General features: G+C 72.1%; 56 protein-coding genes (2 of these 56 running past the window's edge). 35 read left to right on the forward strand and 21 right to left on the reverse strand.

Translation table 11 applies throughout. The annotated features are described in order from the left end of the window. The 3 genes from IW248_RS08020 to IW248_RS08030 form a co-directional block, all read right to left on the reverse strand. A protein-coding gene (locus IW248_RS08020) for a methyltransferase (protein ID WP_196926384.1) crosses the window boundary here: on the reverse strand, positions 1-850 show its 5' portion. It extends 167 nt beyond the left edge of the window; only the first 850 of its 1,017 coding nucleotides appear in the window; the start codon lies at positions 848-850; its stop codon lies beyond the left edge, outside the window. Positions 851-945: 95 nt separating this feature from the next. Then, on the reverse strand, positions 946-1,491 hold the full coding sequence (locus tag IW248_RS08025) for a GNAT family N-acetyltransferase (RefSeq protein WP_196926385.1): 546 nt from the start codon (positions 1,489-1,491) through the stop codon (positions 946-948). Positions 1,492-1,536: 45 nt separating this feature from the next. Continuing rightward, positions 1,537-1,941 carry a hypothetical protein gene (locus tag IW248_RS08030; RefSeq protein ID WP_196926386.1) on the reverse strand — a complete coding sequence of 135 codons (405 nt, stop codon included), beginning with the start codon at positions 1,939-1,941 and terminating at the stop codon, positions 1,537-1,539. Between the two features lie 310 nt (positions 1,942-2,251). Here IW248_RS08030 and IW248_RS08035 point away from each other — a divergent pair, with 310 nt between their 5' ends. Genes IW248_RS08035 through IW248_RS08060 form a run of 6 tightly spaced genes read left to right on the forward strand, consistent with a single transcriptional unit; the run spans position 2,252 to position 6,865 of the window. Then, positions 2,252-2,554 (forward strand): urease subunit gamma, encoded by a 303-nt coding sequence (locus tag IW248_RS08035; RefSeq protein WP_091398934.1) that lies wholly within the window; start codon positions 2,252-2,254, stop codon positions 2,552-2,554. Beyond that, positions 2,551-2,898 carry an urease subunit beta gene (locus tag IW248_RS08040; RefSeq protein WP_196926387.1) on the forward strand — a complete coding sequence of 116 codons (348 nt, stop codon included), beginning with the start codon at positions 2,551-2,553 and terminating at the stop codon, positions 2,896-2,898. Before IW248_RS08035 ends, IW248_RS08040 begins: the two co-directional genes overlap by 4 nt. Next, the gene (locus IW248_RS08045; protein WP_124822189.1) at positions 2,895-4,598 is read left to right on the forward strand and encodes an urease subunit alpha; all 1,704 of its coding nucleotides are present in this window, start codon (positions 2,895-2,897) and stop codon (positions 4,596-4,598) included. Before IW248_RS08040 ends, IW248_RS08045 begins: the two co-directional genes overlap by 4 nt. Then, the gene (locus IW248_RS08050) at positions 4,598-5,374 is read left to right on the forward strand and encodes an urease accessory protein UreF (protein ID WP_196926388.1); all 777 of its coding nucleotides are present in this window, start codon (positions 4,598-4,600) and stop codon (positions 5,372-5,374) included. The genes IW248_RS08045 and IW248_RS08050 overlap by 1 nt, the downstream gene beginning before the upstream one ends. Next, positions 5,364-6,149: an urease accessory protein UreG gene (ureG, locus tag IW248_RS08055; protein WP_231396227.1), complete on the forward strand. Its 786-nt coding sequence runs from the start codon at positions 5,364-5,366 to the stop codon at positions 6,147-6,149. The genes IW248_RS08050 and ureG overlap by 11 nt, the downstream gene beginning before the upstream one ends. After that, positions 6,149-6,865: an urease accessory protein UreD gene (locus IW248_RS08060; RefSeq protein WP_196926389.1), complete on the forward strand. Its 717-nt coding sequence runs from the start codon at positions 6,149-6,151 to the stop codon at positions 6,863-6,865. Before ureG ends, IW248_RS08060 begins: the two co-directional genes overlap by 1 nt. A gap of 186 nt (positions 6,866-7,051) precedes the next feature. Here the strand turns inward: IW248_RS08060 and IW248_RS08065 are convergent, their stop codons facing one another. Then, the gene (locus tag IW248_RS08065; protein ID WP_196926390.1) at positions 7,052-7,570 is read right to left on the reverse strand and encodes a MarR family winged helix-turn-helix transcriptional regulator; all 519 of its coding nucleotides are present in this window, start codon (positions 7,568-7,570) and stop codon (positions 7,052-7,054) included. A 96-nt stretch (positions 7,571-7,666) separates the two neighbouring features. On the opposite strand from IW248_RS08065, the gene IW248_RS08070 reads away from it, so the two are divergent. The 6 genes from IW248_RS08070 to urtE all read left to right on the forward strand — a co-directional run bounded on the left by IW248_RS08070 (position 7,667) and on the right by urtE (position 14,085). After that, positions 7,667-8,749 carry a substrate-binding domain-containing protein gene (locus tag IW248_RS08070; protein ID WP_196926391.1) on the forward strand — a complete coding sequence of 361 codons (1,083 nt, stop codon included), beginning with the start codon at positions 7,667-7,669 and terminating at the stop codon, positions 8,747-8,749. A 419-nt stretch (positions 8,750-9,168) separates the two neighbouring features. Further along, positions 9,169-10,413, forward strand: coding sequence for an urea ABC transporter substrate-binding protein (urtA, locus tag IW248_RS08075; protein WP_196926392.1), 1,245 nt, complete (start codon positions 9,169-9,171; stop codon positions 10,411-10,413). A 75-nt stretch (positions 10,414-10,488) separates the two neighbouring features. Beyond that, positions 10,489-11,376, forward strand: a complete 888-nt coding sequence (urtB, locus tag IW248_RS08080; protein ID WP_124815607.1) for an urea ABC transporter permease subunit UrtB — start codon at positions 10,489-10,491, stop codon at positions 11,374-11,376. Then, the gene (urtC, locus tag IW248_RS08085) at positions 11,373-12,563 is read left to right on the forward strand and encodes an urea ABC transporter permease subunit UrtC (RefSeq protein WP_196926393.1); all 1,191 of its coding nucleotides are present in this window, start codon (positions 11,373-11,375) and stop codon (positions 12,561-12,563) included. The genes urtB and urtC overlap by 4 nt, the downstream gene beginning before the upstream one ends. Next, positions 12,560-13,393, forward strand: coding sequence for an urea ABC transporter ATP-binding protein UrtD (gene urtD / locus IW248_RS08090; protein WP_231396229.1), 834 nt, complete (start codon positions 12,560-12,562; stop codon positions 13,391-13,393). The genes urtC and urtD overlap by 4 nt, the downstream gene beginning before the upstream one ends. Then, positions 13,393-14,085: an urea ABC transporter ATP-binding subunit UrtE gene (urtE, locus tag IW248_RS08095; protein ID WP_196926394.1), complete on the forward strand. Its 693-nt coding sequence runs from the start codon at positions 13,393-13,395 to the stop codon at positions 14,083-14,085. Before urtD ends, urtE begins: the two co-directional genes overlap by 1 nt. Before the next feature lie 12 nt (positions 14,086-14,097). On the opposite strand, the gene IW248_RS08100 is transcribed toward urtE, so the two are convergent. Beyond that, positions 14,098-15,132, reverse strand: coding sequence for a LacI family DNA-binding transcriptional regulator (locus IW248_RS08100; protein ID WP_196926395.1), 1,035 nt, complete (start codon positions 15,130-15,132; stop codon positions 14,098-14,100). 133 nt (positions 15,133-15,265) lie between these two features. Between IW248_RS08100 and IW248_RS08105 the strand changes: the two genes are divergently transcribed. Together IW248_RS08105 and IW248_RS08110 are read left to right on the forward strand one after the other, a co-directional pair. Beyond that, on the forward strand, positions 15,266-16,213 hold the full coding sequence (locus IW248_RS08105) for a LamG-like jellyroll fold domain-containing protein (protein WP_196926396.1): 948 nt from the start codon (positions 15,266-15,268) through the stop codon (positions 16,211-16,213). 37 nt (positions 16,214-16,250) lie between these two features. Beyond that, positions 16,251-18,362, forward strand: coding sequence for a PQQ-dependent sugar dehydrogenase (locus IW248_RS08110; RefSeq protein WP_196926397.1), 2,112 nt, complete (start codon positions 16,251-16,253; stop codon positions 18,360-18,362). On the opposite strand, the gene IW248_RS08115 is transcribed toward IW248_RS08110, so the two are convergent. From IW248_RS08115 to trpB, 3 genes are all read right to left on the reverse strand, one after another. Next, positions 18,359-19,090: a GntR family transcriptional regulator gene (locus tag IW248_RS08115; RefSeq protein WP_196926398.1), complete on the reverse strand. Its 732-nt coding sequence runs from the start codon at positions 19,088-19,090 to the stop codon at positions 18,359-18,361. The two genes, IW248_RS08110 and IW248_RS08115, sit on opposite strands and share 4 nt — an antisense overlap. Before the next feature lie 62 nt (positions 19,091-19,152). Beyond that, complete coding sequence (gene trpA / locus IW248_RS08120) at positions 19,153-19,875, reverse strand: tryptophan synthase subunit alpha (protein WP_196926399.1); 723 nt, start codon at positions 19,873-19,875, stop codon at positions 19,153-19,155. After that, positions 19,872-21,053 (reverse strand): tryptophan synthase subunit beta, encoded by a 1,182-nt coding sequence (gene trpB / locus IW248_RS08125; RefSeq protein WP_196926400.1) that lies wholly within the window; start codon positions 21,051-21,053, stop codon positions 19,872-19,874. The genes trpA and trpB overlap by 4 nt, the downstream gene beginning before the upstream one ends. A gap of 104 nt (positions 21,054-21,157) precedes the next feature. Here trpB and IW248_RS08130 point away from each other — a divergent pair, with 104 nt between their 5' ends. Both IW248_RS08130 and IW248_RS08135 read left to right on the forward strand, forming a co-directional pair. Further along, a complete protein-coding gene (locus IW248_RS08130; RefSeq protein WP_196926401.1) occupies positions 21,158-21,628 on the forward strand; it encodes a molybdenum cofactor biosysynthesis protein in 471 nt (156 codons plus the stop codon). Positions 21,629-21,791: 163 nt separating this feature from the next. Then, a complete protein-coding gene (locus IW248_RS08135) occupies positions 21,792-22,319 on the forward strand; it encodes an SUKH-4 family immunity protein (protein WP_196926402.1) in 528 nt (175 codons plus the stop codon). Between the two features lies 1 nt (position 22,320). Here IW248_RS08135 and IW248_RS08140 read toward each other — a convergent pair whose 3' ends face one another. The 4 genes from IW248_RS08140 to IW248_RS08155 form a co-directional block, all read right to left on the reverse strand. Further along, complete coding sequence (locus tag IW248_RS08140) at positions 22,321-22,698, reverse strand: nuclear transport factor 2 family protein (protein WP_196926403.1); 378 nt, start codon at positions 22,696-22,698, stop codon at positions 22,321-22,323. A 105-nt stretch (positions 22,699-22,803) separates the two neighbouring features. Beyond that, positions 22,804-23,223, reverse strand: coding sequence for an ATP-binding protein (locus tag IW248_RS08145; RefSeq protein ID WP_196926404.1), 420 nt, complete (start codon positions 23,221-23,223; stop codon positions 22,804-22,806). A 257-nt stretch (positions 23,224-23,480) separates the two neighbouring features. Continuing rightward, positions 23,481-24,317, reverse strand: coding sequence for an oxidoreductase (locus IW248_RS08150; RefSeq protein WP_196926405.1), 837 nt, complete (start codon positions 24,315-24,317; stop codon positions 23,481-23,483). Between the two features lie 34 nt (positions 24,318-24,351). After that, complete coding sequence (locus tag IW248_RS08155; protein WP_124815630.1) at positions 24,352-24,684, reverse strand: nuclear transport factor 2 family protein; 333 nt, start codon at positions 24,682-24,684, stop codon at positions 24,352-24,354. A gap of 180 nt (positions 24,685-24,864) precedes the next feature. Between IW248_RS08155 and IW248_RS08160 the strand changes: the two genes are divergently transcribed. Both IW248_RS08160 and IW248_RS08165 read left to right on the forward strand, forming a co-directional pair. Then, positions 24,865-25,251 (forward strand): DUF2267 domain-containing protein, encoded by a 387-nt coding sequence (locus tag IW248_RS08160; protein WP_124815632.1) that lies wholly within the window; start codon positions 24,865-24,867, stop codon positions 25,249-25,251. 168 nt (positions 25,252-25,419) lie between these two features. Next, on the forward strand, positions 25,420-26,379 hold the full coding sequence (locus IW248_RS08165; RefSeq protein WP_231396888.1) for a hypothetical protein: 960 nt from the start codon (positions 25,420-25,422) through the stop codon (positions 26,377-26,379). A gap of 75 nt (positions 26,380-26,454) precedes the next feature. On the opposite strand, the gene IW248_RS08170 is transcribed toward IW248_RS08165, so the two are convergent. Both IW248_RS08170 and IW248_RS08175 read right to left on the reverse strand, forming a co-directional pair. Further along, complete coding sequence (locus IW248_RS08170) at positions 26,455-28,860, reverse strand: ricin-type beta-trefoil lectin domain protein (protein ID WP_124815636.1); 2,406 nt, start codon at positions 28,858-28,860, stop codon at positions 26,455-26,457. Between the two features lie 248 nt (positions 28,861-29,108). Further along, positions 29,109-29,975, reverse strand: coding sequence for a copper resistance CopC family protein (locus IW248_RS08175; RefSeq protein ID WP_196926407.1), 867 nt, complete (start codon positions 29,973-29,975; stop codon positions 29,109-29,111). 103 nt (positions 29,976-30,078) lie between these two features. Between IW248_RS08175 and IW248_RS08180 the strand changes: the two genes are divergently transcribed. From IW248_RS08180 to IW248_RS08190, 3 genes are read left to right on the forward strand one after another with little or no spacing between them, the layout of a single operon-like run. After that, complete coding sequence (locus IW248_RS08180; protein WP_196926408.1) at positions 30,079-30,555, forward strand: cupredoxin domain-containing protein; 477 nt, start codon at positions 30,079-30,081, stop codon at positions 30,553-30,555. Between the two features lie 5 nt (positions 30,556-30,560). Next, positions 30,561-31,901: a hypothetical protein gene (locus tag IW248_RS08185; RefSeq protein ID WP_196926409.1), complete on the forward strand. Its 1,341-nt coding sequence runs from the start codon at positions 30,561-30,563 to the stop codon at positions 31,899-31,901. A gap of 36 nt (positions 31,902-31,937) precedes the next feature. Next, the gene (locus IW248_RS08190) at positions 31,938-32,705 is read left to right on the forward strand and encodes a nucleotidyltransferase domain-containing protein (RefSeq protein WP_196926410.1); all 768 of its coding nucleotides are present in this window, start codon (positions 31,938-31,940) and stop codon (positions 32,703-32,705) included. A 76-nt stretch (positions 32,706-32,781) separates the two neighbouring features. Here IW248_RS08190 and IW248_RS08195 read toward each other — a convergent pair whose 3' ends face one another. From IW248_RS08195 to IW248_RS33665, 5 genes are all read right to left on the reverse strand, one after another. After that, positions 32,782-33,990, reverse strand: a complete 1,209-nt coding sequence (locus tag IW248_RS08195) for a CU044_5270 family protein (RefSeq protein ID WP_196926411.1) — start codon at positions 33,988-33,990, stop codon at positions 32,782-32,784. Next, on the reverse strand, positions 33,990-34,727 hold the full coding sequence (locus tag IW248_RS08200) for an RNA polymerase sigma factor (RefSeq protein ID WP_307787839.1): 738 nt from the start codon (positions 34,725-34,727) through the stop codon (positions 33,990-33,992). Before IW248_RS08200 ends, IW248_RS08195 begins: the two co-directional genes overlap by 1 nt. Before the next feature lie 153 nt (positions 34,728-34,880). Continuing rightward, positions 34,881-36,275, reverse strand: a complete 1,395-nt coding sequence (locus tag IW248_RS08205; RefSeq protein ID WP_196926412.1) for a dihydrolipoyl dehydrogenase family protein — start codon at positions 36,273-36,275, stop codon at positions 34,881-34,883. Positions 36,276-36,502: 227 nt separating this feature from the next. After that, positions 36,503-38,260, reverse strand: coding sequence for a coiled-coil domain-containing protein (locus tag IW248_RS08210; protein ID WP_196926413.1), 1,758 nt, complete (start codon positions 38,258-38,260; stop codon positions 36,503-36,505). A 264-nt stretch (positions 38,261-38,524) separates the two neighbouring features. After that, positions 38,525-40,099, reverse strand: coding sequence for a bifunctional NAD(P)/FAD-dependent oxidoreductase/class I SAM-dependent methyltransferase (locus IW248_RS33665; protein ID WP_196926414.1), 1,575 nt, complete (start codon positions 40,097-40,099; stop codon positions 38,525-38,527). 75 nt (positions 40,100-40,174) lie between these two features. On the opposite strand from IW248_RS33665, the gene IW248_RS08220 reads away from it, so the two are divergent. The 14 genes from IW248_RS08220 to IW248_RS08285 all read left to right on the forward strand — a co-directional run bounded on the left by IW248_RS08220 (position 40,175) and on the right by IW248_RS08285 (position 53,809). Then, positions 40,175-40,771 carry a helix-turn-helix domain-containing protein gene (locus tag IW248_RS08220; protein WP_124822917.1) on the forward strand — a complete coding sequence of 199 codons (597 nt, stop codon included), beginning with the start codon at positions 40,175-40,177 and terminating at the stop codon, positions 40,769-40,771. Positions 40,772-40,825: 54 nt separating this feature from the next. Beyond that, a complete protein-coding gene (locus IW248_RS08225; RefSeq protein ID WP_196926415.1) occupies positions 40,826-41,689 on the forward strand; it encodes an alpha/beta hydrolase in 864 nt (287 codons plus the stop codon). 9 nt (positions 41,690-41,698) lie between these two features. Further along, complete coding sequence (locus IW248_RS33670; protein ID WP_307787841.1) at positions 41,699-43,252, forward strand: hypothetical protein; 1,554 nt, start codon at positions 41,699-41,701, stop codon at positions 43,250-43,252. 179 nt (positions 43,253-43,431) lie between these two features. After that, entirely contained in the window at positions 43,432-44,415 is a 984-nt protein-coding gene (locus tag IW248_RS08235) for a zinc-dependent alcohol dehydrogenase (RefSeq protein WP_196926416.1), read from the forward strand. Positions 44,416-44,417: 2 nt separating this feature from the next. Then, on the forward strand, positions 44,418-44,816 hold the full coding sequence (locus IW248_RS08240; protein ID WP_196926417.1) for a 6-pyruvoyl trahydropterin synthase family protein: 399 nt from the start codon (positions 44,418-44,420) through the stop codon (positions 44,814-44,816). After that, the gene (locus tag IW248_RS08245; RefSeq protein WP_307787843.1) at positions 44,813-45,859 is read left to right on the forward strand and encodes a glycosyltransferase family 4 protein; all 1,047 of its coding nucleotides are present in this window, start codon (positions 44,813-44,815) and stop codon (positions 45,857-45,859) included. Before IW248_RS08240 ends, IW248_RS08245 begins: the two co-directional genes overlap by 4 nt. Next, on the forward strand, positions 45,856-46,674 hold the full coding sequence (locus IW248_RS08250; RefSeq protein WP_196926418.1) for a class I SAM-dependent methyltransferase: 819 nt from the start codon (positions 45,856-45,858) through the stop codon (positions 46,672-46,674). Before IW248_RS08245 ends, IW248_RS08250 begins: the two co-directional genes overlap by 4 nt. 66 nt (positions 46,675-46,740) lie before the next feature. Beyond that, the gene (locus IW248_RS08255) at positions 46,741-47,679 is read left to right on the forward strand and encodes a lysylphosphatidylglycerol synthase transmembrane domain-containing protein (protein WP_196926419.1); all 939 of its coding nucleotides are present in this window, start codon (positions 46,741-46,743) and stop codon (positions 47,677-47,679) included. A 59-nt stretch (positions 47,680-47,738) separates the two neighbouring features. Beyond that, positions 47,739-48,422 (forward strand): GTP cyclohydrolase II, encoded by a 684-nt coding sequence (locus tag IW248_RS08260; protein ID WP_196926420.1) that lies wholly within the window; start codon positions 47,739-47,741, stop codon positions 48,420-48,422. Beyond that, entirely contained in the window at positions 48,419-49,159 is a 741-nt protein-coding gene (locus IW248_RS08265) for a RibD family protein (protein ID WP_196926421.1), read from the forward strand. Before IW248_RS08260 ends, IW248_RS08265 begins: the two co-directional genes overlap by 4 nt. 145 nt (positions 49,160-49,304) lie before the next feature. Further along, the gene (locus IW248_RS08270) at positions 49,305-49,856 is read left to right on the forward strand and encodes a DinB family protein (protein WP_196926422.1); all 552 of its coding nucleotides are present in this window, start codon (positions 49,305-49,307) and stop codon (positions 49,854-49,856) included. A gap of 91 nt (positions 49,857-49,947) precedes the next feature. Next, on the forward strand, positions 49,948-50,406 hold the full coding sequence (locus IW248_RS08275) for a GNAT family N-acetyltransferase (protein ID WP_196926423.1): 459 nt from the start codon (positions 49,948-49,950) through the stop codon (positions 50,404-50,406). A gap of 102 nt (positions 50,407-50,508) precedes the next feature. Next, complete coding sequence (locus tag IW248_RS33465) at positions 50,509-53,199, forward strand: Hsp70 family protein (protein WP_196926424.1); 2,691 nt, start codon at positions 50,509-50,511, stop codon at positions 53,197-53,199. A gap of 37 nt (positions 53,200-53,236) precedes the next feature. After that, the gene (locus IW248_RS08285; protein WP_124818559.1) at positions 53,237-53,809 is read left to right on the forward strand and encodes a nucleosidase; all 573 of its coding nucleotides are present in this window, start codon (positions 53,237-53,239) and stop codon (positions 53,807-53,809) included. Between the two features lie 10 nt (positions 53,810-53,819). Here IW248_RS08285 and IW248_RS08290 read toward each other — a convergent pair whose 3' ends face one another. Both IW248_RS08290 and IW248_RS08295 read right to left on the reverse strand, forming a co-directional pair. Then, complete coding sequence (locus tag IW248_RS08290; protein WP_196926425.1) at positions 53,820-55,004, reverse strand: low temperature requirement protein A; 1,185 nt, start codon at positions 55,002-55,004, stop codon at positions 53,820-53,822. Positions 55,005-55,099: 95 nt separating this feature from the next. Continuing rightward, positions 55,100-55,730, reverse strand: the 3' portion of a protein-coding gene (locus IW248_RS08295; protein WP_196926426.1) for a low temperature requirement protein A. Its footprint extends 551 nt past the window's final position; 631 of the gene's 1,182 nt are visible here — the last part of the coding sequence; its start codon lies beyond the right edge, outside the window; it ends in the stop codon at positions 55,100-55,102.

Genomic DNA, 55,730 nt, shown 5'->3' on the forward strand with positions numbered 1-55,730 from the left:
CCGGCGGTCCGGTGCGCTCGTCGTTGAGCAGCAGTTCACAGACGACGATCGCCCCTCCGGGCGGCAACGCCGCGTGGCACCGGGCCAGCAACTCCCGGTTCGTCGGCTCGTCCCAGTCGTGCAGGATCATGCTGAGCAGGATGACGTCGTGCCCGTCCGGCAGCGCCGGATCGGCAAGGAAGTCGCCGCTCACCGCCTCGATCCGCCCGGTCAGGCGGGCCTCGGCGATCCGCTCCCGGGCCCGGACGCAGACGTGCGGCAGATCCAGGACTGTCGCCCGCAACTCGGGCAGGCGGCGGCAGAACTCGATCGGGAACGCGCCCGCCCCGCCGCCCACGTCGAGCAACCGGCGATGCGCCGAGAAGTCGTACGCGTCGGCCAACGCGCTGGCGGTGAAGCTGGACGTGGAGAACATCGCGTCCCAGAACTGCGCCAGCATGGCCGGGTCGGCGGTGTCGAACATCGACTGTTGGGACTCCGGGTCCCAGGTCAACGGCCGATCCGTGCGCAGGGCCTCGCCGATGCGGTGCCAGGGCAGGTAGGTGCGCAGGTCCGAGTAGCGGACCTGCGCCCCGAAGTAGTACGGGCGGCCCTCGACCAGGAACTGCTCGGCCAACTCCGTGTTGCGGTAACCGTCGCCGGACTTCTCCAGCAGGCCGAGCGACGCACTGGCGGCCAGCAGCAGGTCCGCGGGCCGGTCGGGCAGCCCGAACTCGGCGGAGGCTTGCTCGACGGTCATCGTCCGCCCGCCGGCCAACCGGGTGAAGAGGCCCAGCTCGACGCCGACCGCGAGGGTCTTGAACCCCCACACACCGGCCACCAGACGCATGAGGGGAGTCGGAGTGATCACCACCACATGAGATCACACATCACACGTTTCCACGATGGATGGTCACGCCCGGATCAGCGTCACCAACCTCGCGCGGCAACCGACGCCACGGCCGCCTACAGGTCCATCGCGTAGACCCGGACCTGGCGGCCGGTGTCCGGCTGCACGGTCTCGCGCTCCAGCGACATGCCGAGCTTGACCATCACCCGCGCGGACGCCTCGTTGCCGACGACGTGGATGCTGACCAGCCGCCGCAGGTCGAGCTCGGCACGGGTGTGGGCGACAACGGCCTGGGCCGCCTCGGTGGCCAGGCCCCGACCCCAGTACGCGCGGCCGAGCCGCCAGCCGATCTCCACAGCCGGCATGATCTCGGGCAGGAAGGTCGGCACCGCCAGTCCGGTGAAACCGGCCAGCTCGCCGGTCTCTCTGATCTCCACCGCGTACAGGCCGAAGCCGTGCTCGTCCCACTGCCGCTGATAGATGGCCAGACGCTCCGCGGTCGCGGCCCGGTCCAGGGTACGGCCGTCATGGATGTAGCGCATCACCTCGGGCTGCGCGTTGACCGCGGCGAACCCGTCCAGGTCATCGCTTCGCAAGCCGCGCAACAGCAGCCGCGGGGTCGTGAGGGACGTGGCATCACGGGAGCTGGTCAGGTCAGGCATCTTTCCTTCGTAGCATTTCGGCACCCACGTGGCGATGGGTCGTCCCTAGGCGGATCGGCCGGCGAACCGCTGGCCGACCCGCCGCCCGGCGAGGCTCACCACAGTGCTGCCGGCCGCCATCCCGACCAGCACCAGAATCCCCCCGACCACCCACAACCCGCTGTCGTCGGTCCCCGCGGCCCGCCACGACCAGACCGCCGTGAACGCCACAGTCATCACCGGCGCCACCAGCCACGGGCTGAGCCGCGTCCCGGCGAGCGCGGCCAGCAGCACGAGCGTCAGCACACAACCGATCACCTGCCACGGCTCGTACGGGCCGCTGCTCGCGCCGGTCTGCGCGTCGACCGTGTACCGGGTGTCCCAGCCCAGCCAGAGGATCCACGCCCCGACCGTGGCCGCCGCCAGGAACAGAACACCGAGCAGTGCGCGCGTACCCCTCGTCGCCGTCATCCGGTGATCATCCCCTGCCCGCCGCCGTACCGGTAGCCGGCGGGGGACCGGCGCGATCCCCAGTGGACTGTTGCCTCGGTCGGTGGCGATCCTCTACGGTCTGCTCAGCGGTGGGCGGTGCGGTCCGCATCCGACCCGACACCGCCGGTTGCCCGTCGCGCGGGCCGGGATGGTGGAATCCCGGAGCGCCCCGTCGGCGGTGACCCGGCGGTCGTGTGACTCCCAGCTCGTGCCCGGGTCTTGCTGCCCCGGGCGGCTCCGCGTGGAGCCGACGGCGAGCCGGGGCACGCCGACCCACCGGGAGAGCCCCGTGTTCCTCAGCCCGCACGAGCAGGACCGCCTGCTCGTCCACGTCGCGGCCGATGTCGCCCGCGCCCGCCGCGAACGCGGCCTGCGCCTCAACTACCCCGAAGCCGTCGCGGTGATCACCGCGTTCCTCCTCGAAGGGGCCCGCGACGGGCGGTCGGTGGTCGACCTGATGTCGGCCGGCCGGACGGTGCTCGGCCGCGACGACGTCCAGGACGGCATCCCCGAGCTGCTGAGGGAGGTGCAGGTGGAGGCGACGTTCCCGGATGGCACCAAGCTGGTGACGGTGCACCACCCGATCCCGTGATCCCCGGGGAGATCCTGCCGGCGGCCGACCCGGTCGAGATCAACGTGGGGCGTCCGTTGACCACGCTGCTCGTGGTCAACACCGCCGACCGCCCGGTGCAGGTCGGCTCGCACTACCACTTCGCCGAAGCCAACCCGGCGCTGTCGTTCGACCGGGGCGCGGCGTGGGGGCAGCGGCTCGCCGTTCCGGCGGGCACCTCGGTCCGGTTCGAGCCGGGCATCAGCCGCACCGTCGACCTCGTTCCGCTCGGCGGCGCGCGGATCGTGCCGGGCCTGCGCGCAGAGTGCGCGGGAGCGTTGGACCCGCCGCCGCACGCGGTCGCGGCCGACGGGTCGTCGCGGTGAGCGCCGTGCGGAGGGACCGCTACATCGACCTGTACGGGCCGACGACCGGTGACCGGATCCGACTGGCCGACACCAACCTGCTCATCGAGGTGGAGACCGACCACTGCGTGGGCGGCGACGAGGCGGTCTTCGGCGGCGGCAAGGTGATCCGTGAGTCGATGGGCCAGTCCCGGGCCACCCGCGCCGAGGGGGCACTGGACACCGTCATCACCGGCGCGGTGGTGCTCGACCACTGGGGCGTGGTCAAGGCCGACGTGGGGCTGCGCGACGGGCGCATCGTGGCGCTCGGCCGGGCCGGCAACCCGGACACCATGCCCGGTGTCCACCCCGACCTGGTCATCGGCCCGTCGACCGAGGTGATCGCGGGCAACGGGCGGATCCTCACCGCCGGCGCGGTCGACACCCACGTGCACTTCATCTGCCCGCAGATCGTCACCGAGGCACTGGCCAGCGGCATCACCACGATGGTCGGCGGCGGCACCGGGCCAGCCGAGGGAACCCGCGCGACAACCGTCACCCCGAACGCCTGGCACCTGGCCCGGATGCACGAGGCGCTGGACACGATGCCTGTCAACGTGCTGCTGCTCGGCAAGGGCAACACCGTCTCCACCGAGGCGCTGTGGGAACAGTTGCGGGCCGGTGCGGGCGGATTCAAGCTGCACGAGGACTGGGGCACCACCCCGGCCGCGATCGACGCCTGCCTGCGGGTGGCGGACGCGTCAGGGGTCCAGGTGTCGATCCACACCGACACACTCAACGAGGCAGGCTTCGTCGCCGACACCCTGCGGGCGATCGGTGGGCGGGCGATCCACTCGTACCACACCGAGGGAGCAGGGGGCGGGCACGCGCCGGACATCATCACGGTGGCCAGCGAACCGAACGTGTTGCCGTCATCGACCAACCCGACCCGGCCGTACACCGCCAACACCCTGGCCGAGCACCTGGACATGTTGATGGTCTGCCACCACCTCAACCCCTCTGTTCCGGAGGACCTGGCGTTCGCCGAGAGCCGGATCCGACCATCCACGATGGCCGCCGAGGACCTGCTGCACGACCTCGGCGCGATCTCCATCATCGGTTCCGACGCGCAGGCGATGGGCCGGGTCGGCGAGGTGATCATGCGAACCTGGCAGAGCGCCCACGTCATGAAGGACCGGGTCGGCGCGCTGCCGGGTGACGGGGCCGCCGACAATCACCGGGCCCGGCGGTACGTGGCGAAATACACCATCTGCGCGGCGATGGCCAACGGGCTGGAACAGGAGATCGGCTCGGTCGAGCCGGGCAAGCTCGCCGACCTGGTGCTCTGGGACCCGGCGTTCTTCGGCGTCCGGCCGCTACTGGTGATCAAGGGCGGCATGATCGCGTACGCCCAGATGGGTGACGCCAACGCCTCGATCCCGACACCACAGCCGATGCTGCCCCGGCCGATGTTCGGGGCGTACGGCGCGGCGGCGGCGGCCACGAGCCTGGCCTTCGTGGCCCCGGCGGCCCTGGACGCCGGGCTCCGCCTGGACGTGCGACGCCGGGTGGTGCCGGTGAACGACGTGCGGTCGCGGGGCAAGGCCGACCTGCCGGAGAACAACGCGATGCCGCGCATCGAGGTGGACCCGGACACCTTCACCGTGCGGATCGACGGGCAGGTGGTGGAGCCGGACCCGGTGACCCGGCTGCCGATGGCCCAGCGGTACTTCCTGTTCTGATGGCGACGCCGAGCCTGTTGTTGCTGTTGGCCGACGGGCGCTTCCCGGCCGGGGCGCACGCGCACTCCGGTGGTCTGGAGGCGGCCGTCGCCGCCGGTCGGGTCACCGACCTGCTCTCGTTGGAGTCGTTCCTGGCCGGACGGTTGGCCACCGCCGGTCTGGTCGGCGCGGCATTCGCGGCGGCCGCACACCGGGTGGCAATGCCCGAGACGGTCGGCTCGGCGCACCCGGCCCGGTCCGCCCGACCGTCGGAGGCGTCGGCCGGGTCTGCCGTCCGGTCGGGGGCGTCGGCCGGGTCTGCCGCTCGGTCGGGGGCGCTGGCCCGGCTCGACGCGGAGCTGGACGCACGTACCGCCGCCCCGGCGTTGCGGGCGGTCTCGCGCCGACAGGGCCGAGCGCTGCTGCGAGCCGGGCGGACCATCTGGCCGGACGCCCCGTTCGCCGACCTGCCCGCGACGCCCGGTGGCGCACACCAGCCGCTGGTGCTCGGGCTGCTCTGTGCCGCGGCCGGGCTGTCCCGCAGCGAGACCGCCACGATCGCCGCGTACGGGACGCTGACCGGGGCGGCCAGCGCCGGCGTACGTCTGCTCGGCCTCGACCCGTACCGGGTCCAGGCCCTGCTGGTCGGCTTGGCCGACGCCTGCGACGGCACGGCCGCCGACGCGGCGCGGGCCGCCGACGACCCACCGGAGCGGCTGCCGGCCGCCGCCGCTCCACTCGCCGACATCCATGCCGAAATCCATGCCACCTGGGAGGTGCGTCTCTTTGCGTCCTGACGCCGTTGTGCCGAGCGCTGTACCCGCCGTCGAACCGACCACGCCGCCGCCGGCCACCCCACCCCACGACGAGACCGTTCCGCACACCCACCCGGAGCCGGGGGTGGACCCGCATCCGCCGTTGGCGCGCGCCGGCCGTGCCCTGCGGGTCGGCATCGGCGGCCCGGTCGGGTCCGGCAAGACGGCCCTGGTGGCCGCGCTCTGCCGTGCCTTCGCCGACGAGCTGCGGCTCGGCGTGGTGACGAACGACATCTACACGACCGAGGACGCCGACTTTCTCCGCCGGGCCGGAGTGCTGGACCCGACCCGGATTCGCGCGGTCGAGACCGGTTGCTGCCCGCACACAGCGATCCGCGACGACATCGGCGCCAATCTGGACGCCATCGACGAACTGGCCGATGCGGTCGGGCCGCTGGACCTGGTCCTCGTGGAGAGCGGTGGGGACAACCTGACCGCGACCTTCAGTCGAGGGCTGGTCGACCGGCAGATCTTCGTGGTCGACGTGGCGGGTGGGGACAAGGTGCCCCGCAAGGGCGGGCCAGGGGTCACCGCCGCCGACCTTCTCGTGATCAACAAGACCGACCTGGCGCCGATGGTGGGTGCCGACCTCGCCGTCATGGATCGTGACGCGCGGGCCCGGCGCGGCGACCTTCCGACCCTCTTCCTGTCCATCGTGGGAGACCCCACGGCGACGTCGGTCGCGGAGTGGATCCGGCACGAGTTGGCCCACCACGCCGCACTGCACCCGCTCGCCGTGCCGGCCGGCACGGCCTGATGCGAGCGCGCGCCCGGCTGGTCGCTCGGGTCGACGATCGGGGCGGCACGGCCCTGGTCGAGTTGCACGGCGAAACGCCGTTGCTGCTGCGCCAGACCCCGACCGACGGTGGTGTCGCCACGGTGCACCTCGTCGGCGGGGCGGCCGGACCGCTCGCCGGGGACGATCTCCGCCTGGAGATCGAGGTGGGTCCGGGCGCGGCGGTTCGGGTGCACAGCGTCGCCGCGTCGATCGCCCTGCCGGGTCGCGCGGGTGCCGTGTCCCGGATGGCGGTGCGGGCGGTGGTACACGCCGGTGCCACGCTGCACTGGCTTCCGGAACAGTTGGTCGCCGCGGCCGGCTGCGCGCACCTCGCCGAATCCCGGATCGACCTGGCCGCCGGTGCGAGCCTGCGGTGGCGCGACGAGCTGATCTGCGGCAGGTACGGCGAGGCCCCCGGCGGCGCCGTGGTGCACACCCAGGTCGACTACGCCTGTCGACCACTGCTGCGCCAGTCCCTCGCGGTGGGGCCGCAGGCGCCGGGCTGGGCCGGCCCGGCTGTGCTCGGCGGCGCCCCGGCCACCGGGTCGCTGCTGGTGGTCGACCCGTCGCGGCCCGCCGAACCTCCGACGGTCGAGGGCAGTGTCGCCCGGCTGCCGTTGGCCGGCGGCCCGGCGACACTGTGGACCGCCACCGCCCCCGATGCGCACACCCTGCGCGCCCACCTAACGGTCTGAGGAGCCGCTACCGGGCCGCGTTCCCGAGGCCAGGTTGGTGCAGCGCACGACGGTGCCGGCCGGAGGACACTCCAGAGAGCGTGATGTCTCTGAGTCATCACGATGACTCACAGACATCACGCTCTCTGCCATGTGGGGGTGGGAGGTCGGGCCGCGCTCAAGGCCGTACCGAACGCGGGGAAGGGGTCAGCGGTGTGGGCCGGCCGCGTCGGCGTGCACTCGTTGCCGGGCCGGGTCGAGGCGGCCGATCAGGTCGTCGAGCTGGCGTACGAGGTTGGCGGCCGGGGGCGTGCCCGGCTCGCTGGTCTCCGCGACGCCCATCTCCGTGATGCCCATATCCGTGATGCCCAGCTCGGCGATGCTGGCCCGGACCCGTTCGTCCAGGCGGGCGTGCTCGCGGCGGCCCCGCACGGTCAGGTACGCCCGAATTCGTCGGCGGTCGATCGGATCGATCCGGCGGAAGACGAGGTTGCGGTCGACGAGTTGGTCGACCAGCTTGGTGAGGGTGCCCGGTGGCAGCGACGCCTCAACGGACACCTCGCTCATCGGGTGACCCTGGCCGTCGGCGAGCAGGCAGAGCACCCGCCACGCCTCGATGCTCAACGCGTCGTCGGCCAGAACGGCGCCCAGCCGGCGGGAGAGCAGCCGTTCGGCGCGGGTGAGCGAGCGCAGCAGGTCGGCTGGCGCCCCGGGCACGTCTGACATGAAACTCCCTGGTCCGGTGGCCCTGTCATGGTAGCGAGTCGTCCCGGTCAGTGGTGAGCGCTGGTCTTCCGTCGTGGGCCGGGCAATCATGTGCTCATGTCCGCGCCGGCACCGCCGTGGCTGACCGTCGACCGTGCCGTGGTCAGCATCGCGCTGGTCTACCCGATGCGCGGGCCGGCCGGCATGTTCGGCCCCACGTGCGAGCTCTGCGCGCAACTCGCGGTGGAGGAGATCAATCGGTGCGGTGGTGTGCTGGGCCGGGAGGTGCGGCTGGTGCCGGTCGACGGTGGCGCACCGCCGGCCGAGGTGGCCGCCGAGGTCGAGGCGTTGGTGTCGGTGGGGGCCGTGCAGGGGGTGACGGGGTGGCACATCTCCTCGGTGCGCCAGGCGTTGGCGCCCCGCGTGGCGCACCGGGTGCCGTACGTCTACACCGCACTCTACGAGGGCGGCGAACGCACCGAAGGGGTCTTCCTGACCAGCGAGACGCCGGATGCCCAGCTGTGGCCCGCGATGCGGCTGCTCGCCGGGGAGCAGGGGGTGCGTCGCTGGTTCGTGGTGGGCAACGACTACGTGTGGCCGCGCCGTACCTCGCGGGCGGCTCAGCGGTACGCGTTGCGCGGCGGTGGGCAGGTGGTGGGCCGGCACTTCCTGCCGTTGGACGCGCACGACTTCACCGAGGTGTTGCGCCGCATCGAGCACAGTGACGCCGACGCGGTGTTGATGCTGCTGGTCGGTGCCGACGCGGTGCGGTTCAACCGCGCGTTCGCCCGGTCCGGCCTGGATCAGCGCTGCCTGCGGCTGAGCACCCTGATGGACGAGAACATGCTGCTGGCCAGCGGTGCCGGCGCGACCCGGAGGCTGTACAGCACTGCGGGTTTCTTCGCCGGGCTGGTGACCCAGGAGAATCTCGACTTCCACGGCGAGTTCGCCAGGCGTTTCGGGGTCGAGGCGCCGCCGTTGGGCAGCCTGGGGGAGTCCTGCTACGAGGGCGTCATGCTGCTCGCCGCTCTGATCGGCCAGGCCCGCACCCTCGACGTACGGGCCATCGAGACGGCCGCTGACACGGTCGCCTACCACGGGCCGCGTGGGCGGTTGCGGCTGCGTCAGAGGCACGTGCGTCAGCGCATCTACCTGGCCGAGGCGGACGGCTTGGACTTCACAGTGCTCGCCCAACTCTGAAGCAGCGCCGACAGCCGGCCCGTCGGGCCCTTGACAGCGCCACCCGATCCCGTCCTAAGATGCTTCCTGCGTGAAGTATCTGGCCACGGCGTCAGATGTCACGATTGTGTGCCCACCGTCGGCGGATTCTTTCGTCGACCATTGTGGCGGCCCTTGTCTCGCATCTTTCCGAACGGCCGGCACCGTTTCCTCCCAACGGTGCCGGCCGTTTTTCGTGCCCGCCCGACGGCACCCTCGGAAACAGTCAATTAAGGACCGGGAAACACACACGCAATCATGCCGGTCGACGCTTTCGGTGCCCATATCCGATCCGGTGCCCTGCGCGGCGTCCACCCGTCGACCTCGGCATCGCCCACGCCAGCTCCATCGGACCGCACCGACCGTCCTTATGCCACTTGAGTGCACCGCAGGGAGAGTAGATGTCATTATTCCGGGGCCGCCGCATCCTGGCGGGTGCCATGACCCTGGTCGCCGCGGCCGCGATGACCGCGTGCGGCAGCAAGACCACCGACGCGGGCGCCGCGACCGGCGTCACCGCCGACGTCTCCGGCGACACCGTCAAGGTGGGCCTGCTCAACTCGCTCTCCGGCACCATGGCGATCAGCGAGGTCACGGTCCGCGACTCCATCATGCTCGCCATCGAGGAGATCAACGCGGCCGGCGGTGTCCTCGGCAAGAAAATCCAGCCGGTCGGTGAGGACGGCGGCTCGGACTGGCCGACCTTCGCGGAGAAGGCTGAGAAGCTCATCTCCGAGGACCGGGTGGCGGCCGTCTTCGGCTGTTGGACGTCGGCCAGCCGCAAGGCGGTCAAGCCGGTGTTCGAGAAGAACAAGGCGTTGCTGTTCTACCCGGTGCAGTACGAGGGTCTGGAGCAGTCGCCCTACATCTTCTACACCGGGGCCACGACCAACCAGCAGATCGTTCCCGGGCTCGACTACCTCAAGTCGCAGGGCGCGAAGTCGGTCTATCTGGTCGGCAGCGACTACGTTTTTCCGCGGACCGCCAACAAAATCATCAAGGCGTACGCGACCGCGAACGGGATGACCGTGCTGGGCGAGGATTACGCGCCGCTCGGGTCCACCGAGTTCGGCACCATCGTCAACAAGGTCAAATCGTCCGGCGCGGACGCGGTGTTCAACACGCTCAACGGTGACAGCAACGTGGCCTTCTTCAAGGAATACAAGTCGGCGGGTCTGACCGCCGCCGCGATGCCTGTGGTGTCGGTGTCGATCGCCGAGGAAGAGGTCAAGGGCATCGGCACCCAGTACCTGGAGGGCCAACTGACGGCCTGGAACTACTACCAGACCACCCCGGGCGCGGCGAACGCGAAGTTCGTGGCCGCGTACAAGGCGAAGTACGGCGCGGACAAGCCGACAAGCGATCCGATGGAGGCCGCGTACGTCGGCGTCCACCTGTGGAAGGCGATGGTCGAGAAGGCCGGCGCCTTCGACGTGGAGAAGGTCCGTGCCGCCTCGGACGGGATCACCTTCGACGCGCCGGAGGGTCTGGTCACTGTCGACGGCAAGACCCAGCACATCTCCAAGACCGCCCGGATCGGCAAGGTCGGCGCGGACGGTCTGATCACCGAGGTGTGGAACTCCGGCAAGCCGGTCGCGCCCGACCCGTACCTCAAGACCTACCCGTGGGCGAGCGGCCTGAGCTGACGACGCCGGCCCGGGCGGAGCGCGTTGCCGCGCGCTCCGCCCGGGCCACCCGACCAGCAGTTCGGAGTACCCACCGTGACAGTCCTCTTCGGTCAACTCTTCACCGGCATCAGCATCGGCGCGGTGCTGCTGCTCATCGCGCTCGGCCTCGCGCTGACCTTCGGCCAGATGAACGTGATCAACATGGCGCACGGTGAGTTCATCATGGCCGGCGCGTACACCACCTACGTTCTGCAGCAGAGCATCACCGGCGCCGGCCTGTCGCTGGCGGTCGCGCTGCCGGTGGCGTTCGTGGTCGCCGGCACGATGGGCGTCCTGCTGGAGGTGCTGCTCATCCGCCGGCTCTACGCCCGGCCGCTGGACACCCTGCTGGTCACCTGGGGTGTGTCACTGATGCTGCAGCAACTGGCGCGGGACATCTTCGGCAGCCCGAACGTGCAGACCCGCGCGCCCGAGCTGCTGACCGGCAACGTGGCGCTGCCCGGCGGGCTGACCATCGCCAACAACCGGCTGTTCATCCTGGCACTGGCGCTGGCCGCCGTGGCGGCGCTCACCCTGGCGCTGCGACTCACCCCGCTCGGACGTCGGATCCGCGCGGTGGTGCAGAACCGCGACCTCGCCGCCGTGTCCGGCATCGCCACCTCCCGGGTCGACCGGACGACCTTCTTCCTCGGCTCCGGCCTGGCCGGGCTCGCCGGGGTGGCACTCACCCTGCTCGGTCCGATCGGCCCGACCATGGGCACCAACCTGATCATCGACGCCTTCCTGGTCGTCGTGGTCGGTGGGATCGGCCAGCTCAAGGGCAGCGTGATCGTCGCCTTCGCCCTCGGCGTGCTCCAGGCCACCGGGGAGTACCTGACCACCCTTAGCGTCGCCAAGGTGATCGTGTTCGTGGCGATCGTCGCGTTCCTTCAGTGGCGGCCACAGGGCCTGTTCACCCTGCGGACCAGGAGCCTCGCATGACCGCCGTGACCCCCGCGCCGCCGGACACCGCCGTGCGCCCGGCACCCGTTGACCCCGTACCACCGGGCCGGCCCGCCGGCCGCTCGCGGCTGCGGACGGCGGCCGGCTTCGCCTTCGGCGCGGCGCTGCTGTTCGCCGTCGCGCCGCTGGTGCTGTCGGACTTCCGGCTGGCCCTGCTCGCCAAGTACCTCTGCGTCGCCATGGTCGCGGTCGGCATCGGGATCGCCTGGGGCCGGGGCGGCATGCTCACCCTGGGCCAGGGCGTCTTCTTCGGCCTCGGCGGCTACGCGATGGCAATGCACCTCAAGCTCGCCGACGCGGGCCCGGGTGGAATGCCCGACTTCATGCAGCTGTACGGGCAACTCGACGAGTTGCCCCTGTGGTGGCGGCCGTTCGCCAGCCCGTGGTTCGCGCTGCCCGCCACGGTGCTGCTGCCGATGGTGGTCGCCTTCGGGCTCGGCTCACTGGTCTTCCGTCGGCGGGTCCGCGGCGCGTACTTCGCCATCCTCAGTCAGGCGCTCGCCGCCGCGATGGTGATCCTGCTGATCGGCCAGCAGGGCACCACGGGCGGCACCAACGGCCTCACCGACATCAAGGGCTTCTTCGGCTACAACCTGGACGACCCGGTCAACCAGCGGATGGTGTACTTCATCATCGCCGGGGCGCTGCTGGCGTTGCTCGCGCTGGCCCGTCAGCTCATCCACAGCCGCTACGGCGAGCTGTTGGTGGCGGTCCGCGACGGTGAGGAGCGGGTCCGTTTCCTGGGCTACGACCCGGCGTCGGTCAAGCTGGTGGCGTACGTGGTCGCCGCCGGCATGGCCGGGCTGGCCGGCGCGCTGTTCGTGCCGGCGGTGGGCATCATCTCGCCCGCGCTGATCGGCATCGTCCCGTCGATCGAGTTCGTCATCGGCGTCGCGGTGGGCGGTCGGGCGACCCTGCTCGGGCCGGTGCTCGGCGCGGTGGCGGTGGTCTGGGCGCGTAGCGCCCTCTCCGAGCGTTTCCCGGGCACCTGGACGTACCTGCAGGGGTTGCTCTTCGTGGTCGTGGTGGCGTTCCTTCCCGGCGGCCTGGCGTCGCTGTGGGCGTTGGCCCGCCGCCGTGACGTCGGCGCGCGACCGGAGCGGCGCGGCGGGTGGTTGTCACTGGGCCGGCGACGCGCCGACCGAACGGAGGTGCCGGCGGCATGAGCGAACGCACCGAGCGCAGCGAGGGCCGTGAGCGCATGCCCAGCCAGCACAGCATGAGCGGCGAACGGTTGGACGGGTTGTCCGTCCGCGACGTGCGGGTCAGCTTCGACGGTTTCACAGCCGTCGACGGCGTCTCCCTGGAGGTGCCCGCCGGCGACATCCGGTTCCTGATCGGGCCCAACGGCGCCGGCAAGACCACGCTTGTCGACGCGATCACCGGCCTGGTCCGGGCCACCGGCTCGGTCCGCTTCGGTGACGAGGAACTGCTCGGCCGGCCGGTGCACCGGATCAGCCGGCTGGGCATCGGGCGGACGTTCCAGACGTCCTCGGTCTTCGAGGAGCTGTCGGTGTTGCAGAACCTCGACATCGCGGCGGGCGCCCGACGCAGCTGGGCGACCCTGGCCCGCCGCCGTCGGGGTGTCCCCGACGAGGTCGCCGCCGCACTGGAGACCATCGGTCTGGCCGAGCGGGCCGCGCACCTCGCCGGGACGCTCGCGCACGGCCAGAAGCAGTGGCTGGAGATCGGCATGCTGCTGGTGCAGGACGCCCGGCTGCTGCTGCTGGACGAGCCGGTTGCCGGCATGAGCCACGAGGAACGCGACGCCACCGGCGCCCTGTTGGAGACGGTGAGCAGGGATCGCACTGTCGTCGTGATCGAGCACGACATGGACTTCCTACGTCGGTTCGCGCGCAGCGTCACAGTGCTGCACGCCGGCCGGGTGCTCAGCGAGGGCACTGTGGCGCAGGTCCAGGCGGACCCGCGCGTGCAGGAGGTCTACCTTGGCCACCCGGTCGACGCCGGGTCGGCCCGCACCGGCCTGGAGGCATGATGCTGACGTTGCGCGGGGTGCACGCCGGGTACGGGCGTTCTCGGGTGCTGCACGGGATCGATCTGGCGGTCCCGCCCGACGGGGTGGCCGCCGTGCTCGGGCACAACGGTGCCGGCAAGAGCACCCTGTTGCGGGTCGCGGCCGGGCTGCTGCGCCCGAGCGCCGGCACCGTCGAGCTGGACGGCGAGGATGTCACCCGCGCCGGGCCGCACGAGCGGGTGGCGCGGGGGATGGCGTACGTGCCGCAGGGTCAGCAGTGTTTCCCGCACCTGACCGCCGCGGAGAACCTGCGGCTGGTCGCCGACGGCCGGCGCGACGGTGCGGTGGCCACGGCCGAGGTGCTGGATCTGTTTCCGGCGCTGCGCGCGCTGCTGCGGCGTCGGGCCGGGCTGCTCTCCGGCGGTCAGCGCCAGCAGTTGGCCATTGCCCGCGCCCTGATCACCCGGCCCAGGCTGCTGATGCTCGACGAGCCGACCGAGGGCATCCAGCCGTCGGTGGTCGCGGAGATTCAGGAGCGGATCGTCGAGCTGACCCGGCAGTCCGGGTTCAGTGTGCTGCTCGTCGAGCAGCACCTGGGCTTCGCGCTGCGGGTGGCGGACCGCTACCACGTGCTGGAGTCCGGGCGGGTCACCTCGCACGGCGACGGGGGTGTCACTGCGGAACGGGACGTCCGGGCGGCCCTGGCGGTCTGATCGGCGCGTCGGTCAGGTCCTCGGCGCGGGCCCGGTCGAGTCGCGCACGACCAGCACCTGCCCGGTGGGCCGGCGGCGGGGGCGTGTCGTGCGCGGCTTGAGCGCGAGGGTGAGTGCCGTGCGGCCCATCTCGGTCATCGGCAGGCGGATGGTGGTGAGGCTGGGTGCGAGGTCGGCCGCCACCGAGACGTCGTCGAAGCCGACGACTGACATCCGCGCGGGCACCGGCACGCGGCGCGACCGCAGCGTCGACAGCACGCCCATGGCCATCGCGTCGTTGAGCGCGATGATCGCCGTGGTCTCGGGGTGCTCGTTGAGGATCTGCTCGGCGGCGGCGCGGCCACCGCCGCGCGTGAAGTCGCTGTGCACCACTGCGAGGTCGGCGGGGGACCGCCCGCGCTGCCGCAGGGCCGACGACACTCCGGCCAGCCGGTCGGCGACAGTGGTGAGGCCGGCGCTGCCGGCGGCTACCGCGATCCGCCGGTGGCCGAGGTCCATCAGGTGCTGGGCGAGCGCGTGGCCGCCGGCCTCGTTGTCCGGCAGGACGGCGTCGACGCCGAGCGCGTGCCGTCCGATGGCCGCGGCCCGTCCGCCGTGGTCCTGGAACGCGGCCAGCTCGGCGCGGGCCGCGCTCTCCATCCGTGGGTCGTCGTAGCCGGAGCCGCTGATCAGCACGATGCCGACCCGCTGGGCGATCAGGTGGCGCAGTTGTTGCAGCTCGTAGCCGGGGTCGCGGCCGGACTGGCAGATCTGCACGAGCAGCCCCTGCTCGGCGGCGAGCTGGATGACCCCGGCGGCGATCTCGGAGAAGTACGGGTCGTCGACCTGATGGACGATCAACCCCACAGTGGAGGTCGCCCCGCTGGCCAGGGTGCGGGCGTACGGGTTGGCCACGTAGCCCAGCTCACTGGCGATCTGCCGGATCCGATCGGCCACCTCGGCGCTGACCCCCTCGCGGCCGGCGAGGGCGCGGGAGGCGGTCGCCAGCGAGACGGCGGCGTGTTCGGCGACGTCCACGAGGCGCGGCCGTTGGCTGGCCCTGGGCATCCGCAACCCTCCGGAAACATTCATGTCACCCGATCTATTGCGAGTGGCATTCATCGAAGCCTAGGGTACGTAAGCGCTTTCGTAAGCGCTTACGTGACCGGCATCCGGCATGCCGCGAAACGAGGTGACAGCCATGTCCAGGGCCCGACGAGCGGCCGTCTCACTCCTGGCGATCGGCGCACTGACCGGCGCCGGCACGCCACCGGCGCAGGCGGATCGCGGCATCTCGCCCGACGTCCACCCGGCGCTGCGCGCGCACCTGGTCGCCGCGTACGACTTCGACCATCCGGTGCCCGGCGACCCCGCCCTGGAACGTGACCAGGGGCGCTCCGGCACCGAGATCGAGCTGATCAACGGTGGTGCCGCCATGCGGGTGCCGGACCACGCCTACCGGGGCAGCCGCAACGCCGTGCAGACCCGGCAGGTCGCTCCCGCCGTCGCCGGCAACGACGACTGGAAGGCCGGCACCTGGTCGGCCAGCGGGGTGCGGACGCTGCGCGCGTTCAGCGCCACCGCGGGCACCACGGTCATGGGCTGGTTCAAGCTGAACATGGACAGCCCGTTGCCCAACTCCACCACCGCCGACCCGGACGACAGGTACAACGCGATCGGGCTGGCCGGGGTGCTGACCGGCGACTCCGACGGCCACGGCGTCCGCGCCCTGCTGGAGCTGATCGACGTCGACGGGGAGTTGCGCCTCGTCGCGCTCGGCCGACGGCTCGACGGTGGCAACTCACAGACCTTCGCCGCCACCCGGGACTGGCGTGAGCTGCTGCCGGTGGGGGAGTGGGTGCACCTGGCCGCCACCTTCGACTTCGACACCGGCGCGCTGGCCCTCTACCGCAACGGCGAACCGGTGGACGGCTTCTACACCCGCACCGACGACCCGTGGCTGGTGTCCGGGCCCGGCCCGCACGTGACCACCGCGTCCGACCCCCGGGGCATCAAGATCGGCGGCAGCTTTCCCCAGGACAGCCTCGAACGCAACCCGTGCGACTGCCGCATGGACGGCCTGATGTTCCTCGACAGTGTGGTCTCCGCGAACGACGTGCGGAGGCAGTACCGCCACCTTGCCCGCTGACCACCCTCGGCACCGTCCCACCGAGAAGGAGACACGCGTGCGCACCCTGCACCGCCGCGCCGGCACACGCCGCCGGCCCACAGTGAGGGCCGGCCTCACCGCCCTCGTGCTGATCCTGTCCACACTGGTCGCCACGCCCGCGCGGGCCGCCGACGCGGTCGACGACCCGATTCCCGACATGCCGGTCCAGTCCCGACTGGGGCTGGTCCTCAGCGAGTACGCCAGCTTCCCGCAGTCGTACCCCACACCCGCGCCGACCGATGCGCGGCTCATGCGTACCGCCCGGATCAACACCATCATGGAGGTGCCCGACGGCTCCGGCCGGCGGGCGGTGCCCGACCTCAACGGCAGCCTCTACCTGGTCGAGGGCGGCGTGCCGCACGTCTACCTGGACGTGGCGGCGACGTTCGCGCCCCGGTTCTTCTCCGGTCGTGGGCTCGGCCAGGGCTTCGGGTACGTCGCGTTCCACCCGGAGTTCGGGGTGAACGGCAGGTTCTACACCATCCACACCGAGTTGGCGTCGACGACGACCGCCACACCTGACTACGCCCAGCCCAACACGCTCTTCCACGGCGTCATCACCGAGTGGACGGCTACCGATCCGGCCGCCGCCACCTTCGCCGGCACGCACCGCGAGGTGCTGCGCATCGGCTTCGGCGGCCAGGTGCACGGCATCCAGGAGATCAACTTCAACCCCACGGCCAAGCGCCACGACCGCGACTACGGCCTGCTGTACCTCGCCGTCGGCGACGGCGGCCAGGGCGCGCGCAACACCGACCCGCAGAACCTGGCCCTGCCCCACGGCAAGCTGCTGCGGATCGACCCCCGGGGCACCAACTCCGCGAACGGGCGCTACGGCATCCCGCCCGCGAACCCCTTCGTCGGTCAGGCCGGCGCGCTCGGCGAGCTCTACGCCGTGGGTTTCCGCGACCCGCACCGGTTCAGCTGGGACCGGGCGACCGGCCGGATGTACCTCGGGCACATCGGTGAACACGCGGTCGAGGCGATCTACGAGGTCCGCGCCGGAGACAACTTCGGCTGGAGCGAGCGCGAGGGCTCGTTCGTCTTCGACAAGACGGCCACGAACCCCTGCGACCGGCTGCTCCCGCTGCCCGCCGACGACGACAGGTACGGCTACACCTACCCGGTCGCCGCGTACGACCACGACCCCGCCGCCGGTTGGAACTGCACCGACGACGTCGGTGTCGCGGTGGCCGGCGGTTTCGTCTACCGGGGGCGGGCGCTGCCCGCGCTACGCGGCAAGTACGTCTTCGGTGACCTGGTCGACGGGCGGGTGCTCTACACCGAGGCCGACGAGATGCGCCGGGGGCGGGGTCTGGCCACGATCCACCAGCTCGCGCTCTTCGACACGGCGGGTGCCCCGGTCCGGATGCGCGACCTGTCCGCCCCGGGCGCGCCCGGCGACCCCAGCCGGGTGGACCTGCGTTTCGGCACCGACGCCGCCGGTGAGCTCTACGTCGTCGCGAAGGCCAACGGAAAGGTGTGGAAGGTGACCGGCACCAGGGAGTTCGCCAGCGGCGACGTCGGGGACGTCACACTGCGCCGCACCGCCGGGGCCTCCCACTGGGCGCCGGTGACGCCGGCGAAGTGGCAGTTCACCGGCGACCAGGTCGTCCTGGCCGAGGCCGGGGAGAGCCGGCCGGGTCCGCGCCGGCCCTTCGAGTACGCGGTGCTGACCAACGGCCCGGCGTGGTCGTCGGTGCGGATCGACGCCCAGGTACGCCTCGACACACCGGTGGAGATCACCAACCGGGACGTCATCATCGTCTTCGGCTGGCGCTCGGACACCGAGTTCTACTACGCCCACCTCTCCACCGACAACACCATCTATCCGCACAACGGCATCTTCAAGGTCAACAACGCCGACCGGGAGCGCATCGACCACCAGTGGAACGGCAGGTCCCGGGGCGCCAACCCGGCGATCACCGACGCCAGGTGGCACCGCGTCCGGGTGGTGCACCTACCGGCCACCGGTGAGATCGCCGTCTATGTCGACGGGCACCGTGACCCGCTGCTGACCGCGAAGGACAGCACGTTCGGCTCGGGACGGGTCGGCTTCGGCTCGTTCGACAACGTGGGTCGACTGCGCAACCTGACCGTCACCGGCACGCCGGCCCCCACCGGTTAGACGGCTCCGTACTGGAGGGACAGCCCGGTGGCGGCCCGGTCGGCGGTGATCTGCAGCATGCTCCCCAGCATCGTCGCCCGGTCCGTCACCAGGGCCGTCCCGTCGGGCGCGTACGTGATCCGGTCGCTGACCAGCACCGGCGCTCCCTCGGCCTCGTCCAGATGCCGGGCCACGTCCGCACTCAGCACGTCCGGCCGGATCGTCTCCGCGGCCCGGGCCACCACCACCCCCAGGTCGGCCAGGGCCGCGTACAACGACGTGCCGGTGAAGTCCACGTCGTGCAATCGGTTCGCGTGCGGCTCGCGTACCCAGGAGATCTGGTGAATGGCGCGGCGACCGGCGAACGCGCGGACCCGCTCCAGGCGCAGGCCCGTCTCGGCCTCGCGGACCCGCAGCCGGGCCGCGACCCGCGAGGGCACGCGGCGCTGCGCCCGCGAGATCACCGTCGTGTGGACCTCGTGGCCCTGCTCGCGCAGGTCATCGCCGAAGCTCCGCAACGATCCCAGCTGGTACGCCGCGTGGGGCGGTGCGACAAACGTGCCCTTGCCGGGCTGCTGGACGATCAGCCCCTCGGCGCTCAGTTCGCGCAGGGCCTGCCGCAGTGTCATCAGCGTGACGCCGTACGCCGTGCTCAGCTCGCGTTGTGCGGGCAGTGCCTCGCCCGGCACGTAGTGACCGTCGCGGATCTTGGCGGCGAGGTCGGCGGCGATGGCCCGATAGCGTGCCACGGCCACTGGTCTGCCTCCCGCTGCGTCGACTGTTCGCGCCCGTCGTCGACGGCCACCGCCGATCATCGCACGGGGGCGACCAGAGACAGGGCGGCCCGCAGCGACGCCACGAAGGCGCCGACCTCGGCGGGACTCGCCCCGTCGAGGATGCGCCGCATGACGGCCGCGCCGACGATGACCCCGTCGGCGACCGCCGCCGCCTCGCCCGCCTGCTCCGGGGTGGAGATGCCGAAGCCCAGCAGCACGGGTAGGTCGGTGACCTGCTTGAGCCGGGCGGCCAGCGTGACGGCCGACGGTGCGAGACGGTCGCGTTCGCCGGTCGTGCCCATGACCGAGATGGCGTACACGAAACCCTGGCTGCGTCGGCCGATCTCGGCGAGCCGGACGTCCGGCGTGGCGGGCGAGGCCAGCAGACTCACCTGGACGCCCGGCACGTCCAGCCCGGCCAGCTCGTCGAGGGGCAGGTCGGGCACGATCAACCCGGTCACCCCGGCCGCCGTCAGCGCGTCACCGAACCCGGGCCGCAGCGCGATGTTGGCGTACGTGCTGGCGACGAGGGGGATACCTGTCCGCACGTCGGCGAGGTCCTGCAGGACCGAGGCGGGCGTGGTGCCTCGGGCCAGCGCCGCGTCCGAGGACTCCTGGATGGTGGGACCGTCCACAGTGGGATCGGAGAACGGCAGCCCAACCTCGATCAGGTCGGCTCCGGCGTGCTCGAAGGCGCTCAGGTACGCCGTCCAGCCCGGCACGACCCCGCCGGTGATGTAGGGCATCAGCAGCTTCATGCGAGGTCCGCCTCCGCGATCAGGGTGGTGATGTCCTTGTCGCCCCGGCCCGAGAGGGTCACGAGCACTGTCGATCCTCCGGGCAGCTCCGGCGTACCGGCGGCGCGGACGACCCAGGCGACCGCATGGGCCGACTCGATGGCGGGCAGCACGCCCTCCGCCCGCGCGAGCCGGACCGCTGCCGCGATCGCCTCCCCGTCGGAGACGGTGACATACCGGGCGCGCCCCAGATCGCGCAGGTACGCGTGCTCCGGGCCGACGCCGGGGTAGTCCAGCCCGGCCGCGATCGAGTGCGCCTCCTTGATCTGCCCGTGCTCGTCCTGGAGGAACAGCGACTGGAAGCCGTGCAGTACGCCGATCTCCCCGTTCGCCGCGCCGGAGCCGCCCTCGGCTTCCACCCCGACGAGCTTCGCCGATGTCTCGACGAACCCGGCGAACGTGCCCGCCGCGTTGCTGCCGCCGCCGACGCAGGCGACCACGTAGTCGGGGATGGCCGCCGGCAGTTCGGCCGCGCACTGCCGCCGGGCCTCGTCACCGATGACGCGCTGGAACTCGCGGACCATCGTCGGATACGGGTGCGGACCGATGACCGAGCCCACGCAGTAGTACGCCTCGTCGGCGTCTGTCACCCAGTGCCGCATGGCCTCGCTGGTGGCATCCTTCAGCGTGCGGCTGCCGGTGGTCACCGGAACGACCTCGGCGCCCAGCAGCCGCATCCGGAAGACGTTGTGCGCCTGGCGTTCCATGTCGCGCTCGCCCATGAACACCTTCACCGGCAAACCCAGCAGGGCGCCGGCCGTCGCCGTCGCGACGCCGTGCATGCCCGCCCCGGTCTCGGCGATCAGGCGCGTACGCCCCATGCGCCGGGCCAGCAACGCCTGTCCGAGCACGTTATTGATCTTGTGTGATCCCGTGTGCGTCAGGTCTTCCCGCTTCAGCAGCACCGTCACACCGAGTTCGGCCGACAGTCGCAGGGCCGGTGTCAGCGGGGTCGGCCGTCCCGCGTACGCCGACAGCAGCGCGCCGAGGGTGCCGCGGAACCCGGGATCGGCCCACGCCTCCGAGAATGCCTCGGCGACAGCCTCGCAGGCGGGGATCAGGGATTCCGGGACGTATCGCCCGCCGTAGCTCCCGTATCGCCCGGGAACGACTGTCGGCCGCACTGTTATAGAACTCATACGACAGTTATAGAACAGTCTGGCCACCCTGGCAATAGCAGCTTCGCCGCGTCATCCCGTCGACAGGCCCCGCAGGGCACGGTCCGCTTCGTAGAATTCCTGCCATGCCGGAGATCGTCGAGTTGCTGGCCTCGCCCGTGCACCGCTTCCTGGGCCGGCCCGCCGACGGCCCGGCCCCGGCCCCGCCCGGCGAGCTGGTCGACGCCATCCGGATCCGGGCCGGCCTCGGCATCCTCGGCGACAGGTACTTCGGCCAACAGGCACACCGCGACGCCAGCGTCACAGTCATCGCCCAGGAGTCGCTGCCGGTCGGCATCGGCCTGGCCGAGGTGCGGCGCAACATCCTCACCACGGGAATCGCCGTGGACGAGTTGATCGGCAGAGTGCTGGTGCTGGACTCCGGCGACGGCCCGGTCAGGCTGCGAGTCAACCGGGCGGCCCGGCCCTGCGCCTGGATGGACGTCACCGTCGGCCCGGGGGCGTGGAAGGCGCTACGCACCACCGGCGGCATCCGCTGCACACCCCTCAACGACGGCACCCTGCGCGTCGGCCCGATCGACGCCCTCGTCAACTGAGGAAAGGGCTCGACGCCGGCGCTGCGAACCCGGCTGGCGGATTCGGCGAGGTGACGCCCCGACGGGCCGCTGCGTGGTAGAACCAATCCGCGCATCGGCTCGCAGGTCTCCGGGCAGCCGGGGGCATTGCCGGACGGGACCTCATCCGAACAGAGGTGATGCAGTGAACCTCGAGCTGCGGCAGCTCATCGAGGAGCTGCGCGCTGATCTGGCCGATCGGCCGGAGAGCCTGGCGTACGCCGAGTTCGGCGAGGGGGCGGCCATCGATGCCGTACCGGCAGGGCTCCCGGCCGACCTGCGGGATCTCCTACTGGTGGCCGACGGGCTGCGCGCGGGTCGGGTCGAGCTGGCGTCCTCGTCGACCCTTCCCGGGATCCAGTACCACCTGGACTTCGCTCCGGACTTCTCGTCCATCCCACAGGACCGGGCGGGCTGGCTGGTGGTCGGCACCCGCAGCGACGAGCCGATCCTCATGGATCGTGGCACGGGAGCGATCTGGTACTTCCCGCCGAACGGCACCGAGTGGTTCATGGCCGACGCGTTCGAGGAGCTCGCCCCCGACGTGGAATCCTTCGTGGACTACTACCTGCTCGGGCCGGGCTACGCCGACCTGACCCCCGCCGACGACAGATGGTTCGCGTTCCTCGACGAGCAGGGCCTGCTCGACGAGGACGACGAGGATGGGAGCTGAGTCAGACCGGGCTGATGTGCGCGGCCAGGATCCGCCAACCGTGCCGGTCGTCGTGCACCCACGTCCGGGTGTAGCGCAGCCGCGCCGTGAACGGCGCCCCCTCGGCGACGCCGGACACCCGGCCCAGGAAGAACGTCACCCCCGTCGTGCCGACGACGAGCAGGTCCAGTTCCTCCTCCACCAACTCCTGGACGACCAGGCGGCGGTCCCGGTGGGTGGCCAGGTCATCCTGCTTGCTGTGCGTACGCCCATCCGGACCGATGGCGATCAGCTGGTCGACCAGCAGCTGATCGAGGGCGGCGACGTCGCCGGCCAGTTGGGCGGCCTGCAGGGTGCGCTCGGCGTCGAGCAGCTCAGCCTCGCGTGCGCTGTCCGGCATCGTGGCATCCTCCCGTTCGGGTCCGACCCGGTGTCACAGTCGGTCCGGGCTGTCCGCATTGTGACAGCCAACGTGGCCTGGGCGGGCGGGGATCGCCGCCGACGTTCACAGACTAAGGCGAATCCGTACGACGGTCTCACCGGGGCCGGTGAGCACGGCGACGTCGTCACAGATCTGCTCCACGATCGCCAGCCCGCGACCCCGCACCGAGTCCGTGGCCGGCATGCTCCGGCCGAGCGCCCGTGTCGGCCCGTGGTCGACCACGTCGCAGAACAGCTGGCCGGGCTCGGCCCAGAGCCGGACCCAACCGCCGCCGGTGGTGTGCTGCAACGTGTTGGTGGCCAACTCGCTGACCGCCAGCGTCAACAGCTCCACCCGCTCGCGCGACAGGCCGCGTGCCAGCGCCCCGGCGCTGACGAACGCGCGCAGCGCTCGTACGTCGGTCGCGACCTGATACGCCATGGTGTCCGCGGCGTGCGTGCGAACACTCTGCTCGACCACGGCCTCCCGTCGCTCGCCCCGCATCAGCCCGCCCGATCGGGCTGCCCGGCCAACGGCACCGCGACCCGCGTGGGTGTCGTGGGCGTTCGAGCCTCGAAGTGCGCCATCGGGCAGCGGCAACCCTTCTCGTAGCGACAGCTGTTGTCGCCACATCATGTCACCCACCGACCCCTTGGCCGTCTCGTCCGTTCGGCGGCTGATCACCTGCGGGCCGGCCCGACCGGCCGCACCGGTCCGGCAGGGCACCCGACCGGCCGCACCGGTCCGGCCGGAGAGTCGAGTCAGGGACCCGCGTCGAAGGCGATCGACTCGCTCAACTCCCGCCACCGCGCGTCGGACGCGGCGAGGGCCTCGGCGGCTGCTCCGGCAGCCGCCACGGCGTCGGCGCCGAGCAGCAGTCGGAGCGGCGGTTCGTCGACCCGGGTGATTCGGATGATCGCCTGGGCGGCGCGGGCCGGATCGCCCGGCTGGGCGCCGCTGGCCTGGCGCAGCCGCTGCACGGCCGGGTCGATGACCGGCCGGTACGGTTCACTGATCGGCAGGGCGCTCATCGACGAGCCGGCCCAGTCGGTGCGCAGCCCGCCCGGCTCGACAGTGGTGATCCGGATCCCGAACGCCTCGACCTCTTTGGCGAGCACCCCGGAGAAGCCGCTGACCGCCCACTTGGCGGACTGGTACGCGCCCAGGCCCGTGCTCGCGACCCGGCTGCCGACACTGGAGATCTGCACGATGTGCCCGCGCCCCTGCTCACGCATCACCGGCAGCGCGGCCCGGGACAGGTTGACCACTCCGAAGAAGTTGGCCTCGATCTGCGCCCGGAAGTCGTCCTCCGACATGTCCTCGATCGCGGCGACGTCGGCGTACCCGGCGTTGTTGACCAGGATGTCCAGCCGTCCGAACGTGTCCACTGCCGTGCGCACGGCGGCGCGGGCGGCGGCGGGGTCGTTGACGTCGAGAGCCACAGCGCGGACCTGGTCACCGTGCCGGTCGACCAGGTCGTCGAGCTGCGCCGGGTTGCGCGCGGTGGCCACCAGGTGGTCGCCGTCGGCCAGGACGGCCTCGGCGAGGGCGCGGCCGAGACCACGCGAACAGCCGGTGATGAGCCAGACTCGCGGCACGGCGTTCCCTTCGGGTAGGTGGACCGACTCGCCGTCAGGGACGGATGTCCAGGGCACCGATCAGCTCGTCGCGCAGGGTGAACCGGTACCGCAGCTCGATCGGGCTGCCGGGAAAGTCGCCGGACACCCGGGTGATGGCCAGATACGAATCGCCCGCCTGCGGTGTGACCCGGACCGGCTCGGCGGTGTACGAGTAGGCGTCCATCGTCTTCTGTCGCCAGGCGCGGATCGAAGCCCGCCCGTCGTACAGCCGATCCTCGTCGGCGACGCTCGCCGTGTCCGCGAAGCAGGCGACGAAGGCGTCCAGATCCCGCTCGTTGACGGCCCGGAAGTACCTGTCGATCACGTCGGGCAGGTCGAGGGCCATCTGCTCCTCCTGCGGCACGGGCCGCCGTCGGGCAGCCGTCGGGTTCCCGGTCCGACCTCACCGTACGAGAAGCGGACGGCACCGCGCCGAGCAACCGGCAGAACCATCCCGCTCCGGCTGCCGGGTTTGCTGCCGGTGGGCCCGGGTAGCCACGCGTTTCCGAAAGCGAAGGGCGGGGGCATGGCCGAGCTGGCGTTCGTCGACAAGGTTGCGGCACGGGCGGGTGTTTCGCCGGAGCAGGCACGCCCACTGACCGAGGCGGTCCTGCGAACCCTCACCGAGCGGCTCAGCGGCGGGGAGGCGGGCGCGATGGCCCCCCACCTGGCCGCCGAGCTGAGCCCGCTGCTGGTCAAGGCCGCCGAGCCGGCGGAAACGTTCGACTACGACGAGTTCCTGCGCCGGGTGGCCGACCGGGCCGGGATCGACCGTCCGGCCGCCGAGCGGGGCACCCGCGCGGTGCTCCAGACGATGCACCGGGTGGTCGGGCACCGGGAGTTCGAGGACGCCCTGGCCCAGCTCCCGGCGGACCTGCGGGCACTGGCGCAGCCCTTGCCGCACGGCCCCTGACCGACGCCCGCCGGACGCCCCGGGTGCCGGTGACCGTTCGGTCCCTGGCGCGCTGCCACGACACCGGATCTACTGTGCGTTACCGATCGAACGCGCAGTGGTGGTGGCTCCGTGCCCGTCCGCCGGGTCGTCGCCGCTCCGATCCGAGGAGCGTCCCCCGTGCCGTCCATGGTGTCCCCGCGTCCCCTGCTGACCGCAGCGACGACAGTCGTCGCGCTGATCACCCTCGCCCCAGCTCCGGCCGCCGCGTCCCCGCACGGCTACCGGGTCGTCGACCTCGGCACCCTGAGCGGAGGCGACGGCGCCGCCACGGCGATGAACGACCGCGGCGACATCGTCGGCTGGAGCACCGTCGCCGGCGGCGCCCGGCACGCCGTGCTCTGGCGCCACGGTGTCATCACCGACCTGGGCGTGCTGCCGGGCGACACGGATTCGGCCGCCGTGGACGTCAACGAGTTCGGCGACGTGGCCATCACCTCCTTCGGCCCGGACTACCTGACCCGCGCGGTGCTCTGGCGCGACGGCCGGCTCCGTGACCTGGGCACCCTGGGCGGGGAGAACAGCGTGGCGATCGGGATCAACGACCGGCGGCAGGTGCTCGGCACCAGCGAACCGGCCGGCGAGATGCCGCACCGCTTCCTGTGGCGCAACGGTGTCTTCACCGACCTGGGCCTGGAGTACTTCTACGAGTTCACCGCCGACTTCAACAACGCGGGCGACGTGGTGGGCGGGTTCAACGTGCCGCCGCAGGACTACCCGTGCACCTGCGTCGGCGGTCTCCTGCGCAACGGCGTCTTCACCCAGATCGGCAGCGAGGCCATCGGGATCAACAACAGGGGCCAGGTGGTGGGCGCGGCGAACGGGCGGGCGTTCCGCTGGCAGAACGGGACACTGACCGACCTCGGCACGCTCGGCGGCGACTGGAGCCGAGCCACCGCGATAAACGACCGGGGCGACGTGGTGGGCCAGAGCACCACCACCGCCGCGTGGCGCCCGTTCCTCTGGCGCAACGGGGTGATGACCGACCTGACCACCCGGGGCGTGGGGGACACCGACTCGATCGAGGACGTCAACATCCGGGGCCAGCTCGTCGGCGCGCGGGGGAACCGGCCGGTGCTGTTCCGCTGAGCGGCGGCCTTTCGCGCGGCTGACCGGCGGGGCGCGGCCTGACCCGCCGGTCAGACCACGCCCCGTCGTCCGAGGTCAGCCGGTTACCCCGCTACTGACCACCCACTTCTGGTGTGCGCCACCCGCGTACGTGCCGAGCTGGATCTGGGTGCCGTCGGCGGTGTTACCGCCGGCGGCCTCCAGGATCTTGCCGGACTGCGGGTTGCGGATCGACCCGTCGCTCTGCGGCTGCCAGACCTGCGCGCCGGTGCCGTTGCAGGTCCAGAGCTGAACCTTCGTGCCGTTCGCGGTGCCGGCGTTGTCCACGTCCAGGCACTTGCCGAGCACCCGGTACGTGTCCCCGACCCGCGTCCACGACTGCGCGGCGGTGCCGTTGCAGGTCCAGAGCTGGATCTTCGTGCCGTCGGCGGTGCCCGCGTTGTCGACGTCCAGGCACTTGCCGCCGACGCCGGTGATGGTGCCACCGGTGGGCGGCGGCGGACTGCCCGGGATGGAGTTGAGCGTGTACCACGCCTCGGTGCTCCACAGTGACTGGCCGCTGGTGGAGGTGAACGGGCGGGGCGAGCGCAGGTGCACCACCCGGCCGGCCTTGCGACCGGCCACCGCGAGGCTGACCTTCTTTCCGTCCGCCGACAGGGTGGCCGATGTGACGGTAAGCGTCTCCTCGTCGATCTTCGGCCCGCCGTAGCTCGACGTCGCCACGTACCGCCATTGCTTGATCTTGTAGCGTGCGGCCAGCTCGGCGGCGGTCTCCGCCGAGACGGGCTGGGTGTACTCCACCTCGAAGCCGGTCGTGGTGGCGCGCATCGCGAGCATCTCGAACGTGGTGGCGGTGTTCGGGGTGAGCTTCTGCAGGCCGTACGCCAGCTTGCCGGTCTGGCCCCAGTTGCCGCCCGCGCCGAGCCCGCCGACGTAGATCGCGCCGTCCGGGCCGACGTTGACCTCGGAGACACCCGCCTCCAGGCCCTGGGTGAGCCGGAACAGGGCGCCCTGGTACTCGCCGTTGACCTTCTCCACATTCGCCCGTTGCAGGCCGCCGTACGTCACGTCGCCGATGACGAACTGGCCTGCGTACCGGCCGCTGGTCAGGTAGAGCGGCGTGCTGGGCGAGTTGGCGATCTCGTTCTGCGGCATCCACAGCACCGGCTGGGTGACCAGGGCGGTGTCGAACGGCCCGGCCGGGTTCGTGAAGTGGTTGAAGAACCGGCCCTGCTTGACGTGCACCAGCTTCGACGAGGGCAGCCAGCCGCCCTGGTTGTCGGTGACGAAGATGCCGCCCTCCGGGCCCCAGCCGATGCCGTGCGGCGTACGAAGGCCGCCGGCGACGTAGCTGACCGCGCCGGTGTCCTTGTTGACCTTGAGTGTGGTGCCGCGGTTGGTGGCGGGTTGCGGGTTGGTGGTGGCGCCGCCGGAGTTGATCGACACCGACAGGTTCAGATAGAAGAACCCGTCCTGGTAGAGCAGGCCGAACGCGAACTCGTGGAAGTTGCCGCCGTACGGCCAGGTGGCCACGGTCTCCAGGCGCTCGGCCGCCTCGTCACCGCCGGTGTTCACCAGTCGGGTCAACCGCTGCTTCTCTGTCACGTAGACCACCCCGTCGACGACCTTGAGCCCCATCGGTTCCTTCAGGCCGCCAGCGATCTTCTTGGTGGTCACGTTGCCCGGGCTCGTCGATCCGCCGGTGTTGCCGAGGATCCAGACCTCGCCGTCCTGGGAGGTGCCGGACTGGTCGCTGCCGCCCCAGGTGCTGATGACCAGCCGGCCGTCGGCCAGCCAGTCCATGCCGGTGACCTTCGGCTGGAAGCCGCTGGGCCGCAGGTTGGTGAGCGTGTAGCCGGGGTGCACGCCGGTCAGCGGCAGGCCGTCGCCGGGGGAGTCGGAGACCCCCTCGCACTCCTTGCGCCCCGGTGCGGTCACCCGGACCACGCCGGCGTCGGTGCTCAGCGCCGAGTTCGGTACGACAGCGAAGGTCGACGAGCCGGGCGTCTTCCACTCCAGGGTGATCTGCTGCCCGCCCCCGCGCTCGAAGTGGTCGATGCGCAGCGCGTGCAGGCCGGCGGTGAGGGTGACCGTGCCCTCCTTGGGCGGGGTCGCGCCGTGCAGGCCGTCATGGTTGATGACCACGGCGTTGTCGATCGACAGCTTGGATCCGTCGTCGCTGCTGAGTCGGAACGTGTAGCTGCCGGCCTGGGTGGTGGTGATGTTGCCGAGCACCTGCGAGACGAAGTTGTCCTCGAAGCCGAAGTCGGCCGCCGAGGTCCAGTTGATCGTGGACATCAGCTTGTCCACGTTCGGGGTCTGCGCGGGCTTGAGCGTGCACAGCTCGGAGAGGGGCACCTGCACGTCGAAGACGCGCAGCGTGACACCCGGTTCCTGCGCGGGGGCGGCGTTGGCGGGGACGGCCCAGAGGCCGGCGGCGAGGACGAGTGCGAGCGCACCCAGGACGGGATGGTGGAGTCGGCGTAGCAGGCGTGTGCCCATCGTTCCTCCAGGAGGCGGTGGAGTGTCCGACGGCCGGCGTGGAGCAGCGGTGAGGATGACCGTCGGCCCGGCTCCGTAATGTCCTCGACGCCGACGAGTGACATTGTGGAAACACCGGGTTGATGGGTCGAGACATTAAGGTGTTTCGATTGGACTGTCCATGGCTTCGCCTCGATACATCAAAAGTTTCCAATGTCCGTGCGAAAGTTCGAGACGGTACGCGAGAAATGCCCGGCTATCGCGCCTGCCTACCGCCGTCCGCGCCGCCCCGAACCACCGGTCCGGTTGCCGGTCTTCCGAGTCGGGTTGGCGGACGTGCGGGCGGCGGCGCCGCCCCGGCCCGCTGCGCCGGCGGGCCGGCGACCCGCCGGCGAGGCTCCGCGCTCCGCTGGCCGACGGCGGGCCGCCACCAGCACGAGCACGGCGACCGTGACGACGATCAGGGCCGGGATCAGCCAGGCCGGGAACCCGGTGTCGCGCTGCTCCTCGGCGGCACCGGCTGGTGGGCTCGCCGGAGCGCCGGTGGGGCCGACCGGGCTGCCGCTGGCCGCGGGGTTGGTCGAGCCCTCGCCCTCGGCCTGGGCGAGCAGCGCCGGATCCGGCCCCGCCGTGGGCGCCGACCAGCCGGCCGGCGCGGCCGTGCCCCGGCCCTGGTAGTCGAAGGTCACCTCGCCCCGCACCGCCTCACCGTCGGAGGCGACGGAGAGGTAGCTGGCGGTGTAGCGGCCCTTCGCCGGCCAGTGCGCGACGGTCACCATGGCCGGGAAGCCGGTGTGGTACAGCCGTGGCTCGAACACGCCGTTGACCATGAAGTACTCGGTGACCGGCTTGTCCAGTCGCTTCGGCTCGCCGTAGGACCAGCCATTGTCCACTCGCGACCCGTTCGGACCGCTGATGGTGAAGTGCGCGTTGGAGGCGGGCTTCTCGGTGAAGTACAACGCCAGTTGGGTCAGCGGCTCGCGGACGACGGTGCCCTTCAGCGGGGTGGAGGTCGCCAGTTGCCCGTGCGCGGACGCCGGCGCGACCGGCAGCAACAGAGTCACCACCACTGTCGCCGCCAGCGCCGCAACGACACGACTCAGGACCTTACGCACAGTGACCCGCTTCGATCGCATCCGTTCATCATGGTCATTTCCCCGGCACCGAACAAGACGTAGAGTTCTCCTCCCCGACGATCAACCCGACACCCGTCCCCCTCGCGTCGTTCGGAGTCCGCCCGTGTTCGTCCGCACCCCCGCCGCCCGCACCTCGGCCACCCTCGCCTCCGTCACCCTCGCCGCCCTACTCCTCGCCGGTTGCGGGCACGATGACGACCCCTCCGTGGCCACGCCCTCGACGGCCCCCACGTCCGCCGCCCCGTCGAGCGCCACCCCCACCGCGCCGACTCCGACGGTCACCGCCACGCCCAGCGCCTCCGCCAGCACCGCCGCTGTGGACCAACAGATCACCGTGACGATCGCGAAGAAGCGGGTCGATCCGCCGACCGGACGGATCACCGTCGGTAAGGGCAAGCTGGTCCGGATCACTGTCACCTCCGACGTGGCCGACGAGCTGCACGTGCACGGCTACGACCTGGGCGCCCGGCTGCCGGCCGGCACCCCCGGCTCGGTGGAGTTCAAAGCGGACAAGACCGGGCTTTTCGAGGTGGAGACGCACGAGTCCGAGCTGGTGCTCTTCCAGCTCGTCGTCCGCTGAGCGGCATGACGGCCGCTCCCACGCTGCTGGCACACGGCGTCGGCGGCCGCCAGGACCTGCCGATCACGCTGCCGCAGCTCGTCGTCGCCGCCGCGCTGACCCTCGTCGTCACGTTCGTGGCACTGGGCCTGCTCTGGCGCGAGCCCCGACTCGACCGGGACGCCGCCGGCGGTCGACCGGCGCCACGCTGGCTCGCCCGACTCGTCGACGCGCCCGCGTTCCGGTGGGCGCTGCGCGGGCTCGGCCTGCTCGCCGCCGCGTGGTTCTGCCTCGGCCTGTTGGGCGGGCCGGACACCGCGGACAACCCGACCGCCGGCGCGCTCTACGTGCTGCTCTGGGTCGGGCTGGCCCCGCTGTCGCTGCTACTCGGCCCGGTCTGGCGGGCGGTCAACCCGCTGCGTACGGTGCACCTGTTCGGGGCGCTGGCGGCACGGCGCGACCCGAACCGTGGGCTCCGCGAGCTGCCCGACGGCGTCGGCTGGTGGCCGGCCGCGGCCACCCTGTTCGGGTTCGTCTGGCTGGAACTGGTCGCCCCCGACCGGGCCACCCTGCCGGTCATCACCGCCTGGCTGGCCGGGTACGCGGTGGTCCTGCTGGTCGGCGCGGTGGTGTTCGGCGCCGGCTGGTTCGACCACGCCGACCCGTTCGAGACGTACAGCACGCTGATCGGTCAGCTCGCCCCGCTCGGCCGGGCCGCCGACGGCGTCCTGGTGTGGCGCAACCCGCTCGACGGGATCGCCGGCCTGCGACCCCGCCCCGGGCTGGTCGCCGTGGTGATCGTGCTGCTCGGCTCGACCATGTACGACAGCCTCTCCAACGCCCCGGGCTGGTTGCGCTTCAGCCAGGAGAACGGCCTGCATCCGGCGGTCACCGGCAGCGCCGGCCTGAGCCTCGTCATCGCCGCCGTCGCGGTGGCGTACCTCGCCGCCACCGGCGCCGCGGCGCGCATCGGCCGCGCCGACGCGGCCGACGCCCGTGGGGTGCCGGGCGAGATCGCCCACTCCATCGTGCCGATCGCTGTGGGGTACGTCGTGGCGCACTACTACTCGCTGCTGATCCTGGAGGGTCAGCGCACCATCGCGTTGCTCTCCGACCCGCTGGGCACCGGCGCCAACTGGCTCGGCACCGCCGACTGGGAGCCGCACACCGGGCTGGTGACGCCCTCCGGAGTGGCCACCCTGCAGATCACCGTCATCATCCTCGGGCACCTGCTCGGCACGCTGCTCGCCCACGACCGCGCTCTGTACCTGTTCCCCAGGGCCCGGGCGGTGGCCGGCCAACTTCCCCTACTGGCACTGATGGTCGCGTACACCGTCGCCGGCCTGCTGCTGCTCTACGCGGGGTAGTCCCGCCGGGCTCCGACCCGTGCGTCATGATGGCCCGTGGACTCCGATCTTCAGCGCTACCTCGACGACCTGGTCACCACCGCCCGCGACGTGCTCGGCGCCGACCTCGTCGGCGCGTACGCGGCCGGCTCGGTGGGACTCGGCGCGTACCAGGCCGGGCGCAGCGACGCGGACGTGGCACTGCTCAGCGCCGGACCGCTCACCGAGGCCGCCAAGCGGACGCTGGTCGCCCGGCTGCGACACGAGGCGCTGCCCTGCCCGGCGCGCGGACTGGAACTGGTCGTCTACGACCGGGCGGTGGCCGCCTCCGGCACCCCCGAACCCGGCTTCGAGGTCGAACTGAACACCGGGGCCGCCATGCCGTTCCGGCGCACCCTCGACCCCGCCGACCGCCCGGTAGCCGACGGCCGATTCTGGTACGGCCTCGACCGCAGCATCCTGCACCAGAGTGGACTCCCACTGTTCGGGCCACCGGCCGGGGAGGTCTTCGCCGACCTCGCCCCAGCCGACCTGCGCCGGCTGCTCATCGAAGCGCTGTCCTGGTGGCTGGCCCTGCCCACACCGCCGGCCGACCAGCCCGCACCCGGCACCGAGGACGCCGTACTCGGCGCCTGCCGGTCGCTGGTACGCCACCGCGACGGCGTCTGGCTCGCGAAGGTGACCGCCGGTCAGCGGCTGATCGACGCCGGCGACCCGGCCGAGGTGATCCGTCGGGCGGTCGCCGCGCGGCACGGCGGGCCGCCGCCCACCGGGGCGCAGGCCCGAGCCTTCCAACAACGGGTACGCGACGAGATCGCCGGATAGCCGTCGCGCTGTTTCCGTGGGCGGGCCTCGCGGCGCTCAGCGGACCGGCTTGGGGCCAACCAGTTCTTCCCGACGGTCATCGGACCTCACCGACCCGGTCGACGATGGCGTACGTGGGCACGGCATCTGCCGTCACGGTCCCGGCCGGTACGCCGCGCGCCTTCCGGATCTGCACCGTACGGAAGCCGAGCAGTTCACGCCCCGCGGTGTCGAAGACCAGTTCCTCCCGTCGGGTCTCGTCCTCGGTCGACTCACCATCGCGGCCGATCGCGACACCCTGCCGACCAGCTAGATCGACCGGGCCGTCGACCCGCTCGACTCCGGGAATCAGTGCGACCGCCCGGTAGAGGGCAGCCCGAACTTCCGGAGACATGATCGGGACGGCCTCCCGGAGCAGGTCCAGGACCGTGGTGAAGACCTGCTGGTCGGCAGAGTGTTTGTTCTGGGAACCGACCGCCTCCCGCAGGGTGTCCAGTAGCCGGGCCGGATCGGTCGGCAGGCTCGCCAGGTACGCCGGCGTCGGCCGGTACACCTCGCCCGGGTCCCGGACCGCCGGGCAGCTCGCACAGTCGGCGGGCGGCTGGTAGTCGGGCGCCGGCCCGTACTCCTCGACCTTCGGAGGAGCGGTCAGGTCGTACCCGAGTTCGCGAGCGACCTCGGCGTCGGCAGGGGTCAGCGGGGTACGGCTGACCCCCTCGGTGATGCGCAGCCGCGCCGACCTCAGGCCCTCGACGGTGTACCACATCTCGTGCCGGCGAACCACCCAGACCCTGGCCACCGGACCGGGACCCTCGACGTCGCCGATCACCGACAGGGACCCCTCCGCGACCACCCGGTAAATGAACTGGCCCGGCCGGATCTCGACGGCCGGGTCGAGCCGGGCATTCGCGGCCACCAGCCGCAGCACCGTCCCGGCGTCGTCGCCGTCGCCGATCGGGACCGTGGCGGGGATGCTGTCCACCCCACCCCGGTCCGGGCCGCCGGAAACCGTCGCCGGGGTGAGGATCGCCGGCACGATCAGCGCCGTGGCAACCGCAGCCGAGACGCCGAGCCCGGCGAGCGACCAGTGCCACCACCGGGCGCCGCGCCGGTGCCTCCGGCCCGCCGGCCGGGTACGCACCGCTGCGCCACGGCGACGCCACGGCGATGCCACGGCGCCCGTCCGGATCGCCGCGGATTCGGCCCGAGCCTGCACGAGCAAGGCCGCCCGGGCGCGCGCCATCGCCTCGGCGGACGGTGCCGGAGCCTTCCCCAGTACGTCGCGAATCATCCGCGCTTCGTCCATCACAGGTCCCCCAGGTCTCGATCGTGGCCGCTCGGATCGGTGTCGCCAAGCACCTCGCGCACCTTGCGGCGCGCCCGACTGAGTCGGGAACAGACCGTCCCGTACGGAATTTCCAGGGCTGCCGCGACCTCGTGGTAGGTGAGTTCGCCGAGCGCGACAAGCAGGAGTACGTCCCGGTCCCGGGCCGAGAGGGAGGCCAGTGCCCTGGCCAGATCACGGTGCACGCTCTGCGCGCTGACCATCGCGGCTATCCGCTCGTCGTGACCGACGACGGACTGGTCCCGCGGCGCCCGGGCCAGTGCCCGGTAGCGCCGCTGCTCGCTACGCCGCTGGCGGCGGACGAGGTTCGTGGCGATGCCGTACAGCCACGCCCGGACGTGCCCGCCCGGTACACGCTCTCCGGTTGATTCCCTGGCCTCGCGACCGGTGGAGGCGTCACCGGCGCGTTCGGCCGGGGCACCGTCGTCGGCGGGGTCTCCCGCGTCGAATCGGGTCCGCTTGGCGAAGGCGATCAGGAAGGTCTCCGCCGCCAGGTCGTCGGCGGCGGCCGGGCCAAGCCGGTTCGCGGCGAACCGGTGGATCTCCGGGTAGTACCGGTCGAAGAGCAGCGCGAACCTTTCCGGCTCGGCGCGCGACCGCTCGATCAGGACGACGTCGGCCACCGCGCCGAGGTCGTCGGGCGGGTCGGTGCCCGCCAGGGAGCCGGGAGCGACCGCACCCACGGGTGGCCCGGTCACGAGAGGGTTCCGGTCATCGATTGTCGTCCTCCAGGGAGCGTCATGCGTCCGACACCCCTCTACGCCCGATGACGGCGTTCCCCTTCGCGCCCGACGGCTGGTGTCCCGCAATCCTCGCGAGTACCCGGCACGACCTCCCCGTCCGGTGTGGCGTCAGCGGACCGGTTGGGGCTTCAGCGAGGCGAAGAGCAGGTTGAGGCCCTCGGTCATGGTCGGGTGGGTGATCACGGCGTCGCGCAGAGCCGTCCACGGCATGCCGGCGAGCATGGCCAGTTGCACCGAGGTGATCACCTCGCCGGCCTCGGCGCCGAGCAGCGCCGCACCGAGGATCCGGTCGGTGTTGGTGTCGATGACCGCCTTCCACATGCCCTGGGTCTGGCGCAGGGTGCGTGCCCGGGGGATGGCGGCGACGGGCAGGTGGGCGACCTGGACGTCGTACCCGGCGCGGCGCGCCTCGGTCTCGGTCAGCCCGATCCGCGCCAGCTCCGGGGTGGTGAAGACGGTGTACGGGATCAGCCGGTCGGCGGTGCTGCGCTGGCCTCCCGCGAGGTTCGCCCGGATGATCCGGTAGTCGTCCAACGAGACGTGGGTGAACTGCGGGCTGCCGGCGACGTCTCCGGCCGCCCAGGTGCGCTCGGCGCTGGTCCGCAGGTGCTCGTCGACCTCTACGAAGCCCCGCTCGCTGAGACGTACGCCGGCCACGTCCAAGCCGAGCCCGTCGGTCACCGGTTCCCGACCGGCCGCCACCAGCACATCCTCCCCGATCACCGCGCTGCCGTCGTCAAGTGTCACCCGGAGCGAGCCGTCGGCCTCCCGGTCGACCCGCGCGACCGCGACACCCACCCGGACGTCGATGCCGTCATCGAGGAAGACACGCATCACCGCGTCGCTCATGTCGGGGTCCTCCCGGGTGAGCAGCCGTGGACCGCCCTCGACCAGCGTCACCGCGCTGCCGAACAACGCGAACATCTGCGCGAACTCCACCCCGACGGTGCCGCCGCCGAGGACCACCAATCGGGCCGGCAACCGATCCAGGCGCAGCAGCTCGTCGCTGGTGAGCACCCCAGCCTCGGCCATCCCGGGCACCGACGGCAGATGCGGGCGAGTGCCCGTGTTGATCACCACGTCGCTGCCGCGCAACAGCCGCTCGCCGCCGTCGGCGAGTGCCACCCGTACGGTCCGTGGACCGACGAACCGGGCCTCGCCGATCACCAGGTGTAGGCCGGAGTCGAGGAACTGCTGCCGGTTGGCGGCGACCATCCCCTCGACCACGTCCTGCTTGTGCGCGCGCAACAGGTCAACGTCGACCCGGCCGCCCTCCACCGCCAGGCCGAGCGCCGACGCGTCCCGTAGCTGGCGGGCGGCCCGCGCGCTGGTCACCAACGCCTTCGTCGGGATGCACGCGACGTTGATGCAGCTGCCGCCGATCATGCCGCGCTCGACCATGGCGACCCGCTGCCCGGACCGGGCGACGTCCATGCTCAACGTCTTTCCGGCCTTGCCGCCACCGACGACGAGCAGGTCGAACTCCTCCGGTTGGTCGGCCACCGGGCGCTCCTCTCGGTCACCGGCCGGGCCGGCGGCCGCCGCTGGTGCGCGGCGGCCAGCCCAGCCTGCCAGCTCCGACGGGTACGGCGACCCGGTTCGGCGCAGAATCCGCCCGAGCCACCACCCGCACCCTGCCCCATGGCGGGATCTTGCACTTTCTGTCGCGGCATAGCGGACATTCCGTGCGTACCGGCGACCGAAACCGCAAGATCGGCGCGTTGCTGAGGTCAGTGCCGGGCGGCGCCGTTCTCGCTGACCGGCTGACCGAAGGCCAGGAACGGTACGGGCGTCGGTGCGTCCGTGCCGATGTGCCGAGGGAAGGTCGGCTCGGCGTCGTCGGCGCTCACGTCCCGGGCTGCCGTACGGTCGGAAGCCACCGACTCGTCCGCCACCGCCGGTGCGCCACCATGCTCGTCGTTCGCCTGCTCCGCCGGGGCCCGGTCGCCGTTCGCCTGCTCGGCCCGGGCCCGGTCGCCATTGGTCTGGCCTACCGGGGTCAGGTCGGCGTAGCCGCTCTGGGCCGGGCTCCGGTCGGCAGGTGCGAGGTCGAGCGGGGCGCGGTCGAGCGGGGCGCGGTCGGGAGTGGCGCGGTCGGCGTTCGCGTCGTCCAGGGTGGGACGCTCCGCGGAGTGCCGGTCGACGCCGACACGGTCGACGTTGAGCCGCTCCACGCCGGCCCGCTCGGGGGCGGGGCGGTCGGCGCTGGAGCGGGAACCCACCATCGGGTATTCAGCGGTCTCCGTACCGCCGGCTGCCGCGGCCATGACCGCGGCGGAGGCGAGGTCGGCCACCCGCTTCGCCTCCCGCTGTACGCGGGCGCGGACCTCCTTGGCGTGCCGCTCGGCGGAGTCCCCGGCCCGGCGGGCCTCGTCCAGCCGGGCGCTCTCGGCGGTCAGGTCCCGGCGGACCTCACCGAGCCGCTGCTGCATCCGGGACAACTCGTTCTCCAGCGTCTCGCCCTCCTGGCGGATCTCGGCGAGCTGCTGGCGGCCGGTGCCCAGCTCGGCCTGCAGCTCGCTGGCCTCCTGCCGGCGCTCCTCAAGCTCCTGTTGCAGGGTCGCGAGCTGCTGCTGATGGCTGGCGGCCTGCTCGTCGGCGCGGTTGCGCAGCTCGGTCACGTGCTGCTGCGCCTCGGCCAGCAGTGAGGCGATCTGCTGCTCGGTCGCGCTGCGCTGCTCGGCCAGTTCCTGCTCGGCGGCGGCCTGCTGTTCGGCGATGTCCTGCTCGGCGGCGGTACGTCGTTCGTTGACCTCTCGCTCCACGCTGGCCTGCCACTGGGCCATCTCCTGCTGGTTCTTGGAGCGGGCCGACTGGAGTTCCTGCTGGATCTGGGTACGGGCCGACTTCATCAGCGCGTCGGCGGCGACCCGGGTCTGGTTGAGCTGCTGCGCGCTCTGCTCGGTGATCCGCTTGGCCTCGTGCTGGGCGCGTTCGTGCGCGGCCTCACCGTCGGCCCGCAACTGCTCGGCGTGCTCGCGGATCGCTGTCAACTCGGCCTCGGCCAGCGTGCGCCGCTCCTCGTGCGCCTGCTCCTGCTCGGCTCGCCGGGAGGCCAACTCCTCGGCCAGATCCTGACGTGCCTGCGCGGCCCGTTCACGGGTGTCGGCGAGGATCCGCTCGGACTCGCTGCGCAGCTCGTTCGCCCGGTCGGTGGCCGACTCGGTGATCATTCCGGCCTGCTTCTCGGCGAGCGCCATGATCTCGCCGACCATCGGGCCCAGATCGTGGAACGAAGCGCGGTCCACCTGCACGGGTTGCTCCTGAAGCTCGGCCAGCTCGGCACGCAGCCGCTGCACCTCGGCGGTCAGTTCACGGACGCGGACGGCGGATCGCCCGTGCTCCCCGCTCAGCATCGTAATCTGACCGTTGAGCTGCTCCAGGTGCCGGTCCACCTGGCGTTTGTCGTACCCGCGCAGGGTGAGCTCGAAGCTCGGCCGGGAGGCCGCATCGTCGCGTGCTGCGTGCGGCTCAGCGCCGATGGACATGCACCATCCTCCGTACGATCGGGGCGTCAGGGTCGGCGGTCGCCTGCCCCACGGGCCGTCAGTGTGGCGCAACGCTACCGCCGAGCGGACCTCATGCGAAGTCCTGCCCCACCACCTCTCACGTTGTCGCCCCGTGTTCCCCCGTTCCCGCGCCGATCATGGACTCATGGTGCCGGAAAGGTGATGCTCCACCACCTTTGTCACCCACCACAACTCCATGATCGACGCAGGTCCACAGGGGAGACACGGGGAGGGACGAGGGGGTTAGCGTCGGCGGGCGACCAGGACCGCGTCGTGGTGGGTGATGTCCTCGCCGTTGGGGGTGGTGGCGAGGCGGGAGCGTTCCTCCGCGGCCAGCACCTCCCAGTGGGCCGGCTCCAAATCGGCGGCCACGTCCTGCGCCGTGTACATCATGTCCGGCATGTGCATCCGGTGCGCCGACCCCCACAGGTCCGACGGGTGGTGCCCGACGATCAGCAGGACACCGCCCGGTGCCACCGCCGCGGCCAGCCGGCCGAACAACTCCCGCCGCTGCTCCGGGGGCAGGTGCATGAACTGCGCGGACACCAGGTCGTACGCCTCCTCGGTGGGCGGCTTGTCCCGTAGGTCGGCGTGGGTGAACTCGATCCGGTCGCCCACGCCGGCGGTCTCGGCGTGCGCGGCGGCCCGGCTCAACGCCGTGGTGGAGATGTCCACCGCCGTCACCTGCCAGCCACGCTCGGCCAGCCACACCGCGTCACCGCCCTCGCCGCTGCCCACGTCCAAGGCGCGCCCCGGGGCCAGGTCGCTGACCTCGGCGACCAGTTGCGGGTTTGGCCGACCACTCCACACCGAGGGCCGGGACTGGTAGCGCTCCTCCCACGCCGGCTCCTCGAATGTCGTGGCCACCAACTGCCGGTACGCGGCCACCGCTTCGCGGGTGTCCTCGGCGATGAGATCGGCGTTGATGGCCGCCGCGGCGGTCAGGCCGGCCCCGGCGGACGTGATCACCTGACCGCGGATGTCGGCGACGTTGCCCGCCACCCAGACACCCGGGACGGTGGTCGCGCCGGTGGCGTCGGTCGGGATCTGGGCACCGATCACGTGCTCACCCATCGTCACCTCCTCCGGGGCCAGACCCAGCCCCACCAGCACATCGGCGCGGGGAGTCAGACGCGTCCCCACCACGATCGCGTCGAGCGCCACCACCCGGCCGTCGGCGAGCCGTACGCCGGTCAGCGCGTCGTCGGTCACCTCCACCGCGGCAACCGGGCCGGGCACCACAGCGATGCTCCGGGCGGCGAGCCGCTCGGCGGCCTCCGCGTCCGGCGCCGGGGCGTCGTGCAGCAACAACAGCACGTTGGGGCTCCACTGTCGCCACATCTCGGCCTGGTGCACGCTCAGCGGGCTGGTCGCCAGGATGCCGATCCGACGGTCCCGAACCTCCCAGCCGTGGCAGTACGGGCAGTGCAGCACGTCGCGACCCCACCGCTGGGCCAGGCCGGGCACGTCGGGCAGTTCGTCGGTCAGGCCGGTGGTCACCAGCAGCCGACGGGCCCGCACCGACTCCCCGCCGTCGAGGCTCAGCCGGAACCCGTCGTCGTCCCGGGTCGCGGCCGCCACCCGTCCGGTGCGGACCTGCCCGCCGTACCCGGCCACCTCGTCCCGCCCGATTGCGAGCAACTCGCCCGGCGGCGTCCCCTCCCGGCCCAGGTAGTTGTGGATCCGGTCGGCCGGCGCGTTGCGCGGCTCACCGGAGTCGATCACCAGCACCGACCGTCGGGCCCGGCTCAGCGCCAGGGCTCCGCTGAGCCCCGCGGCGCCGCCGCCCACCACCACCACGTCGTATGTCTCGTCCACCGCTATCTCCCTCTTGCTTGTCGCCTGCGCCCACCATCCGTCGCCGCCGGCAAGGTGGCAACTATCCTTGCCGTTATGGCAAACGAGGACAGCGCCGCGCTGGCGGCCGTCGGCCCCCGGCTGCGTGCCCTACGTCACCAACGCGGGACCACGCTCACCCAACTCGCCGACCTGACCGGCATCTCGGTGAGCACCCTGTCCCGGCTCGAGTCCGGTAGCCGTCGACCCACCCTTGAGCTCCTGCTTCCGCTGGCGAGGGCCTACCAGGTGGCGCTTGACGAACTGGTCGACGCCCCCGCCACCGGCGACCCCCGGGTACACCCCAAACCGATCGTCATCCACGGCGTGACGTACCTGCCGCTGACCCGCCGGCCGGGCGGTGTCCAGGCGTTCAAGCAGATCTTCCCGCCGGATCCGTCCGCCGGGGGCCGGATTCCGCAGGCCCACGAGGGGTACGAGTGGCTCTACGTGCTCTCCGGCCGAATACGTCTGCTGCTCGGTGACCGTGATCTGACGCTGACCCCGGGGGAGGTGGCCGAGTTCGACACCCGCATGCCGCACCTCTTCTTCAACCCGGGCCCCGGCACCGCCGAGGCCCTCAGTCTCTTCGGGCCGCAGGGGGAGCGGCTGCACGTCCGGGCCCGCCCGGCCTCGCCCGACAAGAAGCAGTGATCAACCCGGCTTCCGGGACGGGTACGGCCTGATCGTCGGTGCGAGGATGGCACGATGATCGATGCGGCATCCCGAGGCTGGAGCGACCGGGTCGAGCACCGCGACATCGTCGTCAAGGAGGTCCCGGGCTTCCGCCCGCTGACGTTGGACCTCGTCGTGCCGGTGGCAGCGCCCCGACCGGTCCCGGTCCTGGTGTGGATCCACGGCGGCGCGTGGCTGTTCGGCTCGCCCAAGCACCCGGCGGACTGGCTCATGGAGGCGGACCCGTTCACCGCCGCTATACGCGCCGGATTCGCGGTCGCCTCCGCCCAGTATCGGCTCAGCGGCGAGGCGCACTTTCCCGCCCAGCTCGACGACGTCAAGGCGGCGGTGCGCTGGCTACACCGGCGGGGCGACGGGGTGGGCGTGGACCCCGAGCGGATCGGGGTGTGGGGCGAGTCGGCCGGTGGGCACCTGGCCTCGCTGGTCGCGCTGACGGGCAACGACCGGGACGACAGCCGCGTCCGGGCGGCGGTCTGCTGGTACGCGCCGTCGAACCTGTTGACCATGCAGTCGCAGGCACACCCGTCCGGAACGATCGACCACGACTCGGCGAACTCACCCGAGTCCCTGCTGCTCGGCGGCACACTGCCCGAACACCCGGAACTGGGTCGGGCGGCCAGTCCGATCACCTACGTCACCGGCCAGGCCCCACCCATGCTGCTGATGCACGGCGACCAGGACGTGGTCGTACCGGTGGGGCAGAGCGAGGAACTTGCCGCTGCGTTGACCGCGGCGGGTGCCGAGGTCGAGTTGTCGGTGGTGCGGGGGGCCGACCACTGTTTCGCCGGAGTGCCGTTGGAGCCGCTGATCCGCGACAGTCTGGCGTTCTTCACCCGGGCCCTCGCCCCCGACGCCGCGGCGCTGCCGCCTCACTAAGGTGACGCGGTGACCGTTTACGACGTCGCCGCCAAACTTCCTGACATCGACCTGCTGCGGCAGCGCTGCAAGGCGTTGGCAGTGCTCGAGCGCGCCATCGACGGCGGGGACCCCTACTACGCCTACACCTCGGACTGGGGCCCGGACGAGGCGGCGTTGATGAGCAATGGCGGCGGGGACGAGTGGACAGTCGTGTTCACCGCCGACGGCGCCTTCATCCGACTCTTCGACCACGAGTCGGCGATGTCGCCGTACCGCCATCCAGACCACGAGTTGTGGCCGGGCCTGGTCGACGGTATCCCGGAGGTTCTGCGTCCACACGTGACGGAACCGGCCTTCTGCGACGAGAACGGGCAGCTCGTCGCGACGACGGTGCTGTGGCGGCTGGTGGAGGACGATCGTTGGCACGCCGGCGACGGCATCGCCTTCCCCCCACCGAGCGGACCGTACGAGGACAACGGCCCGGACGGATCCGGACTGCTCGACATCCTGTTCGACGACATCGTCGCCCGCTTCGTCGAGTTCGCCGCCGACTACCACGAGATGACTGTGGACCGGTCGGCGGTCGAGCACATCGTCGCCCATCGACCGCTCACCGACACCGTGACAAGGGCCCTGAATCCGCAGCTCAGTGTCGCCGACCTGCGGGTGGACCTCACCGAGATCGGCTACCCGATCGCGGGGGACTGTGCCGCGACGGTCGAGGTCGGACCTCATGGCGCGTTCTCCGCGAACAGCGTGGGATGGGAACGCGCGCCCTTCCCGTTGAGCTTCAGCGTCCGCGAGACAGGCGGCTCCTGGATGGTGACCGCGACCGCGGCGCAGGCCGCCGAGCTGGCCGATGTGCTCATGCTCGGTGGGAACGACACCGTCATGGTTGTCGGCCTGGAGACCAACAGCTTCCTGGACGAGGAGTATCAGCAGTGGCGGCCGTCGCGGATCGCGGCGGAGCAGGGCGTCAGCTTCGAGGTGCGTCAGGTCGGTGCGCTGGCGGGAGGGGTCGTCGGCCTCAGCGAAGAGGCCCTGCTGATCCGCCGGGAGCAGCTGCCCCGGTTCCTGCACGGCTGGTACCCCTACAATCTGACATTGATCGATTTGCCGGGTACGCCTTCCGCCGCGCGGGTCGACGAGATGATCGTCGTCATTGGCGCGGCCACGTACGACGAGCCGGTCCTACCCGCGCTGGCAGGCTCGCGCCTGTTGTTCTCAGGGCATGACGACTGCTACGTGGCCGTCGAGACGACGGACCGCGCGCTGCCCGCGGCGGTTCTCGGCCGGCTCCTGGCCTTGCTGGTCGGCTCGACACTTGTCGACACCACGGCGGTGGAGGTGACAGCGCCCGACGCCGAGCCCGTGCAGGGGCTGATCGCGGAGAGCCGGCACTGGGTCGGCGAGCTGGGCGCCGCGACGCCGGGCTCGGTGACAGTCGATCTGTACGCCACGTCCGAACCGTGGCGGCTCGGCCAGTCGGTCCCGAAGCAGGTCGATCGCCGGATGGTCTACGACGTCGCGCGCAGGGCCTGGCGGTCGACCGAGGTGGTGGCGCCACTCCCGAATCAGTGACGTCGCCCGTCGCGGTCGTGGGGTGACGTGCCACGAGGGCCGGGCCCGAATGGTGGTTCCGTCGGACGGGCTTCGAACTGTGCGTGCCGAACTTCCGTGTTTATGATCGACAACCCCCGACCGGGGGACCCCGACATGGCCGATCGGTTCGGCCCGGAGCAGACGTGAGGTGCGCGACGGTGATCCGTGAGGCGTACGCCTGCTGGGTGCGTGAGCCCGGCGCGGCCGAGATCCGGCCGGTGTCGTTGCCCGCCCCGGGCCCCGACGAGGTGCTGGTCCGGGCCAGTTACTCCGGGGTGAGCCGGGGCACCGAGACGCTGGTCTTCGCCGGCCGGGTACCCACCGACCAGTACGCCGCGATGCGCGCGCCGTTTCAGGAGGGCGACTTCCCCGGCCCGGTGAAGTACGGCTACCTCAGCGTCGGTGTGGTCGAGCAGGGCCCGCCGAATCTGCTCGGGCGGACGGTGTTCTGCCTGCACCCGCACCAGAGCGCGTACGTGGTGCCGGTGACCGCCGTGGTGCCGGTGCCGGAGGGGGTGCCGGCCGCCCGGGCGGTGCTCGCCGGCACTGTGGAGACCGCCATCAACGCGCTGTGGGACGCGGCGCCGCTGGTCGGTGACCGGGTCACAGTGATCGGCGCCGGCATGGTGGGCTGCTGCGTCGCAGCGCTGCTCGCCAGGTTCCCCGGCGTGCAGGTCGAGTTGGTCGACCCCGACGCGCGCCGGGCCGGCGTGGCCGGGGCGCTCGGCGTCGACTTCGCCAGCCCGGCCGACGCCCGCGGTGACCGGGACCTGGTCGTGCACGCCAGCGCCACCGCCGCCGGCCTCCAACAGTCGCTGGACCTGCTCGCGCCGGAGGGCACGGTCATCGAGCTGAGCTGGTACGGCGACCGCCCGGTGCAGGTGTCGCTGGGCGGGTCGTTCCACTCCGGTCGACTCACCGTGCGCAGCAGTCAGGTCGGCATGGTCGCGCCCGCCCGGCGGGGACGGCGTAGTTACGCCGATCGGCTGGCGCTCGCCCTGGACCTGCTCGACGACCCGGCCTTCGACGCGTTGATCACCGGCGCGTCCCGGTTCGCGGAGCTGCCCGACGTGCTCGCCAGACTGAGCTCGGGTGACCTGCCCGCCCTCTGCCACCTCATCACCTACGACGACGGGGAGTGACCGTGTTCAGCGTGACCGTTCGGGACCACATGATGATCGCCCACAGTTTCCGAGGCGAGGTGTTCGGTCCCGCCCAACGCCTGCACGGCGCGACGTTCGTGGTGGACGCGACGTTCCGCAGGCCCGACCTGGACGCCGACGGGATCGTGGTGGACATCGGCCTGGCCACCGAGCAGCTGCGGGCGGTGCTGGGCGAGCTGACCTACCGCAACCTCGACGACGAGGCGGCCTTCGCCGGGGTGAACACCACCACTGAGGTGCTGGCCCGTACGGTCGCGGACCGACTGGTCGAGCGGGTGCACGCCGGTGAGTTGGGCGCGGGGGCGCGCGACCTGACCGGCATCACTGTCACCCTGCACGAGTCGCACATCGCCTGGGCGAGCTACGAGCGGTCGCTGTGACCGATGCGGGCCGGGCGGTGCACGTCGTCCTGCCCGGTGACATCGACGACCCGGCCACGCCCAGCGGCGGCAACTCCTACGACCGGCGGATCTGCGCGGGGTTGGGCGAGCGCGGCTGGTCGGTCCACGAGCACCCGGTGCCGGGCGCGTGGCCGCACCCCGACCCGGCCGACCGGGCGACGCTGGGCGCGGTGCTCGCCGCCGCGCCCGACGACGCCGTGGTGCTGATCGACGGCCTGATCGCCTCGACCGTGCCGGACCTGCTCGCCCCGCACGCCCGTCGGCTGCGGCTGGTGGTCCTGGTGCACCTGCCGCTCGACGACGAACCGGAGGCCCGCGCGCTGGCCACCGCCCGGGCAGTTGTCACCACCAGCGAATGGGCCCGCCGCGCCCTGCTGGCCCGCCACCCGACGCTCGCCGACCGGATCCGGGCCGCGCCGCCCGGGGTGCGGCCCGCGCCGCCGGCGGCCGGCTCGGCGGCCGGTCACCGGTTGCTCTGCGTCGCGGCGGTCACCCACCACAAGGGGTACGACGTGCTGGTCGACGCGTTGGCCACGCTGGTTGGCCGGCCCTGGATGATGATCTGCGCGGGCACGCTCGCCCGGGAACCAGACCTCGTGCATGTGCTGCGTGACCGGTTGACCGGAGCGGGCCTCACCGAGCGGGTGCGGCTGGTCGGCCCACTGACCGGCGCGGCGTTGGACGACGCCTACGCCGCCGCCGACCTGCTGGTGCTGCCGTCGAGAGGCGAGACGTACGGCATGGTCGTCACCGAGGCGCTGGCCCGCGGCGTGCCGGTGGTGACCACCGAGGTGGGCGGGCTGCCGGAGACGCTCGGCCACGCGCCCGGCGGTGACCGACCGGGACTGCTGGTCCCGCCCGGTGACCCGGCGGCGCTGGCCGCCGCGCTGGTCCGCTGGCTGGACGACGACGCGCTGCGCGCCCGGCTGCGGCGTGCCGCTCTCGCCCGGCGCGACACCCTGACCGACTGGCCGGTGACCACCGCGTTGCTGGCCGGTGTGCTGAAGGAGGTGGCGGAATGACCGTCGAGGAGACCCTGCCGTTCGCCGACTGGCTGCGGTTGCGTGAGCCGGCCGACGCGGCGGCACGCGCCGAGGACCTGTTGGACGTCGTCCGAGCCCGGCTCACCGGGGACGCCCCGACGGTGATCCACGACCTGGGCAGCGGCACCGGCTCGATGAGTCGCTGGATGGCCGCCCGGCTGCCCGGACCACAGCACTGGGTGCTGCACGATCGGGACGCCGACCTGCTGGCCCGTGCCGCCGAGGGCATGAGCGGGGTGACCGCCGCCGACGGCGCCCCGGTCACCGTCCGCACCCGCTGCGGTGACCTCACCCGGCTGACCGCCGGAGACCTCGCCGACGGTTCCCTGGTCACCGCGTCCGCGCTGCTGGACATGCTCACCGCGGAGGAGGTCGAACGGGTGGTGGCCGCCTGTGTCGGCCGGCCCGCCCTGTTCGCCATCTCGGTGACCGGGCGGGTCCGGTTCACACCGGCCGACCCACTGGACGAGGCTGTCGAAGCCGCGTTCAACGAGCACCAGCGGCGTACCGTCGACGGCCGGCGGCTGCTCGGCCCGGATGCCGCCGCCGCCACCGCCGCCGCGTTCGCCCGGCACGGAGTCGACGTGCGGGAACGGCCCAGCCCGTGGCATCTCGGCCCGGAGCGGGCCGACCTGGCCGCCGAGTGGTTCCGGGGCTGGCTCGGCGCGGCCTGCGAGCAGCGCCCCGACCTGGCCGGCCCCGCCCAGGCGTACGCCCGACGTCGGTTGGCCGACGCGGCGGCCGGGCGACTCACAGTGCTTGTCGAACACACTGACCTCCTCGCCGGTGGATGAACCGTTCACGCCCTGGGTACGTGCACTAGGGCAAGTGGACGATCTTCAAAGGGAGGGCCGGCGCCGATGTTCTGGGCCTGGGCACGAGTGGTCGGCGGGGTGGGTCTGCTCGCCGTCCTGCTGTGGCAGGTGGGCACTGGCCCGTTCCTCGCCGGAGTACGACTGATCGACGCGCAGGCGTTGGCGGTGGCGCTTGTCATCGGAGTGCTCACCACCGTCTGCGCGGCGTGGCGGTGGAGCCTGGTCGCCGGCGGCCTCGGCGTCCGCCTGCCACTGGCCACCGCGGTGGCGCACTGCTACCGGGCCGTGTTCCTCAACGCCACCCTGCCCGGCGGGGTGCTCGGCGACGTGCACCGGGCGGTACGCCACGGCCGCGACGCCGGTGACGTCAGCCGGGGCATCCGCGCGGTGGTCTGGGAACGTATCGCCGGGCAGGTGGTCCTGGTCGGAGTCGCGCTGGTGGTGCTCGCGGCGTTCCCATCCCCGGTCCGGCCGTACCTTCCGGTCGCCGCCGCGCTCGTCGTCGCCGCTGGGCTGGTCGCCGTTCTGGTGGCCCGGATCCTCCCGAACGGCGGCGGGTCGCGCTGGGCGACAGCACTGCGTACCGCCGTGGCGGACGTGCGGTCCGGGCTGCTGGCGCGACGCACCTGGTTCGGTGTGCTGGTCGCCTCGGCCGTGATGGTCGCCGGTCACCTGGCCACCTTCCTGGTGGCGGCGCGCACCGCCGGGTCGGACGCCCCGCTGTCCCGACTGCTGCCGTTGACGCTGCTCGCCCTGCTCGCCATGGGCCTGCCGTTGAACGTGGCCGGCTTCGGGCCGCGTGAGGGGGTGGCGGCGTGGGTGTTCGGTGCGGCCGGCCTCAGCGCGGCCGAGGGCGTCGCCACCGCCACCGTCTACGGTGCACTGGTGCTGGTGGCCAGCCTGCCCGGCGCCGCCGTGCTGCTGGCCCGTCGGCGTCGAGTTCCGGCCGCCGCCCGGGAAGCCGCCTCCGGCGGCGGCTGTTGAAGTCGGTTGTGAGACCGTACGCGTCGCCGGACGGCGGTGGCGCCGGACGAAGGAGTCCCATGCCCGAAGCATTGCCGGTTGCCTCGATCCGCACGCAGGTCACGGTGCCGTTGGCGTTTCCGGACGGCTACACCACGACCGCCCGGGTGTTCACCTTCAAGGGCCTGGTGGACGCTCGGGAGCACCTGGCCCTCGGCCTCGGCGACTGGGCGGGCGCCCTGGACCGGCTCGCCGCCGGGGGAGAAGCCCCGCTGGTCCGGCCGCACAGCGAGTGCCTGACCGGCGACGTGTTCGGCAGCCAACGCTGCGACTGCGGGCCGCAACTGCGTGAGGCGGTGCAGCGGATCGCCGAGACCGGGGGCTTTCTGCTCTACCTCCGACAGGAGGGCCGTGGCATCGGCCTGTACGCCAAACTCGACGCGTACGCGTTGCAGGACGCCGGGTTGGACACCTACCAGGCCAACGTCGCGCTGGGCCGGGGCGAGGACGAGCGGGACTACACCGCCGCCGCGCAGATGCTGGCCACGTTGGGCGTCCCGCGGGTCCGCCTGCTGAGCAGCAACCCGGACAAGGCCGACCAGTTGACCCGGCTGGGCGTGGACGTGGCCGAACGGGTGCTCACCAGCGTCTTCCTCTCCCCGGCCAACGCCGAGTACCTGGCGGCGAAGGCGGCCAAGGCGGCGGAGGTCGAGGCGGCGGATGCGCTCGCGGGTCGTACTCCTGAGCGGCCCGTCTCCCGATGAGTCGGCGGCCGGAGCCGACGCGGCCGTACGTGCTGCTGAGTTGCGCCACCTCCATCGACGGGTACATCGACGACGCCTCCGAACAGCGGTTACTGCTGTCCAACGATGAGGACCTGGATCGCGTCGACGAGGTCCGGGCCAGCTGCGATGCCATCCTGGTCGGCGCCGGCACCGTCCGGCGGGACGACCCTCGGTTGCTGGTGCGCTCTCCGAACCGCCGGGCCGAGCGGGTGGCGGCCGGTCGACCCGCCTCGCCCACCAAGGTCACCCTGACCGCCCGGGGTGACCTCGACCCGACCGCCCGCTTCTTCACCGCCGGTGACGCGGCCCGGCTCGTCTACTGCGCCACGGGCGCGCTGGAGAAGACCCAGGAGCGGGTCGGCCGACTGGCCACCGTGATCGACGCGGGTGAGCCCGTCGACCCGGAGTGGCTGCTGACCGACCTGGCCGCGCGGGGCGTACAGCGGTTGATGGTGGAGGGCGGCGGGACGGTGCACGCCCAGTTCCTCGCCGCCGGTCTCGCCGACGAACTGCACCTGGTGGTTGCCCCGTTCTTCGTCGGTGACGGGCGGGCGCCCCGGTTCGTCGGCGAGGGTCGCTTCCCCTGGCACCCCGGTCGCCGCGCCCGCCTGGCCGAGGCCCGGCAGATCGGCGACGTGGTCCTGCTCCGCTACGCCCTCTCCACCCGCTGCCCCGCCGACCCGCCCGCCGCCGACCCCGCCCGCCCTATCGGTTGATCATGAGGTTGGCGAGTGATTCGATCTTCACGGAACCCGCCAACCTCATGATCAACCCGGCTGGGCGCCCGGGGGAGGGGCGGGGTGGGGGTTGGGTGGGGTTAATTTGTGGACGGTGGGGGTGGGGTTCCGACAGGATTTCCGGATGTCTGTAGCGACCCTGGCACTCCTGCGCTGGCAGTTCGACCTGACGTGGTCGCTGTTCGAGTACCACCTGGAGCGACTCGATCCCGCGGACTTCCTCTGGGAGCCGGCCCCACACTGCTGGTCGGTGCGGCAGAGCACGGACGGCACCTGGACCCCGGACTGGGCCGACACCGAACCCGACCCGGTCCCGGTGCCGACCATCGGTTGGCTCACCTGGCACGTCGGCTGGTGGTGGACCGTGACGATGGATCATCTCCGGGGCGGATCAGCACGGCAGCGGACGGCCGTTGCCTGGCCGGGCGCGGGCGAGCCGACCGTCGCCTGGCTGCGGGGGCTGCGCACCGAATGGCTGGGTCTCCTCGACCAGCTCAGCGACAACGACCTCGACCGCACGGCGACGTTCCCCTGGCCGGACCAGACCGACCACACCGTCACGCACACGATCGGGTGGGTCAACTCCGAGCTGATGAAGAACGTCGCGGAGATCGGACAGCTCCGGCTGCTCCGCGCCGCACGGACCGATCGGGACGGCCCGGCAGCCCGACAGTAGGCCGACACCGACCTCGACACCTGGTTCCAGTTCGGCCTGCGCGGGCTGCTCGACGGCCTGTTGCGCGGCCCCGCTCGGTAGGGTGGCCGGCGTGCCGCGACTGGTGAAAGTCACTAAGGACAACGTGGAGGCCGCGTGCCGGGTGAGCGTGCGGCCCGACCAGGAGAAGTTCTCGTCCCCCGTCGCCTGGTCCCTCGCCGAGGCGTACGCGCAGCCCGAGATCGCGTGGCCGCGTCTGATCGTCGAGGATGACGAGATCGTCGGCTTCCTGATGGGCTTCTTCGACATCGTGTGGGATCCGGCCCAGCCGGACGACAGGCGCTCGGGGCTGTGGCGGCTGAACATCGCCGCCGAGCACCAGGGCCGGGGGTACGGCCGCTTCGCCGTACAGGCCGTCCGCGACGAGGCCCGCCGACGTGGACACGACCGCGTCTACACGACGTGGGAGCCGGGGCCGGACGGCCCGGAGCGGTTCTACCTGAAGCTCGGCTTCCAGCTGACCGGGGAGACCAGCGAGGACGAGGTGGTGGGCGTCCACTCCACCCACTGAGCGGACGCCACCGGCCACCCCGGACCGAGTGATCAGCAGTGCGGCGGGGCCTGCGTACGATGCGGGGTCGAGTTCCCCTCGTCGGCGCGGAGGTATCGGGCAATGGCAGGCCAGCACGAGGGTTTCGCTCTCGGCGTCGACCTCGGTACGTCCAACACGGTCGCGGTGCTGCGCTGGCCGGACGGGCGGACCCGTGCGCTGCTGATGGACGGTCAACCGCTCAGTCCGTCCGCCGTCTACGCCGACCCGGACGGCACCCTGCACACCGGCTGGGACGCCCGCCGGTTGGCGCAGGCCGACCCGGCCCGGTTCGAGGCGAACCCGAAGCGTCGGGTGGACGAGCCGACCGTGCGGCTCGGCGACCGCGCGTACCCGCCGGCCGACCTGCTCGCCGCGGTGCTGGCGGCGGTCGCGCGGACCGCTGTGGGCGCTGTGGGTTTCCTGCCCTCGGCCGTGGTCACCTACCCGGCGGCCTGGGACGCGACGCGGCGGCAGGTCCTCGCCGACGCGCTGCTGCGGGCGGGCTGGCCGCAGGCGGCCGAGCACACCCTCGCCGGGCCGACGCCGCCGGGCACCCGGCTGCTGCGGGAGCCGGTGGCCGCCGCCCGCTACTACACGCAGGTGCTGCATCGTCCGGTGCCGGTCGGCGGGGCGATCGCGGTGTTCGACTTCGGCGGCGGGACGCTCGACGTCGCGGTGCTGCGCAACGAGGGCGCGGACCCCTGGGGTGACTCCGGCTTCAGCGTGGTCGCCGACGGTGGCCTGCCCGACCTGGGCGGGCTGGACCTCGACGCCGCGCTGGTGCGGCGGGTCGGCGAGTTGGTCGGTGAGCGGCACGCCGCGCAGTGGGCCCGGCTCACCCGACCGGCGGATCCGGCGCAGCGCCGCGACCAGGTCCGGCTCTGGGACGAGGTACGAGGTGCGAAGGAGACCCTGTCCCGGTCCGCTGTCGCCCCGGTGGCGGTGCCGGGAGTGGCCGAGACGATCCAGCTGACCCGGGCGGACGTCGAGGGGGTGGCCACGCCGCTGCTGCGGCGGGCGGTGCAACGGGCCCGGGAGGTCATCGCCGCCGCCGGCCTCAGCCCCGAACAGCTCGACGGGCTGTTCCTCGTGGGCGGGTCGTCGCGGATCCCGCTGGTGGCCCGCATGCTGCACGCCGAGCTGGGGATCGCGCCGACGGTGCTGGACCAGCCCGAGTTGCCGGTGGCCGAGGGCGCCCTGACCGACCTGCCGCTGCGCAAGCCGCTACCCGCCCCGGCGTACGCGGGACCGCAGCTCGCACCACCCGCGCCGGCTCCGGTGAGCCCGCCCGCGCCGGCCGGAGCGCTCGCCCCGGTCGTACCGTCGCAGCGCTGGCCGGGATCGGCCCCGCCGGTGGGCCCGCCCCCCGGGCCGGGTCTGGCCGGCGCCACCCCGACCCCGACGGGCGGCGGGCCCCGCTGGCGGCGGGCGCGTTGGGTGGTGCTCGGCGCGGTGCTGGCCCTGGTCGGAGTGGCCACCGCCGCGACGCTCTACCTGACCCGGGACCGCTACCCGGATCTGGCGTTCGACTCGCTGCGCGAGCTGTCCCGGCCGTCGGCCGGCGCCGAACGGCCGGTCGGCGTGTGGACGGCGGTGCTCGACGATCGGGCCTACCTGGCGTTCCCGCTGCCCGACGACCGGCTGGAGGTGGTGGCCGTCGACGCGGTCAGCGGCGACGAGCTGTGGCGCAGGCCCACCGACGTGCGGGCCGACGACTGGGAGGCGATCATCGCCGTTCCCGGGGCGGTCGCGGTCCTCGCCGACGCCCCGGGCGACAGCACTCTCCGACCGCTGGCCGTGCTCGACGGCCGTACGGGCAAGCAGCGCTGGCAGCGCGATCTGCGCGGTGACGACGAGGTGTACGTCGCCGACGACACAGCGGTGCTGGTGGACCGGGCCGGGGAGCAACTGGTCGGCCTACGCCTGAGCAACGGCTCGACGAGGTGGACCGAGCCCAACCCCCGTGACCAGTACGCCGGCGCCCGTACCGTGGTCCGGCCGGTGGGCAGCGACGCGGCGGCGGGCGGGCCGGCCTTCCTCGACGGTAGGCCCCGCGACCCGTGGACGGGCAAGGGGCGCCGACTCGTGCAGGTGGGTGCGGACCGGTCGGTGCGGCTGCTCGACATGGCCTCCGGTCGTGTGCTGCGCCAGTGGGGCAGCGTCGCCGACCTCGACGACCTGGTGGTCGCCCACGAGGACCGCCTGTACGTGGCCGCCAACGAGGGTGGTTACCAGTTGCTCGCGTACGACCTGGGTTCCGACGCCGAGCCGGTGGTGCTGCACCGGTCCGGGAACGACGACTATCGCCCGAAGGAGTTGGTGGCCTGCGGTGCCCGGCGGGCGTGCCTGTTGCAGGTGCCGAACAATGACGTCGCGCGCACCGAGGTGGTGGCGGCCACCGAGGGTGAGCGCATGATCCACTGGTCGGCGCCGGGGGTGACCGGCCTCCTCCCACTGGGTGAGCAGCTGCTCGCCCAGCGGGAGTCCCCGGAGCCGACCGTCACCGTCTTCGACGCCGCCGGCAAGCCGCTGCTGCGCGACCGGGGCGGGGTGGCGGTCCGGTTGGACGCGGGCAACCTGCTGGTCTTCGCCAAGGCGCCAAGCGTGGTGGCGGACAACCGGGTGCTGGCCGGCGTGTGGGCCGAGTCCGGGAAGGTCGACGAGTTGGGCGAGCTGCAGGACGTGCGTAGCTCGTCCTGCTCGTGGAACACCCACGTGATCGCCTGTGGCGGGGAGAAGGACTTCGTGCTGTACCGCTTCACCGACGACTGACGTCGAGGGCCGAGCAGCCGACTCGTACGATGCTCCGGTGAATCTTCGAGGTACGGTCCGCGCCGATCGGCCGTTGGTGGTGCTCGCCGTCGGCGAGGAGGCCCGCTACCTGCCGCCCGAGCTGCCGGTCCTGCTCACCGGCATGGGCAAGGTGAACGCCGCCAGCGCGGTGGCCGCGGTGCTGGCCGCCGGGCCGCGTCCCGCCCTGCTGCTCAACCTGGGTACGGCCGGGGCGTTGCGCCCGGGGTGGGCCGGTATCCACGAGGTCGCCACAGTCCTCCAGCACGACCTGGACACCGACCTGCTGCGCACGCTCACCGGCGAGACCTACGGGGCGCCGCTGTCGCTGGCCGCCGAGGGTGCGGTGCTGGCCACCGGTGACACCTTCGTGGCCGACGACGCGGAGCGGGACCGGTTGGCGCAACGTGCCGACCTGGTCGACATGGAGGGGTACGCGGTGGCCTGGGCCGCCGCGCAGGCCGGCGTGCCGTGCCGGCTGGTCAAGCAGGTCAGCGACGAGGCGGGGGAGGGCGCGGCCCGGACCTGGCAGGAGTCGGTGGACGCCTGCGCCCGGGACCTCGCCGAGTGGGCCGCTCGACACGTCGCCTGAACAGGCAGTGTCAGTCGTCGGATTGCCGCAGCCGTAGGCCCGGCGTGGTCTCCCGGGCCGCTCCGGGGACCAGAATGTGCGCCGCCAGCGCGAGCGCCACGACCGTGGTGACCAGCAGCGGCGGCCAGCGGCCGGCCCACGGCAGCGTCAGCAGGGGCAGGGGGAGGCAGAGCATTCGCCGCCATGGCACGAGCATGGACACCAGCAGGGTGAACAGGGCGCGGCCGATCACGAACAGCGCCGGACCGCCCATGATCAGTAAGAGCCACCCGACCGGCGTCGTGCCGGTCGGCCGGGTGACGACCAGATCGAACGAGGCCGAGGTGCCGACCACGCCGGCCAGCATCACCAGGTGGGTGTACGGAGCCACCCGGGCTGGCCGGCCCGACTTCGGCCCGGCCCCGGCCTCCAGCAACTCGCCGGCCCGGAAGACGTAGACCTGCCAGAGCAGCAGCATGATGGCGAACGCGCAGATCAGCGCGGCAACCCGGAGTCCGGCCAGCGGGCCCCGGCTGACCTGCAGCGTGGGAACCAGGATGATGTCGCCGAGGGCCAGGATGATGAACTGCTGGTACCGCTCGCCCAGATGCGCTGTGGTCCGCTCGTACTGGTCGACGGGCACCCGGCCCAGCCAGGGCGTGGGGTAGCGGGCCGCCGCGGAGAGCAGGTCGATCGTGATGGCGATGGTCCAGAGGGTCCAGTTCACCGTGCCGGACACCGCGCCGGTGATCCAGAAGACGCCGGACACCACGAACCAGAAGAGGAATCGCGTGGCGCGGATCATGGCCAGCCGATGATGCTGTTGGCGCAACGTCGTGATCAGGATGATGCCGCGGACCACGTGCGTGCCGACGTAGGCGATGGCGAAGACCATCGCGTGTCCGTCGGACACCATCGGCAACGATGCCGCCATCCCCACCGAACCGACCATGGCGACCATCAGGATGGCCTGGATGGGGCGCTGCTGCGGGTCGTAGAACTCGGTGGTGGTGGAGGTGACCGACCAGGTCCACCAGATCGCGGTCAGCATCAGCAGGACCATCGCGGCGCCGGAGGAGTTGTGGCGCTGCGCGAGCAGGGTCGAGGTCAGCGCGAGCGAGGCCACGAAGACCACGTCGAAGAGCAACTCCAGCAGCGTGGCCCGCGTCGAACCGTCCGGCCGGCGTACCAGCGCCGCGGTGCCTCCGGTGGTCATGCCCGGCCTCCCGCCGTGTCTCCGAGGATTATCGGCGGTGCCGGCGCGGCCCGCCCCCGGATCGGCGATTCCCGCCGGCCGGGGCAGGGCAGGGGTCAGTCGGCGGGTTGCCGCAGCCGCAGGCCCGGCGTTGTCTCCCGGGCTGCTCCGGGAAACAGGATGTGACCGGCCAACCCGAGCGCCACGATCGTGGCCACCAGCACCGGCGGCCAACCACCGGCCCACGGCAGCACCAGCAGCGGCAGGAGCTGCCAGGCAATTCGCCGCCACGGCACGACCCACGACACCGCCATGGTGAACAGGACGCGGCCGACCACGAACAGCGTCGGGCCGGTGATGATCAGCACGAGCCACGGCACCGGCGTCGTTCCGGTCGGCCTGGTGACGACCAGGTCGAAGGCGGCGGCAGTGCTGGCCACGCCGGCCAGCATGACCAGGTGGGTGAACGGGGCCAGTCGCGTTGCCTGGCTCCCGTGGGACCCGGCCGTCACCAACAACTCGCCGGCGCGGAAGACATAGATCTGCCAGAGCAGCAACATGGTGGCAAAGGCGCAGAGCAGGGAGGTGAGCCGGAGGTGATCGAGATGGCCCCGGCTGACCTGCAGCGTCGGCAACAGGATGATGTCGCCGAGGGCCAGGATGATGAACTGTTGGTACCGCTCGCCCAGGTGCTCGGTGGTCCGCCCGTACTGCGCGAGCGGCACCCGGCCCAGCCAGGGTGTGGGA

Source organism: Micromonospora ureilytica (assembly GCF_015751765.1).
Classification (GTDB): domain Bacteria; phylum Actinomycetota; class Actinomycetes; order Mycobacteriales; family Micromonosporaceae; genus Micromonospora; species Micromonospora ureilytica.

What these genes read in the sequence shown, in the direction of transcription:
- IW248_RS08025 (WP_196926385.1), bottom strand. Translation starts at nt 1,491, where the DNA reads ATGCCTGACCTGACCAGCTCCCGTGATGCCACGTCCCTCACGACCCCG.
- IW248_RS08030 (WP_196926386.1), bottom strand. Translation starts at nt 1,941, where the DNA reads ATGACGGCGACGAGGGGTACGCGCGCACTGCTCGGTGTTCTGTTCCTG.
- IW248_RS08050 (WP_196926388.1), top strand. Translation starts at nt 4,598, where the DNA reads ATGGCGACGCCGAGCCTGTTGTTGCTGTTGGCCGACGGGCGCTTCCCG.
- IW248_RS08060 (WP_196926389.1), top strand. Translation starts at nt 6,149, where the DNA reads ATGCGAGCGCGCGCCCGGCTGGTCGCTCGGGTCGACGATCGGGGCGGC.
- IW248_RS08065 (WP_196926390.1), bottom strand. Translation starts at nt 7,570, where the DNA reads ATGTCAGACGTGCCCGGGGCGCCAGCCGACCTGCTGCGCTCGCTCACC.
- IW248_RS08070 (WP_196926391.1), top strand. Translation starts at nt 7,667, where the DNA reads ATGTCCGCGCCGGCACCGCCGTGGCTGACCGTCGACCGTGCCGTGGTC.
- urtA (WP_196926392.1), top strand. Translation starts at nt 9,169, where the DNA reads ATGTCATTATTCCGGGGCCGCCGCATCCTGGCGGGTGCCATGACCCTG.
- urtC (WP_196926393.1), top strand. Translation starts at nt 11,373, where the DNA reads ATGACCGCCGTGACCCCCGCGCCGCCGGACACCGCCGTGCGCCCGGCA.
- urtD (WP_231396229.1), top strand. Translation starts at nt 12,560, where the DNA reads ATGAGCGAACGCACCGAGCGCAGCGAGGGCCGTGAGCGCATGCCCAGC.
- urtE (WP_196926394.1), top strand. Translation starts at nt 13,393, where the DNA reads ATGCTGACGTTGCGCGGGGTGCACGCCGGGTACGGGCGTTCTCGGGTG.
- IW248_RS08100 (WP_196926395.1), bottom strand. Translation starts at nt 15,132, where the DNA reads ATGCCCAGGGCCAGCCAACGGCCGCGCCTCGTGGACGTCGCCGAACAC.
- IW248_RS08105 (WP_196926396.1), top strand. Translation starts at nt 15,266, where the DNA reads ATGTCCAGGGCCCGACGAGCGGCCGTCTCACTCCTGGCGATCGGCGCA.
- trpA (WP_196926399.1), bottom strand. Translation starts at nt 19,875, where the DNA reads ATGAAGCTGCTGATGCCCTACATCACCGGCGGGGTCGTGCCGGGCTGG.
- trpB (WP_196926400.1), bottom strand. Translation starts at nt 21,053, where the DNA reads ATGAGTTCTATAACAGTGCGGCCGACAGTCGTTCCCGGGCGATACGGG.
- IW248_RS08130 (WP_196926401.1), top strand. Translation starts at nt 21,158, where the DNA reads ATGCCGGAGATCGTCGAGTTGCTGGCCTCGCCCGTGCACCGCTTCCTG.
- IW248_RS08140 (WP_196926403.1), bottom strand. Translation starts at nt 22,698, where the DNA reads ATGCCGGACAGCGCACGCGAGGCTGAGCTGCTCGACGCCGAGCGCACC.
- IW248_RS08145 (WP_196926404.1), bottom strand. Translation starts at nt 23,223, where the DNA reads ATGCGGGGCGAGCGACGGGAGGCCGTGGTCGAGCAGAGTGTTCGCACG.
- IW248_RS08155 (WP_124815630.1), bottom strand. Translation starts at nt 24,684, where the DNA reads ATGGCCCTCGACCTGCCCGACGTGATCGACAGGTACTTCCGGGCCGTC.
- IW248_RS08160 (WP_124815632.1), top strand. Translation starts at nt 24,865, where the DNA reads ATGGCCGAGCTGGCGTTCGTCGACAAGGTTGCGGCACGGGCGGGTGTT.
- IW248_RS08165 (WP_231396888.1), top strand. Translation starts at nt 25,420, where the DNA reads ATGGTGTCCCCGCGTCCCCTGCTGACCGCAGCGACGACAGTCGTCGCG.
- IW248_RS08170 (WP_124815636.1), bottom strand. Translation starts at nt 28,860, where the DNA reads ATGGGCACACGCCTGCTACGCCGACTCCACCATCCCGTCCTGGGTGCG.
- IW248_RS08175 (WP_196926407.1), bottom strand. Translation starts at nt 29,975, where the DNA reads ATGCGATCGAAGCGGGTCACTGTGCGTAAGGTCCTGAGTCGTGTCGTT.
- IW248_RS08185 (WP_196926409.1), top strand. Translation starts at nt 30,561, where the DNA reads ATGACGGCCGCTCCCACGCTGCTGGCACACGGCGTCGGCGGCCGCCAG.
- IW248_RS08195 (WP_196926411.1), bottom strand. Translation starts at nt 33,990, where the DNA reads ATGGACGAAGCGCGGATGATTCGCGACGTACTGGGGAAGGCTCCGGCA.
- IW248_RS08210 (WP_196926413.1), bottom strand. Translation starts at nt 38,260, where the DNA reads ATGTCCATCGGCGCTGAGCCGCACGCAGCACGCGACGATGCGGCCTCC.
- IW248_RS08220 (WP_124822917.1), top strand. Translation starts at nt 40,175, where the DNA reads ATGGCAAACGAGGACAGCGCCGCGCTGGCGGCCGTCGGCCCCCGGCTG.
- IW248_RS08225 (WP_196926415.1), top strand. Translation starts at nt 40,826, where the DNA reads ATGATCGATGCGGCATCCCGAGGCTGGAGCGACCGGGTCGAGCACCGC.
- IW248_RS08250 (WP_196926418.1), top strand. Translation starts at nt 45,856, where the DNA reads ATGACCGTCGAGGAGACCCTGCCGTTCGCCGACTGGCTGCGGTTGCGT.
- IW248_RS08255 (WP_196926419.1), top strand. Translation starts at nt 46,741, where the DNA reads ATGTTCTGGGCCTGGGCACGAGTGGTCGGCGGGGTGGGTCTGCTCGCC.
- IW248_RS08260 (WP_196926420.1), top strand. Translation starts at nt 47,739, where the DNA reads ATGCCCGAAGCATTGCCGGTTGCCTCGATCCGCACGCAGGTCACGGTG.
- IW248_RS08265 (WP_196926421.1), top strand. Translation starts at nt 48,419, where the DNA reads ATGAGTCGGCGGCCGGAGCCGACGCGGCCGTACGTGCTGCTGAGTTGC.
- IW248_RS08270 (WP_196926422.1), top strand. Translation starts at nt 49,305, where the DNA reads ATGTCTGTAGCGACCCTGGCACTCCTGCGCTGGCAGTTCGACCTGACG.
- IW248_RS33465 (WP_196926424.1), top strand. Translation starts at nt 50,509, where the DNA reads ATGGCAGGCCAGCACGAGGGTTTCGCTCTCGGCGTCGACCTCGGTACG.
- IW248_RS08290 (WP_196926425.1), bottom strand. Translation starts at nt 55,004, where the DNA reads ATGACCACCGGAGGCACCGCGGCGCTGGTACGCCGGCCGGACGGTTCG.